Source organism: Vibrio hyugaensis, assembly GCF_002906655.1.
GTDB lineage: Bacteria > Pseudomonadota > Gammaproteobacteria > Enterobacterales > Vibrionaceae > Vibrio > Vibrio hyugaensis.
In genome coordinates, this window is the sequence record NZ_CP025794.1 from 227503 (window position 1) to 285173 (window position 57671).

53 protein-coding genes and 2 riboswitches (1 of these 55 running past the window's edge) are annotated in these 57671 nt (G+C 44.3%); of the genes, 32 read left to right on the forward strand and 21 right to left on the reverse strand.

All coding sequences use genetic code 11. The features are described 5' to 3' along the window. Positions 1–415 precede the first annotated feature (415 nt). The 5 genes from C1S74_RS01895 (at position 416) to C1S74_RS01915 (ending at position 5550) form a co-directional block, all read left to right on the forward strand. Positions 416–2863 (forward strand): DmsA/YnfE/YnfF family dimethyl sulfoxide reductase, encoded by a 2448-nt coding sequence (locus C1S74_RS01895; protein ID WP_045402953.1) that lies wholly within the window; start codon positions 416–418, stop codon positions 2861–2863. Continuing rightward, positions 2863–3492 (forward strand): DMSO/selenate family reductase complex B subunit, encoded by a 630-nt coding sequence (locus C1S74_RS01900; RefSeq protein WP_005483443.1) that lies wholly within the window; start codon positions 2863–2865, stop codon positions 3490–3492. Before C1S74_RS01895 ends, C1S74_RS01900 begins: the two co-directional genes overlap by 1 nt. Next, complete coding sequence (locus tag C1S74_RS01905) at positions 3492–4343, forward strand: dimethyl sulfoxide reductase anchor subunit family protein (protein ID WP_045402950.1); 852 nt, start codon at positions 3492–3494, stop codon at positions 4341–4343. Before C1S74_RS01900 ends, C1S74_RS01905 begins: the two co-directional genes overlap by 1 nt. A gap of 111 nt (positions 4344–4454) precedes the next feature. After that, positions 4455–5066 (forward strand): TorD/DmsD family molecular chaperone, encoded by a 612-nt coding sequence (locus C1S74_RS01910; protein WP_045402947.1) that lies wholly within the window; start codon positions 4455–4457, stop codon positions 5064–5066. Further along, positions 5053–5550 (forward strand): 4Fe-4S binding protein, encoded by a 498-nt coding sequence (locus tag C1S74_RS01915; RefSeq protein WP_045402944.1) that lies wholly within the window; start codon positions 5053–5055, stop codon positions 5548–5550. Before C1S74_RS01910 ends, C1S74_RS01915 begins: the two co-directional genes overlap by 14 nt. 55 nt (positions 5551–5605) lie before the next feature. Here C1S74_RS01915 and C1S74_RS01920 read toward each other — a convergent pair whose 3' ends face one another. Continuing rightward, positions 5606–6190 carry an FMN-dependent NADH-azoreductase gene (locus C1S74_RS01920; RefSeq protein WP_045402940.1) on the reverse strand — a complete coding sequence of 195 codons (585 nt, stop codon included), beginning with the start codon at positions 6188–6190 and terminating at the stop codon, positions 5606–5608. 376 nt (positions 6191–6566) lie between these two features. Between C1S74_RS01920 and hrpA the strand changes: the two genes are divergently transcribed. The 3 genes from hrpA (at position 6567) to C1S74_RS01935 (ending at position 11842) form a co-directional block, all read left to right on the forward strand. After that, positions 6567–10418 carry an ATP-dependent RNA helicase HrpA gene (gene hrpA, locus C1S74_RS01925; RefSeq protein WP_045402969.1) on the forward strand — a complete coding sequence of 1284 codons (3852 nt, stop codon included), beginning with the start codon at positions 6567–6569 and terminating at the stop codon, positions 10416–10418. Positions 10419–10632: 214 nt separating this feature from the next. Further along, positions 10633–11112, forward strand: a complete 480-nt coding sequence (locus C1S74_RS01930) for an outer membrane beta-barrel protein (RefSeq protein ID WP_045402966.1) — start codon at positions 10633–10635, stop codon at positions 11110–11112. A 214-nt stretch (positions 11113–11326) separates the two neighbouring features. Next, the gene (locus C1S74_RS01935) at positions 11327–11842 is read left to right on the forward strand and encodes an outer membrane beta-barrel protein (protein ID WP_009704277.1); all 516 of its coding nucleotides are present in this window, start codon (positions 11327–11329) and stop codon (positions 11840–11842) included. Positions 11843–11940: 98 nt separating this feature from the next. Here the strand turns inward: C1S74_RS01935 and C1S74_RS01940 are convergent, their stop codons facing one another. From C1S74_RS01940 to metA, 4 genes are all read right to left on the reverse strand, one after another. After that, the gene (locus tag C1S74_RS01940) at positions 11941–12345 is read right to left on the reverse strand and encodes a hypothetical protein (protein WP_045402939.1); all 405 of its coding nucleotides are present in this window, start codon (positions 12343–12345) and stop codon (positions 11941–11943) included. Beyond that, positions 12329–13915 (reverse strand): S41 family peptidase, encoded by a 1587-nt coding sequence (locus C1S74_RS01945; protein ID WP_045402936.1) that lies wholly within the window; start codon positions 13913–13915, stop codon positions 12329–12331. Before C1S74_RS01945 ends, C1S74_RS01940 begins: the two co-directional genes overlap by 17 nt. 301 nt (positions 13916–14216) lie before the next feature. Then, the gene (gene pilW, locus C1S74_RS01950) at positions 14217–14945 is read right to left on the reverse strand and encodes a type IV pilus biogenesis/stability protein PilW (RefSeq protein WP_045402963.1); all 729 of its coding nucleotides are present in this window, start codon (positions 14943–14945) and stop codon (positions 14217–14219) included. Positions 14946–15094: 149 nt separating this feature from the next. Then, entirely contained in the window at positions 15095–16036 is a 942-nt protein-coding gene (gene metA, locus C1S74_RS01955; RefSeq protein WP_045402933.1) for a homoserine O-acetyltransferase MetA, read from the reverse strand. 528 nt (positions 16037–16564) lie between these two features. Here metA and C1S74_RS01960 point away from each other — a divergent pair. From C1S74_RS01960 to C1S74_RS01975, 4 genes are all read left to right on the forward strand, one after another. Continuing rightward, positions 16565–16969 carry a hypothetical protein gene (locus C1S74_RS01960; protein WP_045402930.1) on the forward strand — a complete coding sequence of 135 codons (405 nt, stop codon included), beginning with the start codon at positions 16565–16567 and terminating at the stop codon, positions 16967–16969. Further along, positions 16969–17466: a GNAT family N-acetyltransferase gene (locus C1S74_RS01965; protein ID WP_045402927.1), complete on the forward strand. Its 498-nt coding sequence runs from the start codon at positions 16969–16971 to the stop codon at positions 17464–17466. The genes C1S74_RS01960 and C1S74_RS01965 overlap by 1 nt, the downstream gene beginning before the upstream one ends. A gap of 186 nt (positions 17467–17652) precedes the next feature. Then, positions 17653–18330, forward strand: coding sequence for a hypothetical protein (locus C1S74_RS01970; protein ID WP_045402924.1), 678 nt, complete (start codon positions 17653–17655; stop codon positions 18328–18330). A gap of 155 nt (positions 18331–18485) precedes the next feature. Further along, complete coding sequence (locus tag C1S74_RS01975) at positions 18486–18818, forward strand: DMT family transporter (RefSeq protein WP_181136745.1); 333 nt, start codon at positions 18486–18488, stop codon at positions 18816–18818. A gap of 73 nt (positions 18819–18891) precedes the next feature. Here C1S74_RS01975 and C1S74_RS01980 read toward each other — a convergent pair whose 3' ends face one another. After that, positions 18892–20319 carry an APC family permease gene (locus C1S74_RS01980; protein ID WP_045402920.1) on the reverse strand — a complete coding sequence of 476 codons (1428 nt, stop codon included), beginning with the start codon at positions 20317–20319 and terminating at the stop codon, positions 18892–18894. A gap of 520 nt (positions 20320–20839) precedes the next feature. Continuing rightward, complete coding sequence (locus C1S74_RS01985) at positions 20840–21469, reverse strand: LysE family translocator (RefSeq protein WP_045402917.1); 630 nt, start codon at positions 21467–21469, stop codon at positions 20840–20842. Between the two features lie 433 nt (positions 21470–21902). On the opposite strand from C1S74_RS01985, the gene C1S74_RS01990 reads away from it, so the two are divergent. After that, positions 21903–22850, forward strand: coding sequence for an LpxL/LpxP family Kdo(2)-lipid IV(A) lauroyl/palmitoleoyl acyltransferase (locus tag C1S74_RS01990; protein ID WP_045402915.1), 948 nt, complete (start codon positions 21903–21905; stop codon positions 22848–22850). Positions 22851–22954: 104 nt separating this feature from the next. Continuing rightward, entirely contained in the window at positions 22955–23476 is a 522-nt protein-coding gene (gene thpR / locus C1S74_RS01995) for an RNA 2',3'-cyclic phosphodiesterase (RefSeq protein WP_045402912.1), read from the forward strand. A 70-nt stretch (positions 23477–23546) separates the two neighbouring features. Here thpR and C1S74_RS02000 read toward each other — a convergent pair whose 3' ends face one another. Continuing rightward, positions 23547–23981: a MarR family winged helix-turn-helix transcriptional regulator gene (locus tag C1S74_RS02000; protein ID WP_045402909.1), complete on the reverse strand. Its 435-nt coding sequence runs from the start codon at positions 23979–23981 to the stop codon at positions 23547–23549. A 172-nt stretch (positions 23982–24153) separates the two neighbouring features. On the opposite strand from C1S74_RS02000, the gene C1S74_RS02005 reads away from it, so the two are divergent. Then, complete coding sequence (locus tag C1S74_RS02005) at positions 24154–24453, forward strand: DUF3861 domain-containing protein (RefSeq protein WP_045402908.1); 300 nt, start codon at positions 24154–24156, stop codon at positions 24451–24453. Between the two features lie 92 nt (positions 24454–24545). Here the strand turns inward: C1S74_RS02005 and C1S74_RS02010 are convergent, their stop codons facing one another. Continuing rightward, entirely contained in the window at positions 24546–26024 is a 1479-nt protein-coding gene (locus C1S74_RS02010; RefSeq protein WP_045402905.1) for a carboxypeptidase M32, read from the reverse strand. 267 nt (positions 26025–26291) lie between these two features. On the opposite strand from C1S74_RS02010, the gene C1S74_RS02015 reads away from it, so the two are divergent. Continuing rightward, positions 26292–26927 (forward strand): LysE family translocator, encoded by a 636-nt coding sequence (locus C1S74_RS02015; protein WP_045402902.1) that lies wholly within the window; start codon positions 26292–26294, stop codon positions 26925–26927. Then, a complete protein-coding gene (locus C1S74_RS02020; protein ID WP_045402899.1) occupies positions 26927–27493 on the forward strand; it encodes a hypothetical protein in 567 nt (188 codons plus the stop codon). The genes C1S74_RS02015 and C1S74_RS02020 overlap by 1 nt, the downstream gene beginning before the upstream one ends. A 91-nt stretch (positions 27494–27584) precedes the next feature. Here the strand turns inward: C1S74_RS02020 and C1S74_RS02025 are convergent, their stop codons facing one another. Together C1S74_RS02025 and C1S74_RS02030 are read right to left on the reverse strand one after the other, a co-directional pair. Then, entirely contained in the window at positions 27585–28421 is an 837-nt protein-coding gene (locus C1S74_RS02025; RefSeq protein WP_231578949.1) for a ParA family protein, read from the reverse strand. Next, the gene (locus C1S74_RS02030) at positions 28414–29790 is read right to left on the reverse strand and encodes an alanine/glycine:cation symporter family protein (RefSeq protein ID WP_045402896.1); all 1377 of its coding nucleotides are present in this window, start codon (positions 29788–29790) and stop codon (positions 28414–28416) included. Before C1S74_RS02030 ends, C1S74_RS02025 begins: the two co-directional genes overlap by 8 nt. 124 nt (positions 29791–29914) lie before the next feature. Further along, positions 29915–30002, reverse strand: a riboswitch (glycine riboswitch). Positions 30003–30004: 2 nt separating this feature from the next. Continuing rightward, positions 30005–30118, reverse strand: a riboswitch (glycine riboswitch). A 421-nt stretch (positions 30119–30539) separates the two neighbouring features. On the opposite strand from C1S74_RS02030, the gene C1S74_RS02035 reads away from it, so the two are divergent. Beyond that, the gene (locus tag C1S74_RS02035; RefSeq protein WP_010447828.1) at positions 30540–30698 is read left to right on the forward strand and encodes a hypothetical protein; all 159 of its coding nucleotides are present in this window, start codon (positions 30540–30542) and stop codon (positions 30696–30698) included. Between the two features lie 32 nt (positions 30699–30730). Beyond that, positions 30731–31465, forward strand: a complete 735-nt coding sequence (locus tag C1S74_RS02040) for a hypothetical protein (protein WP_045402893.1) — start codon at positions 30731–30733, stop codon at positions 31463–31465. A 76-nt stretch (positions 31466–31541) separates the two neighbouring features. Here C1S74_RS02040 and C1S74_RS02045 read toward each other — a convergent pair whose 3' ends face one another. The 3 genes from C1S74_RS02045 to C1S74_RS02055 form a co-directional block, all read right to left on the reverse strand. Continuing rightward, positions 31542–31925 carry a hypothetical protein gene (locus C1S74_RS02045; protein WP_045402890.1) on the reverse strand — a complete coding sequence of 128 codons (384 nt, stop codon included), beginning with the start codon at positions 31923–31925 and terminating at the stop codon, positions 31542–31544. Positions 31926–32048: 123 nt separating this feature from the next. After that, the gene (locus C1S74_RS02050) at positions 32049–32414 is read right to left on the reverse strand and encodes a VOC family protein (RefSeq protein ID WP_045402887.1); all 366 of its coding nucleotides are present in this window, start codon (positions 32412–32414) and stop codon (positions 32049–32051) included. Between the two features lie 246 nt (positions 32415–32660). After that, positions 32661–34598 carry an LTA synthase family protein gene (locus tag C1S74_RS02055; RefSeq protein ID WP_045402884.1) on the reverse strand — a complete coding sequence of 646 codons (1938 nt, stop codon included), beginning with the start codon at positions 34596–34598 and terminating at the stop codon, positions 32661–32663. 390 nt (positions 34599–34988) lie between these two features. Between C1S74_RS02055 and cysS the strand changes: the two genes are divergently transcribed. Then, on the forward strand, positions 34989–36362 hold the full coding sequence (gene cysS, locus C1S74_RS02060) for a cysteine--tRNA ligase (protein ID WP_045402881.1): 1374 nt from the start codon (positions 34989–34991) through the stop codon (positions 36360–36362). Positions 36363–36433: 71 nt separating this feature from the next. Here the strand turns inward: cysS and C1S74_RS02065 are convergent, their stop codons facing one another. After that, positions 36434–37843, reverse strand: coding sequence for an MATE family efflux transporter (locus tag C1S74_RS02065; RefSeq protein ID WP_045402878.1), 1410 nt, complete (start codon positions 37841–37843; stop codon positions 36434–36436). 372 nt (positions 37844–38215) lie between these two features. Between C1S74_RS02065 and C1S74_RS02070 the strand changes: the two genes are divergently transcribed. From C1S74_RS02070 to C1S74_RS02100, 7 genes are all read left to right on the forward strand, one after another. Beyond that, positions 38216–40096, forward strand: a complete 1881-nt coding sequence (locus C1S74_RS02070) for a DUF294 nucleotidyltransferase-like domain-containing protein (RefSeq protein WP_045402875.1) — start codon at positions 38216–38218, stop codon at positions 40094–40096. Next, positions 40093–40842, forward strand: a complete 750-nt coding sequence (locus tag C1S74_RS02075) for a 3'-5' exonuclease (protein WP_045402872.1) — start codon at positions 40093–40095, stop codon at positions 40840–40842. Before C1S74_RS02070 ends, C1S74_RS02075 begins: the two co-directional genes overlap by 4 nt. Before the next feature lie 217 nt (positions 40843–41059). Continuing rightward, positions 41060–42724: a BCCT family transporter gene (locus C1S74_RS02080; protein ID WP_045402870.1), complete on the forward strand. Its 1665-nt coding sequence runs from the start codon at positions 41060–41062 to the stop codon at positions 42722–42724. A gap of 372 nt (positions 42725–43096) precedes the next feature. Then, complete coding sequence (gene ectA, locus C1S74_RS02085; RefSeq protein ID WP_045402868.1) at positions 43097–43630, forward strand: diaminobutyrate acetyltransferase; 534 nt, start codon at positions 43097–43099, stop codon at positions 43628–43630. Positions 43631–43665: 35 nt separating this feature from the next. After that, a complete protein-coding gene (gene ectB / locus C1S74_RS02090) occupies positions 43666–44931 on the forward strand; it encodes a diaminobutyrate--2-oxoglutarate transaminase (protein ID WP_045402865.1) in 1266 nt (421 codons plus the stop codon). Between the two features lie 13 nt (positions 44932–44944). After that, positions 44945–45331 carry an ectoine synthase gene (locus tag C1S74_RS02095; RefSeq protein WP_045402862.1) on the forward strand — a complete coding sequence of 129 codons (387 nt, stop codon included), beginning with the start codon at positions 44945–44947 and terminating at the stop codon, positions 45329–45331. 88 nt (positions 45332–45419) lie between these two features. Continuing rightward, a complete protein-coding gene (locus C1S74_RS02100; RefSeq protein ID WP_045402860.1) occupies positions 45420–46844 on the forward strand; it encodes an aspartate kinase in 1425 nt (474 codons plus the stop codon). A 70-nt stretch (positions 46845–46914) separates the two neighbouring features. Here C1S74_RS02100 and C1S74_RS02105 read toward each other — a convergent pair whose 3' ends face one another. Beyond that, the gene (locus C1S74_RS02105) at positions 46915–47901 is read right to left on the reverse strand and encodes a cytochrome-c peroxidase (RefSeq protein WP_038872414.1); all 987 of its coding nucleotides are present in this window, start codon (positions 47899–47901) and stop codon (positions 46915–46917) included. Positions 47902–48534: 633 nt separating this feature from the next. Here C1S74_RS02105 and C1S74_RS02110 point away from each other — a divergent pair. Together C1S74_RS02110 and C1S74_RS02115 are read left to right on the forward strand one after the other, a co-directional pair. Next, positions 48535–50127 carry a S8 family peptidase gene (locus tag C1S74_RS02110; protein ID WP_045402858.1) on the forward strand — a complete coding sequence of 531 codons (1593 nt, stop codon included), beginning with the start codon at positions 48535–48537 and terminating at the stop codon, positions 50125–50127. A 492-nt stretch (positions 50128–50619) separates the two neighbouring features. Then, positions 50620–51786, forward strand: a complete 1167-nt coding sequence (locus C1S74_RS02115) for a hypothetical protein (RefSeq protein WP_045402854.1) — start codon at positions 50620–50622, stop codon at positions 51784–51786. A gap of 86 nt (positions 51787–51872) precedes the next feature. On the opposite strand, the gene C1S74_RS02120 is transcribed toward C1S74_RS02115, so the two are convergent. Next, the gene (locus tag C1S74_RS02120) at positions 51873–52871 is read right to left on the reverse strand and encodes a hypothetical protein (RefSeq protein ID WP_045402852.1); all 999 of its coding nucleotides are present in this window, start codon (positions 52869–52871) and stop codon (positions 51873–51875) included. Positions 52872–53176: 305 nt separating this feature from the next. Here C1S74_RS02120 and C1S74_RS02125 point away from each other — a divergent pair, with 305 nt between their 5' ends. Then, entirely contained in the window at positions 53177–53692 is a 516-nt protein-coding gene (locus C1S74_RS02125) for a hypothetical protein (protein WP_045402850.1), read from the forward strand. A 72-nt stretch (positions 53693–53764) separates the two neighbouring features. Here the strand turns inward: C1S74_RS02125 and C1S74_RS02130 are convergent, their stop codons facing one another. Further along, positions 53765–54688 carry a LysR family transcriptional regulator gene (locus C1S74_RS02130; protein ID WP_045402844.1) on the reverse strand — a complete coding sequence of 308 codons (924 nt, stop codon included), beginning with the start codon at positions 54686–54688 and terminating at the stop codon, positions 53765–53767. Positions 54689–54836: 148 nt separating this feature from the next. Here C1S74_RS02130 and C1S74_RS02135 point away from each other — a divergent pair, with 148 nt between their 5' ends. Together C1S74_RS02135 and C1S74_RS02140 are read left to right on the forward strand one after the other, a co-directional pair. Beyond that, positions 54837–55079, forward strand: coding sequence for a DUF2798 domain-containing protein (locus C1S74_RS02135; protein WP_045402841.1), 243 nt, complete (start codon positions 54837–54839; stop codon positions 55077–55079). A gap of 40 nt (positions 55080–55119) precedes the next feature. Continuing rightward, a complete protein-coding gene (locus C1S74_RS02140; RefSeq protein WP_045402838.1) occupies positions 55120–55671 on the forward strand; it encodes a carboxymuconolactone decarboxylase family protein in 552 nt (183 codons plus the stop codon). Between the two features lie 101 nt (positions 55672–55772). Here C1S74_RS02140 and C1S74_RS02145 read toward each other — a convergent pair whose 3' ends face one another. The 3 genes from C1S74_RS02145 to C1S74_RS02155 all read right to left on the reverse strand — a co-directional run. Further along, positions 55773–56294: a YgjV family protein gene (locus C1S74_RS02145; protein WP_038872440.1), complete on the reverse strand. Its 522-nt coding sequence runs from the start codon at positions 56292–56294 to the stop codon at positions 55773–55775. Positions 56295–56392: 98 nt separating this feature from the next. Then, entirely contained in the window at positions 56393–56959 is a 567-nt protein-coding gene (locus C1S74_RS02150) for a Crp/Fnr family transcriptional regulator (RefSeq protein WP_045402835.1), read from the reverse strand. A gap of 256 nt (positions 56960–57215) precedes the next feature. Beyond that, positions 57216–57671, reverse strand: the final stretch of a protein-coding gene (locus tag C1S74_RS02155) for an MATE family efflux transporter (protein ID WP_103415213.1). It continues 912 nt past the right edge of the window; only the last 456 of its 1368 coding nucleotides appear in the window; its start codon lies off the right edge, out of view; the stop codon is at positions 57216–57218.

Consider the following 57671-nt stretch of genomic DNA (forward strand, 5'->3'; position numbering starts at 1 on the left):
TCCATTCCATTTTAAAACTATTCTAATATTTAATTGAATTGACACCTCTCTGACCTATTAATATTTCATTCATATAAAACGTTGAAATGAAATATAAGATTGCATTTTGTCTTTTTTAATAATTGACTGTGGTCAAGATTATCACCCCTTAAATCTACAAGGATATTAATAGTGGCGGGTGGCCATGCCTTAGTTGCTCAAGGCTTGTGCTGTCTAGCTTAATTGATGGTTTTGTAGAAATGTTGCTTTGATTTGCCTTGTGTATTAATTAAAGCGAAATTAGATATTTTCAATGAATGCCTATTTTGAAAATACAATCTCTATGTCTTTTATTTCTAACGAGTGTTCTTTCCCCACTTAAAGCCATTAATTAAGCGCCACGACCAAATTCAAAAACGTAATTTAGGAAAAAACCATGAGTCAAAATGGTAAGTTTAATATTACTCGGCGTGATGCTTTAAAGGGTGGTTCTGCACTTGGCGCTCTAGCGCTAGCAGGAAACGCGCTTTCTCTCCCGTTTGCAACTAAAGCGGTTGCCAAAGAAACACCAGCAAAACCAAACGAAAAAATTGTCTGGTCGGCATGTACCGTAAACTGTGGTTCTCGTTGTCCGCTTCGTATGCACGTGGTCGACGGTGAAATCAAATGGGTAGAAACCGATAACACAGGTGATGATGTTTACAACCACAATCACCAAGTTCGCGCTTGTTTGCGTGGTCGCTCTATGCGTCGCCGTGTTTACTCGCCAGATCGTTTGAAATACCCACTTCTTCGCGTTGGTAAGCGTGGTGAAGGTAAGTTCAAACGCATCACTTGGGACGAAGCCTTTGACCTCATTGGTGATAACCTAAAACGCATCATTAAAGACCACGGTAATGATGCGGTGTACCTAAACTACGGTACAGGTACGCTTGGTGGCACAGTAACTAAGAGTTGGGATCCAAGCGCGACATTGGTTGCTCGTATGATGAACCTTTGTGGTGGTTACCTAAATCACTACGGTGACTACTCTGCAGCAAACATCGAATGTATGTCAGAGTACTTCTACGGTTCGTTCGTTGATAACAACTCGATTGACGATGTTCAAAATGCAGACCTATGTCTGATGTTTGGTAACAACCCAGCAGAAACCCGCATGTCGGGTGGTGGTCAGGTTCACAACTATGTGGATGCGAAAAATATTAGTCACACTCGCACGATTTGTATCGACCCTCGTTACACTGACACCGCAGCAGGCCGTGAAGACCAATGGATTCCTATCAAGCACGGTACAGATGCAGCTTTAATTGCAGCCATCGCCCATGTATTGATTACGGAAGACAAAGTCGATAAAGACTTCCTTGATCGCTACTGTGTGGGTTACGACCGTAAAACGCTTCCTGCATCAGCGCCAGAAAACGGCAGCTACAAAGATTACATCATGGGTACTGGCCCAGATGGCATCGAGAAGACCCCAGAGTGGGCGCAGCCTATCACGGGTATTCCTGCGGATGTGATTTTGAAACTTGCACGTGAAGTTGGCGATGCTAAACGCATTTACATTACCCAAGGCTGGGGTCTACAACGATCAGCAAATGGTGAGCAAGCGTGTAAAGCGGTAATGATGTTGTCATTGCTACGTGGTCAAGTTGGCTTGCAAGGTGGTGGTACTGGTGCTCGTGAGGGTAACCACTCATACCCATTCCAACGCTTCCCGAAAGTGCCAAACCCGATCAGCGCTTCTATCCCAATGTTCCTTTGGACAGACGCGATTTACCGCGGTACGGAAATGACAGATCTGACCGACGGCATTAAAGGCGTTCAGAAGCTACAAAACAACATCAAGTTCATCTGGAACTATGCAGGTAACTGTCTGATTAACCAACACTCAGATATCAACCGCACACACGAAATTCTTCTAGATGAAAAAGCGTGTGAAATGATTGTCGTGATCGATAACCACATGACGTCTTCTGCGAAGTATGCCGATATCGTATTACCAGACTGTACAACGTCAGAGCAATCGGATTTCTGTATGGATGGTGCAGCAGCGTCAATGCCTTACTTCATCTTTGCAAGCCAAGCGATTAAGCCTCGTTTCGAATGCAAACCTATCTACGACATCATGTCTGGTGTGGCGAAGCGCATGGGCGTGTTTGATGAGTTTACTGAAGGTCGCACTCAAGAAGAGTGGCTACAATGGATGTACGCTCAGACCGTTAAACAAAACAACGATCCAAACTTACCGTCTTACGATGAGATGAGAAAGCAGGGTATCTACAAGAAGCAGTTCGACCGTCCACACGTGGCATACGAAGACTTCCGCCGTGACCCAGAAGCGAACCCATTACCATCGCCATCGGGCAAGATTGAGATCTACTCAGAGACGTTAGCGAAAATCAACGAAGAATGGGAATTGGATGAAGATGAATCGATCAAGCCATTACCAGAATACGTTTCGACCTTTAATGGCTGGGATTCTCCTGATCGTAAAGAGTACCCACTTCAGCTAACGGGTTTCCACTACAAAGCTCGTGCGCACTCTACGTACGGTAACGTCGACATCCTAAAAGCAGCGGCACCACAGGAACTTTGGATTAACCCGATTGATGCAGCGTCACGCAACATCGACAACGGTGACTTGGTTAGCGTGCGTAGCAAGTTTGGTGAAATGAACGTTCGCGTAAAAGTGACCCCACGCATCATGCCACACGTAGTTGGCTTAGGTGAGGGCGCATGGTACTCACCAAATGGTAAAGGTGTTGACCAAGCGGGTTCAATCAACGTACTGACGACACAACGTCCAAGCCCGTTGGCAAAATCAAACCCGAGCCATACCAACCTCGTTGAAGTGACGCTAATTAAGAAAATGGGGGCTAAATAATGAGCACAGCGAAGCAGTATGGCTTTTACATTGATTCAAGCAAATGTACTGGCTGCAAAACATGTCAGCTCTCTTGTAAAGACAACAAAGATCTGGGTATCGACCGTAACTTCCGTCGTGTTTACGAATACGTAGGCGGCAACTGGACGGAAGAAAACGGCGCGTTCCGTCAAAACGTGTTCGCGTACTACCTATCGATCTCTTGTAACCACTGTACTAACCCTGCGTGTACCAAGGTTTGTCCATCAGGTGCAATGCACAAGCGTGAAGAAGACGGCTTTGTTGTTGTCGATGAAAGCGTGTGTATCGGCTGTAAATCTTGTCACATGGCATGCCCATACGGCGCACCTCAATACAGCGAAGAAAAAGGTCACATGACCAAGTGTGATGGCTGTTACGAACGTGTCGCAGAAGGTTTAATGCCAATCTGTGTGGACAGCTGTCCATTGCGTGCGATTGAGTTTGGTCCAATTGATGAGCTACGCGCGAAATACGGTTCAAACGCGGATGTGGCACCACTGCCAGATTCTCGCATTACGAGCCCGAACCTGATCGTGAAGCTAAATCCAAATGGTCGCCCAACTAATGATCGCACTGGTTTCCTACAGAATCCAAGAGAGGTGAAATAATGTTATACGAAGCACCATTAGTTGCCTTTACGGTTCTTGCTCAAACAGCGGTTGGCGCGCACTTAACGGTTAATGCGTTCGAGAAGTTCGGTAAGCCACCACGCGTGACAGAACCTCGTATGAACATCGCTCGTTTCGCTATTTTGGTCGTGATGGGGCTGGGTTTCTTGTTCTCAACCACTCACTTAGGTAGCCCACTTCGTGCCTTCAACGCATTAAACCGTGTTGGTAGTGCGGCGCTATCTAACGAGATCTTAACGGGTGCAAGCTTTCTGTCTCTAGCGGGTTTGTACTGGTTGCTGACGATTCTAAAAATCGGCAGCGAAGGCGTTCGCAAAATCGTGAACTGGTTGTCTATCGCGGTTGGCGTGATTTTCATGTTCGCGATGGCGAATGTTTACCAAATCGAAACGGTACCAGCATGGTACTCACCAATGACAACGGTTGCGTTTTGGTTCACGGCCGTGACTTCGGGTCTGATGTTTGGTTACACTCTGATCAACGTATTGGACGTGACGGCTGAGAAAACTAATCGTCGCCTAATGTGGGCTGGCGTAAGTCTGATTGCGCTGAACCTAGCGTTCTCAGTAATGCAGACGATTTACTTTGCAGGTATCTCAACGGCGATTCACAGTGGCTTGGATCAAATCACCATGTTATCTGGCTATGTTGCCGGTCATGTGTTGTTGCTTGTAGTTGCTGCTGCTCTTTGGGTATTCGCTGAGTTGTTTACCGCAGAAGGTCGTCAGAAGAACTTGCTGGTTATCGTGGCATTCATTGCCTTGTTCGTTGCGGAGATTCTGGGTCGCAACGTGTTCTACGGCATGCACTTTACATCTGGTTTGTACTAATCGCCGTTATTTGTACTGATAACCATTAATAGAGTGGGGCGAGTGTTCGTCCCACCTCTTTTTCGTTTTACTTAATCGAAGAATAAAAACACCAGTCATCAAAGGTACTTCATGCAAATTTCTCAACTTGAACCACAAGATACCAGCATCGTTCTTAAGCTGTTTGGTGCACTGTTTTACTACCAGCCCAAAGATTACCCAGCAGCAAATCTCGATACGTTGCTGAGCAATACTGATACGCCAATCGAAGCGCTTAATGACATGTTACGCAGCTTTCAAAACGAGAGCGAAGAGGCACTGCAAATGGAGCACGATCGCATGTTTGCCGGTATTGGTGAGATGCCAGCGCCACCTTGGGGGTCGGCTTATCTAGATAAAGAAGCAGTGTTGTTTGGTGAATCAACCATTGAATATCGTTACTTCTTGCAGCGTTGTGGTTTTGCTTTGGAGTCTGACCAACGTGAGCCAGAAGACCAGATCGGCTTGATGCTGATGGTGTTAGGCATGTTGATTGAAACTGACCAACAAAAACTGGCGGCTGAAATGTTGCGCGAGCACTTGATGACATGGTTTGGTTTTTTCAACAAACGCTTCAAAAAAGCAGTGAGTCTCACGCCTTACTCAAAACTGTCGAACCTTACTGAAGAATTACTTCAATCCTTGAGTGAGCAATACCAAGTCGTTGTGCCAGCAAAGAGAGATTACTCGGATGCGCCAGTCTGAATCGGTTGATCTAAGTAAGCGACGTCTGTTTTCGTTTCGTCGTGCGCCAGTAGAGCAAGCTCAAGATCCTCGTGTTAAAGCGAGACCGCCGTATGCGGTGGAAGAGTCTATGTTCACTCGGCTTTGTGATGGATGCGGAAAGTGCGCTTCTGCATGTCCGAGCCAAATCATAGAAATGGTTGATGGCGTTGCCGCGTTAGACATCAGTTACTCGGCATGTGATTTATGCGGCGCGTGTAAGTCGGCGTGCCCTACATTGGCGCTTTCTAACCAAACAGAGTCTACAGGCTTGATAGCAACTATTTCGAACAGCTGCGAAAACTTATACGGTTATTGCGGCAGTTGCGAGGACAGTTGCCCATATGATGCTTTGCAATGGCAAGATGATATCAAACCTAAAATTGACGCCGCCAAATGCAAAGGTTGCGGACAATGCGCGCAAAGCTGCTACAACAGCATGATCAGCTTTGGATTAAAACGATAAAAAAGGGATTGGCGCGAACCAATCCCTTTTTGCTTGTATTCAATTCTATTCAATCTTACGCCAAAGTTGCCAATTGGCTTTGCGCGTCTGAAATGCCTTTTGCCGCTGCGTCTTCGCCCATGTTTAGCGCTTCTGCGTAAACAAACTCCACATCCGTGATACCAACAAAGCCCAATACTGTGCGTAGGTATGGTGTCATGCTGTCGGTTGGTGAATCTTTATGAAGACCGCCACGAGTCGTGACGACGATTGCTTTTTTACCTTCAATCAGACCTTGAACGCCGTTTTCTGTGTATTTGAATGTCACGCCTGCACGAGCAATCAAATCAATCCAGTTTTTCAGCTGAGTTGGAATCGTGAAGTTGTACATTGGTGCTGCAATTACCAAAGTATCCGCTGCTTTGATTTCTTCAATCAAGGTATCTGATAGGTTAACAACTGCTTGTTGCTTTTGTGAAAGATCTTCTGTTGCACGAAGTGCTGTCGCAACTGAAAAGTCTAAAACTGGCAGTGGATTTGCAGCTAAGTCACGAACCGTTAGCTTATCTTGGTCTACATTTTTGATGAAGTCTTCAACCAGTTTGTTTGATTGAGAGTAATCGCCAAGGATGCTTGATTTAAGAGCTAGTACACGAGACATATGGATTTCCTTTAATAAGTGCTTTCGGCTATGTGATGCATTATAGGCAATGCGCATCGACTCAAAACCCGATGGATTCGCTTAAGTTGTTCGAAAAAATTGAATGATTGCTTGAAGCTGCTTTCCGTTATCTTGTTCTAGCCCTTATGTGCTACAATCCGCGCAGTTTTATGTAATGAAAAGAATAGGAAACGCTTTGACTTCGTCACAGCCCCCAAAAAAGAATCCCGCTGAAGAGCAAGCGGCACCGTCAAATGGTGCGCAAAATGCCAAAGCGAAGCAGGCTAATGCATCTCAAGCACAAGCTTCTCAGAATGCAGCGCCTCAGGCTCAAGTAAATAACGCCGCGTCACTACGCAAGGCACTTAACCAGTGCATGATGCGTGACCGCTTCCGTTTGAGTAAAAGAATTTCTGGTGCAAGCAAAATCAAAAAAGACGCAGCGCGTAACGCCGTGTTTGATGAAATCGCATTAGACATCGCCAAATCCATGATGGTTGTGGAGCAACGTAGTAGCTACAAACCAACGATTGAATACCCTGAAATCCTGCCAGTCAGCCAAAAACGCGACGACATTGCGAAAGCGATCGAAGAAAACCAAGTGGTTATCGTTGCGGGTGAAACTGGTTCAGGTAAAACCACTCAGCTACCAAAAATCTGTGCTGAGCTTGGTCGCGGTAAGTTCGGTCTGATTGGTCATACTCAGCCTCGTCGTCTTGCGGCGCGTTCGGTGGCGAACCGTATTGCCGAAGAGATGGAAACTAAGCTTGGTGAGTTTGTTGGTTACAAGGTTCGATTCAACGATCAGATCTCTGAAAATACCCAAATCAAATTGATGACGGACGGTATCTTGCTGGCTGAAATTCAGCACGATCGTTTCTTGAATCAATACGACACCATCATTATCGATGAAGCGCACGAGCGCAGCCTGAACATCGATTTCATCTTGGGTTACTTGAAGGAGTTGCTGCCGCGTCGTCCTGATTTGAAAGTGATCATTACGTCGGCAACCATCGACCCAGAGCGTTTTTCAAAACACTTCAACAATGCACCAATCATTGAAGTGTCAGGTCGTACTTACCCAGTAGAAACGCGTTACCGCCCACTAAGTGGTGGTGATGACAACGATCGTGACCAGCTTGAAGGCATTTTCGAAGCGGTAGATGAACTGTGCGATGAAGGCTTAGGTGACATCCTGATCTTCATGAACGGTGAGCGTGAAATCCGTGATACCGCTGATGCACTGTCTAAACGTAACCTGAAGAGCACGGAAATTGTGCCGCTTTACGCGCGTTTGTCGGCGGGTGAACAGAACAAGATTTTCCAACCTCATGCAGGTCGTCGCATTGTACTGGCAACCAACGTAGCAGAAACCTCGTTGACGGTTCCGGGCATCAAGTACGTTATCGACCCAGGTACGGCGCGTATCAGCCGTTACAGTTACCGTACCAAGGTTCAGCGTCTTCCAATCGAGCCAGTTTCTCAGGCGAGTGCAAACCAGCGTAAAGGTCGTTGTGGTCGTGTGGAAGAGGGTATCTGTATCCGTCTGTACTCAGAGGAAGATTTTGAGTCACGCCCGGAGTTTACCGATCCTGAGATCCTGCGTACCAACCTAGCGTCGGTTATCTTGCAGATGACTGCACTTGGTTTGGGTGACATTCAAGCCTTCCCATTTGTCGAAGCGCCAGACAAACGTAACATCCAAGACGGTGTTCGTTTGCTGGAAGAGCTTGGTGCGATTAACGCAGAAGCGAAACCGTCCGATTCTCAAGGTAGCAAGAAACGCCTGACCAGTATTGGCCGTCAACTTGCCCGCCTTCCAATCGATCCACGTTTAGCGCGTATGGTATTGGAAGCTCCAAAACAAGGCGCGTTGAAAGAAGTCATGGTTATCGCAGCGGCATTGTCGATTCAAGACCCGCGCGAGCGTCCAAGTGACAAGCAGCAATCATCAGATGACAAGCACAAACGCTTCTTCCATGAAGAATCAGACTTCCTGACGTTGGTGAACTTGTGGGACTACATCCAGAAGCAGCAAAAAGCGCTGACGGGTAACCAATTCCGCAAACAGTGTAAGCAAGATTACTTGAACTACTTGCGCGTTCGTGAGTGGCAAGATGTGTACTTCCAAATTCACCAATCCATGCGTGAAATGGAATTTAAACTTAACGATGAGCCTGCGTCTTATCATGGCGTTCATAGTTCTATTCTTGTGGGTTTGTTGTCGCACATCGGTATGAAAGACCAAGAGAAGAATGAATATCAAGGTGCGCGTAACGCTCGTTTCCATATCTTCCCTGCATCAGGCCTATTCAAGAAACAGCCCAAGTGGATCATGTCTGCTGAGCTGGTGGAAACCTCAAAACTTTGGGGTCGCATCATCGCTAAGATTCAGCCTGAGTGGATTGAACCATTAGCGAAGCACCTGATTAAGCGGAGCTACAGCGAGCCACATTGGTCGAAGAAACGCGCAGCAGTCTTGGCACACGAAAAAGTGATGCTTTACGGGGTACCGATTGTTCCTAACCGTTTGGTGAACTACGGAAGTATCGATCCAACGGTGAGCCGTGAGATCTTTATCCGTAGCGCGTTGGTAGAAGGTGAATGGGATACCAAACACGCGTTCTTTAAGCAAAACCGCAAACTTCTGCAAGAGGTGGAAGAGCTTGAGCATAAATCTCGTCGCCGCGATATTTTGGTGGACGACGATGAGTTGTTTGATTTCTATGACCAACGTGTGGGTACGGAAGTCGTTTCTGGTAAGCACTTCGATACATGGTGGAAGAAGGCATCGAAAGAGAACAAAGAGCTGCTGAACTTCGAAAAAGAGATGCTGTTCAAAGGCGATGCTAGCCACGTAACCGATTTGGATTACCCGAACTTCTGGCACCAAAACAACCTAAAACTTAAGCTGAGCTACCAGTTTGAACCGGGTGAAGACAGCGACGGTGTGACGGTACACTTACCGCTGCCGATCCTTAACCAAGTTGAGCCTGCGGGCTTTGACTGGCAGATCCCTGGTCTGCGCCATGAGCTTGTGGTGAGCTTGATTAAATCGCTGCCGAAGACGATTCGTAAGAACTTTGTTCCTGCACCAAACTATGCTGATGCCTTCTTAGCTCGCTCGACGCCGATGGAAGCACCTTTATTAGATTCGCTTGAAAAAGAGCTTCGTCGAATGACCGGGGTGGAAGTTCTGCGCGAAGATTGGAATATGGATCAAATTCCGGAGCACTTGAAGGTGACTTTCCGCGCGGTTGACCATAGAAATCGCAAGTTGAAGGAAAATAGCGACCTTCATGCGTTGAAAGAAAGCCTGAAAGACAAAGTTCAAGAAACGCTGTCTAAAGTCGCCGATGATGACATTGAGCAGCAAGGCTTACATACTTGGAGCTTTGGTGAACTGCCTAAGGTATATCAACAAAAACGCGGTGGTTACGACGTTAAAGCGTACCCGGCGATTGTGGATTCCAAAGACAGTGTAGAAATCAGACTGTACGAAACTGAATACGAACAGGTGACGGCTATGCAAGCGGGTCAGCGTCGTCTGATCTTGTTAAACGTGCCGTCGCCAATCAAATACCTGCACTCTAACTTGCCAAACAAGTCGAAGCTGGGTCTGTACTTTAACCCTTACGGGAAAGTGCTTGATCTGATTGATGACTGTATCGCATGTGGTGTCGATAAGCTTATTGAAGAGCAGGGTGGTTTGGTTTGGGAACCAGAGAAATTTGATGCATTGAAAGAACACGTTCGTGCAGAACTTGGCGACACCGTTGTGGATATTGCACAACAAGTCGAAACGATTCTAACGACCGCTTTCAATATCAATAAGAAGTTGAAAGGCAAAGTGGATTTCACCATGGCATTTGCGTTGTCTGATATCAAAGCGCAAGTGGAAGGTTTGATTTTCAAAGGCTTCGCAACAGAGTGTGGTTGGAAGCGTCTTCCGGACATTCTGCGTTACATGCGTGCGATTGAACGTCGTATGGAGAAGCTACCGATCGACCCAAACAAAGACCGTTTGCACATGTTGAGAATCGAGTCAGTGGCGAGTGATTACAAAGAGCTACTGAATAAGATTCCGAAAGGCATGGTGATTCCAGAAAACGTGAAAGAAGTACGTTGGATGATCGAAGAGCTTCGAGTAAGCCTTTTTGCTCAACAATTAGGCACTCCGTATCCGGTTTCTGATAAACGAGTCAAAAATGCGATTGATGCTTGCTAAACGCTAAGTACAATAGCGACAGTTTTTCTTGTGAGGTTCCTTGCGTGAACAATCGTTTGTCCATTTTAGGGAACTATTGGTACAGTATTTGCAAGGAATTACTCACAAGTTAATTTAAGTCACAAGGGAGGCAATGATTCGCCTCCCTTGTGTTTGCAGTACCAACCTCTGCGACAGTGCAGACGTGGGTAATAATAAAGAGTAAAGGTTGATGATGAAGAAAACTCTATTGGCAGTAGCACTTCTAAGTGCTTCTTCTGCAGCAATGGCAGATTCATGGATTTATGGTGGTGCTTCTGTTGGTCAGTCTGACTACAAAGGCGAAACAGACACTTCATACTCTGTACATGTAGGTACAGGTATTCTGCCAATCATCGGTATCGAAGCAGGTGTTACTCAGCACGGTAAGTTCAAGATCGCAGGTCAAGAAACTAAGCTTACTTCTTACTACGCAGCGCTTAAGCCAAGCATCGACTTCGGTCCACTGCACGTTTATGCGAAAGGTGGTATCCACCAGTGGGATAAGAAAGTTTCTGGCGGTAAAGACGACGATGATGTGGATCTAATGTACGGTGTAGGCGCTGAATACTTCATTTTTGGTCCAATGTCTGTTGGCGCAAGCTACATGAACTACACTGCGGGTAAAGACGACATCGGTACGTTCTCCCTAAACGCGACACTGCATTTCCTATAATCATCGACATTTTGACGATTGATTTGATAAACACCGGCAACATGCCGGTGTTTTTTTGTCTTTAAATCACACAAATCGACATTGAGCATAAATAATTCACTCCTTGTTCTTAAAACCCAGCACTTTTTGAATATAGTATTTATCTAGATACATAAGGAACGCGATGCAGTTCGCGTAATGTTCCGTTCCGGAATTAAACAGGAAAGGTATAACTATGAAAACAAAACTCTCGTTATTGGCTTTGGCGCTATGCTCAACATCTGCACTTGCTGACTCTTGGCTTTATGCTGGTGGTCAAATTGGTCAATCAGACATCGATAGCGAAAACGACACCACTTATGGCATTCATGTCGGTACGGGGATCTTGCCGCTGATTGGTATTGAAGTGGGCTATTTCAACCATGGCCAAGTGGATTTAAATCTTGCTGGTAACCGAGGTGATGTGGATTTCTCTTCCTTCTACTTAGCTGCAAAGCCAAGTATCGACTTTGGTCCTCTGCACGTTTACGCGAAGGGTGGTATTAACGCGTTTAACGTCGAATACAATGGTAATCTGAGCAGCTTGGACAAAGACGATGGCGTGTCTTACATGTACGGTGTTGGCGCGGAATACTTCTTGTTAGACAACATTTCTGTCGGTGCAAGTTATCAAGCGTTTGGTGTTGATATCGATGGGGACAGCGATACAGTAAGTAGCATCACAGGTAACGTGACGTTCCACTTCTTATAATATGGCTTCAGACTGAGTCGTTCGAATCGTAAGATTTGAATAGGAATAATGAGAAAAGCCCGCCGTTATTTTGAATAAAGTAACGGCGGGCTTTTTGTTTAGTCCTGAATCGGATTAGGTCGGCATTGTATGTTGGTGAGAGGGACAAACTTGTCGTCTTTCTCGTAGTAAACACCGCAATCTTCACCGCGCAATTGCAAGGTATATTGATCGGGTAACTCAGTTTCTGCTCCATTCAATGGCATGTTGTGCTTCTCCATTAACTGGCCTGACACAATCAATAAGTGTGAGTTGGTCTCAAATGTGTTGGACGCAATCTTCGTTGGTGCTTGCGTTCCTTGAATCGTATTGATCGTCCGCTGGATTTCACTCACCGTATCCGCTGAAGTTTTAATACTCAATGCATTGACGATGTCACTGTTGCTCGATGATGAGCACCCCATCAGGGCAAGGCTAAGTCCAGCTCCAGTGAGTAAGGTCATTGTTTTAGTTAATTTTGACATGAATCGCCTCTTGTCGAAGTGGGTCAATCTCTTGAGTCAGTGGAGTGCCACCCAGTCTCGGCATCGCTTGGTATGAGCGAGCCATTGCAGGTGCAGGAGGGCAAGTTCCTGTTGTCATGTAGTTTAGCGCCGCAGATAACATACCTTCTGAAGCATCGCCCAATGGCTTAGTTAAGTCGTCTGCCACAACACAGCCTTCCACTTTGTCATCTATACCAATGTTAGACGATACAAGATTTTTTGCCGTAGGAGTAAATCCATCAGCAAAATCACCAAAGCCTTTGTCATTCGAAGATTTAAACTGAATAGTGTAATACACGTTACCGCAGTTCTGCTGTGGAGAGAACCCGTAAGGTTTACCCGTTGTCGTTGTGCCAATTTGAATAACGTCAACGTCGATACCACGTAAGCCGTTGATCAGCAGTTCGCTTGAAGACGCAGTGTTATCCGTCGTCAAGACATACACGCGCTTTGCACTAAGCGTCGGTAGAGGGTTGTTGGTGAGCGTACCTGTTGCCCAGTTGATTTCTTTATCGACGAAATTGTAAACGTTATCTCGTACCTGGCCAGAGTTCATGATCTTGTCGTTATAGATCAACTCGCCAAACGTCGCGTTTGGATGAGAGCCCGCAAGCATGTAACCAACTTGTGCTGATTGCCAAATCAAACCACCGCCGTTGTAACGCAAGTCCATGACGATTTCGTCTACATTTTGTGCGGAAAGCTTGTTGAATGCATTGATAAGCGGTTGCTGTGCCGTGACTTCAAATGCGTTGTATTGCATGTAGCCGACTTTTGTTCCGTTGTTGTCGATAACTTTTACATTACGGACAGGGCTTGTTGCGACATCAGAAGAGGTGAGTGTAATGATCTTCATGCCGCCATTAACCGCTTCAAAGGTAAACGTGTAATTACGTCCTAACTCTGGGTTGAACAATGCTTGGTTAATGAGATCCACTTCAGCTTGGGAGGAGGTGTTCACGACATCCACACTGTTAATTTTTAATAGCTTGTCACCACGCTCAACGCCATTTAGTGATGCCGGTGATCCATCTTCTGTGTAAGAGATAAGGACTTCTCGTGGCGCGTAACTATTAACGAATTTCCAGTTAAAGCCAAAACCAGCAACAAGGCCAGCTTGTTGAGACTTCATCACATCGTCGTAAGAACGTGTGAAATGGAACCGGTCTTTCTTTTGGCCGCTTGCCGTCGTCGCTGGTGTGACGAGTGAATCAAAATAGTCGACGACAGACGCGTAATTGTTTGGGTTATTGTCTGGGATTTCGTCATACCAAAGGTAGGTTTCGTTACTGAACGCACGAAGGAACATTTTTTCATACAGGCTAGAGCCGGTTTCGTCTGGGTAATTCTTACCTGTATACGGGTCGATACCTATTCTTGCTACGCTGCATTTGTTGGCCAAATTAGTCGCTGTCTGTGAGAAGTCCCCGGCAGACCACGAAAGACCATTGCTCGTCGCGGAACTTGTGCTGTCACCACCGCCACCACCGCAACCTAGCAGTGCAATAGGGAGGGCGGTTAATAACGCTTTTTGTTTATACTTCAACATAGTGTGTCCTTACGTCTATGATATTTATAGCTTTAGTTTATTTTTGTTGGGTCATGTATAAGCAATTTGAATGTATAAGCTTTTAACCTAGTTGTGCAATAAATGAGCTTCTAGATTGTGAGTGAGCGTCACATAAAGTCTAAGTTATAGACATATATTAAATGAAAATTGTTTTAAGAATTATTTATAACATAAGAACTTACACCAAGTGCACTCTAGTTATAAGAGACGACTAAACGAAAGGCATTACACTTGGTATTCGGAGGTTCGGAATACCAAGTCATTAAGAGAGATTGAGCTGTTAGGACATCCGATCTAGCTGTGTTTGGTATTTCCTTTGCAGCGCTTCGTTGCCTGCTGCGCCTTCAAGTTCAACCATTAAACGGAGCGAAGGCTTTTTAACCCCATACATTTGATTAAAGCGCATAAGGCGAATGCGTGCGTCCGTGTAGTTGCCACTTTCTATTTCTAATTTCGCTAACTGGAGAATGGATTTTGGACGGTGAGGGTCGTGATCAATGGCGCGAGTGAAATAGTATTTTGCTCTTTCTGTGTTGTCGGACTTGAGTGCACAAAAGCCTGCATTCTCATAGCTAGCTGGGATGAGGAAGTAATAAGGCTGTTCAATGGCACGGTTGAACATTTTATCCGCTTTCTCAAAATCTCCCTGCTTACATAAGAATGTGCCGTAGTTGTTGAGTACGTTTCCATTTTTAGAATGTTGGCGCAGCGATCGTTTGTACATATCTTCTGCTTTTTTATCTTCACCAACCGTTTCATAGTAATGAGCCATAGAAAGTTGAGCGCGGTAATAGCTTGGAGCGTGAGTGAGGGCTTGTTGAAAGTTATCATGCGCTCGAATCATGCTGCCACCGTTTAAGTACCCCAAACCAAGTGCGATACGAGACTCTGCCATGGCGACAGGGTCTGCTTTTACGACTGGACTATTGCCATCTTCGTTAACGGTCACACAGCCGAGCAGGCCAAACTGAGTCGCTAGTACAAGAGCGCCAAGTTTTATGATCTTCATTTGTCTTTCCCACATCCCTAATTCTTTCAGCATGATATGAATTACGCTGCAAAAGCCTAATGAGGAAAAAACACAATGCGATCAGGTTTGCAAACTGGTATGAAAAAGCCGCCAGTTGGCGGCTTGGTTCACAATCTCTATCGAGTGAATTAATCGTCTTTGGTAAACGCGGCTTCGCTGAAATGGTCCAGATCGTATGGCGTTTGCTGGTAAACGCAGTAGTTTAACCAGTTCGAGAAAAGTAGGTGGCCATGGCTACGCCAGCTTGCGACTGGGCCGTTATCAGGATTGTTGTTCGGGTAATAATTGACAGGAATGGCTGGCTCCATGCCTTCCCCTAAATCGCGAATGTACTCATTATGCAGCGTATGAGAGTCGTACTCAGGATGACCAGTGACGAAGACGTTACGTTTGTCCTTGGTTGTTGCAAGGTAAACACCAGCGACATCTGATGTGGCTAGAATGTCTAGATCCGTATGTTCCTCTAAGAATTCTGGTGAGAAATCCGCGTAACGCGAATGTGGCGCTAAGAAACTATCATCGAAACCACGTAGAACCGGATGATAAGGCTTATGGATTTTATGATGATAAACACCAGACAACTTTTCTTTGCGAGTTCGCTTTGGTAAGTCGTAAAGAAGCTTTAAACCAGCTTGTGCTGCCCAGCATACATAGAGTGTGGATGTGACGTGGTCTTTTGCCCACTCCATGATAGTTTTTAGGTGGTCCCAGTAAATGACATCTTCAAATTGGACCAAACCGAGTGGCGCCCCAGTAATGATCATGCCATCGAAGTTTTTGCCTTTTACCATTTCAAACTGACGGTAGAAGGCATCGAGATGTTCGGTTGGTGTGTTCTTACTTGGACGATTGTCGATTCGTAGTAGCTCGACATTCACTTGCAGAGGGCTGTTTGAAAGTAGGCGAAGGAACTGAGTTTCTGTCTCGATTTTCTTCGGCATTAAATTGAGGATAAGCACTCGCAATGGACGGATTTCCTGACTCGCCGCTCGACTCTCGCTCATCACAAAGATGTTCTCTGTCCTTAATACATCGGTAGCGGGTAACTGATCTGGAATTCTAATTGGCACGGCTTTCTCTCCCTAAGCTTCACTTTTTAGACGTCTATACATCTAAAACTACCGCAATTGCGTACGGATGTCGATACGAAATGTGACTTTGGACAGGAATTCTTTTGTAACCAACAAAATAGAGCGTCTCGTCTAATAGTTCGCTAGCAATGATTGTCAATTTGAGTTGAGCCTTATCTGCAGCAAGCTACAAGTTTTAGTCATCGAAACTAAATTCAATGCGTTGGTTTCATTTCGATAAGCACCACAAAAATCTAAGCTCTTTTTAAAATCTATTGATAAGGCAAATTGAAACGTAGCTAACCGTGATGAGCGCTGTTAATTGTTAACAAGGTACTCAACGTCAACTGTGATTGCGGTAAGGTTTCTGAGTACATCTCACTGCAACGTGTCGGCTAGTGTTTGAAGATGATTATGGTATCAAGTTAGTATAAATCTTGAGCTATAAGACTAATAAAGACACTAATCGGCTTGCCGACGCGTACTCGCAGTGCGTTGTTTGGGTAATCATCGTCAGTGGAGGACATCATGTTCGGTATATTTAAGAAGAAAGAGAAAGTTCAGAGCATCGCGCAAGAGGTTCCTAACGTACTACTCCGTTCGTTTGGAGACAAAAGCACGTACTTACCGGAAGAGATCGACCAAGCACTTAATGAACTAGGTCATGAAAAACATGTGGATGTCACACGTTATCAATACGCTTATGGCATGTTTGCGAGCTTGGTCAGTTATGAGCAACTTGGCTTAACGGAAGAGCTCGGCAACTATGGCTACTTTCAGCGAGAAGTCGGCAAGATGCTGCTTAACACGCCTGAACCAATCGACATGCATATTTATCTCGAACTTGCTCAACAACCTCATTTTAGCTCGAGTCAAGTTGGAGTTGGCTGTGAAGCAAATGTAGTAGATAGCAGTGTGGATGGAAACCACTAGTGTCAGAACCGAATTTCAAAATCCATTTTCTTGCCGATTTTCCTCACGCGTCTAGCCTTATTGCTCAGTGGTATTTTGATGAATGGGCGTACACAGTGCCAGGTGTCACGCTTTCACAAGTTCAAGAAAAGGTTTTACTGAAAGCCAATAGTCGACATGGGTTTCCACTTGCTTTTGTACTGCATGATGATTGTAATCAACTTGCGGCAGTCGCAGAACTAAAGATTCGCGAAAATATTCATTTTCCAGAATATGAACATTGGCTGGGTGGGGTGTATGTTGACTCTTCATCACGAGGCAAAGGCTACGCGGCAGCGCTTGTCGCTCGCGCTCAAAATCATGTATTTCAGCTTGGTATCGAGAAGCTCTTTTTACAATGTGAAGCACATAATCAAGCTCTGTATGTAAAGTATGGTTTTCGTCCTTTGCACATAGCCATCCATAACGAGGTAGACACTACGATTATGGTTTGGGAATCTTCAGAGCTTCAACCTTAAGCTTCTTACTCTCAATTCTCTCTAAGTGTTCATCTCCGCATAGTTAGCCTTAATATCGAACAATCGCCAATGTGAGCATTTTGACGCTGGTCAAAATTACGCCACTTTATTCGATCTTTATATGCAAATTGTCCAATACTTTTCTAGTGGCTTACTAAATTGTGGAATTAGGATCATGGAGAGCGCATGAAAAAGTGGCTAGGAGTGAGTTTGGTCGTGAGTTTGTTTGGATGCAGTTTGTCCGAAGAGGTGCATATTGAAGGTCGAACCTTGTACTTTAATGGTGAAATCACGGCGCAGAAAGTCGAGCAAGCGATTGAGCTCGCGAATGTGCAACCGAACGGCATTGTCGCGCTGATGATCGACAGTGATTCTGGTGAATATCGACCTGCAATGGAGCTTGGGCGTTGGGTTTATAGCAATCAAGTACATCTGATTGTCAACGGTACATGTGCGTCTGCTTGTGCGAACTATGTGCTAACCGCTGCGCCGAGCACGTTAGTTATGAAGGGTTCAGAGATTTTGTGGTTTGGTGGAGCCATGAGTGATGAGTGGTTGAAAGATGGGTTTGATCAGCAAGAGCTCGAGCAATGGCACCAATCGCTCAGTTTATGGCGTCAGCAAGAAGACGCGTTTTTTGCTTTGGTGGATGTTAACCCAAAAATCACCATGTATGGTCATATGAACCAACGTGAGAAGTTGCAAAAAGCAGGCTGTAATGCTGACGCCGCAGCGTGGATGTACCACATTGATGATATGCAAAAGTTGGGACTGAACAACATTGTCTATGCGGACCCAGAGTCATTATTAACCGCTCGCAAGCGCTCCGCCTGTGTCATCAATTTAGAAGAGAAGGACTTTTAAAACTGGATTATTACCTTTATGTAAATGTGATTTGCATCACTTTTTATGGCTAATCAATGGATTTTGATTATAATGCGCCGCTCAGAAACTCGATATGTCATCGGGTTCAGGTTTTATTGAGCGTTGATTGCCTTATGTTCAAAATGCTTGTTTCTATGCCACCATTGGTTGCCCTGTCTATTGCCATTATATGTGAGGTGATTGCTACTTCTTCAATCCCGAAAACCGAACAGTTCACTAAAATGATGCCGAGTACCGTCGTCATTATTGGTTATGGTATTGCTTTCTTCCTACTGTCGGTCACAGTGAAAAGCATGCCTGTTGGTATCGTCTATGCGATTTGGAGCGGGGCGGGTATCGTTTTGGTTGCTGCGGTTGGGTATTTCCTTTATGGGCAGAAACTCGATTTAGCTGCGATTGTTGGAATTAGCTTTATCCTCACTGGTGTGATGATTGTTAACTTGCTTTCCAAAACAGCAGGTCACTGATTCTAAGAACGAATTCCACACAAAAAAGCCGCAGCATGTAAATTGCTGCGGCTTTTCGTTTTTGGTGGTTCTGTTAGTTCGCCATGGCTTCAATTAGCTGACTTTGTTGACGACGTGTGCGATTGCGGTACATCATGGCAGCCAACGCAGGTAAGCTGAACGCGATAAATCCAAGGATAAGCGCGTAGGCACTCGTTTTTTCACTGATGCCAGCAGGTACATCGAAAGAAACAAAAATGGTTACCATGCAGCTAACCAAACCTAACGTGGCAACCAACATCATTCCTAATTTCCCACCAGGTACGCGAAATGGGCGCTCGATGCCTGCATGTTTGCGGCGAGAAACCAAGAAGCTAACGAAAATGCAGATGTACATCACCATGTAGAGCTGAGTCATCAATATATTCAATAGCCACATACCTTGGTTAACGTTCGGCACTAAGATAAACACCAGTGAAAGCACACTGACAATGGCACCTTGCAGCAGTAGCAGAGGGACGGGAGCTTGGTTTTTATTTTCTTTCGATAACGCCATTGGCATGAAGTGATCTTTCGCGGCAACATGAAGACTCTTAGTTGGTGCGATAATCCAGTTATTCAGGCTCGCAAGGCTACCGAATACAATGGCTAGTGCGATGACTGGCAACATGAAAGACATGTTCAAATCATCAAAGAACGTTTTGAATGCCAGAATAACGCCTTCACTCAAGCTTGAATGGTCGCTCGATACGACGGAAGAGATAGAAAGCGAACATGCGGTCAAAGAAACTAAGATCAGAACGGTAGAAGCGATCAGTGCTTTTGGGTAAGTCTTTTGTGGGTTGTCGACTTCACTTGCGTATGACGTGGTGATTTCTAAACCAGTTAACGATAACACGACTGCAGTAAAGCCCGCCCCAATACCATCTTGCGAAAAATCCGGTAGCCAATCTGATGCGTGACGCAAAGAGATATGCGATTCGCTCGGATTAGTGTAAGCCCAGTATCCACCAAGACAGATAATGAGCAGGATCGGGAAGATAAGCCCCAATGTGCCAAAGACATTCGTGATGATAGAGGACAAGCGCAGACCAAAGATATTAACCAGCGTTAGCGCCCAGAAAATCACATTAATCATCACCAACATAAAGATGTTGTTTTGCGCCAGTTCGGGGAAGAATGGATACGCTCCTGTTGCGACAATGAACGAAATCAGAGGCGGGTAGTAAACAATATTTTCCGCATACTGATACCACACGGTAGCAAAACCGAAGTTCGGGCCAATGGTTTCCTTACCCCACAAATACACACCACCTTGCTGCGGATAAGTGGTACTCAGTTCTGCACATACCAAAGCGGTAGGAACAAAGAAGCACAATCCAGCCAACAAGAAGAAAGAAACGGCGTGACTACCAAATAAGGCGGCACCCGGAATGTTCCTTATGCTGTCGACGGACGTAACCGTAATCATGATGACAGAAAAGACACTGAGTTTGACGGCGGATTTGGCGATATTGCTCATTCGATACCTTTAATGATTGAGCCACGCGTTTGGTCTTAGAACCCGCGTGCTACAAGTAAGACGAGCGTATTGTAGGGCTGCGAGAATAAGTGGGTATATAGCCAAAAATGGTATGTATTTACTCAAAAATGAACCGAAATCTCAGTGGTTTATTCATAATCAATATAAACGATTGCGTTGTTTAAAAAACGCAATATTGAATCAAAAAATGCATATTAATAAATATATTTATAGCGATTTAATTATTACCAGAAACCTGGAAACTTATTGGAAATGCGGCAATGTTTGACTCTCACCTTAGGGGAAGGTCTAGATTGGGGACGATCAGACTGGTATAGAAAGTTGAGAAAATGATGGGATGTTGTAATCAAGCGCCAAAAGGCGGGACAGGAAAGCTGTCCTATTTATTGGGCGTAATTGGTGTTCTATTCGTGGTTATTTTGCTGCTGGCTACGTTATTTGGATAAATGCGGGAAACAAAAACACGCCTTAGAGCGTGTCTTCTGTTGAATAAGAACATTTAGAAGCGCGTATTGGCTAAACCAATGCCGAAGAAAATAAACAATCCACCGCTGACGTAATTGAGCCATTTGCTGGTTTTAGAAGAGGTCAGTGTGGCCTTTACTTTTGTCGCGAAGAAAATCACAAACAAGAACCAACTTGCGACAATGCTTGCCTGTAAAGCTCCTAACATCATGCTTTGCTCCAGAATATGTTCTGGTTTGACAAATTGCGGGAAGATGGACAAGTAAAACAGAACGATTTTGGGATTGAGCAAGTTGGTAAGCAGTCCTTTAACGAACGCTTGCTTTAAAGTGTGCTCTTCAATTTTACGATCGAGTGTCAATTTTTGATCGGCAAGCTTAAAGCCACTCTTGAAGTTATTAATACCAAGCCAAATCAAATAAGCCACACCCATCCATTTGAGCACATTAAACGCCAATACTGATTGGGAAAGTAGTAGGCTCAACCCTTTTGCCGATACAAACGCATGAATCAGAAAACCGAGCCCAACACCTAGGATATTCGCTATCGCAAAGCGGCGATTCTGAGTTAGGGCGGTAAACAGGATCAACAGAGCGTTTGGACCTGGAATGACGGCAAGGAAGAAAACAATACCGCCAAAGGCAAGTAAGGTGTCGAAGTTCATTGTTATTCCAATTAAAGCAAAAGATTAGCACCACGAGGATATGCCGAGACTGTACACATGAAAACGAAGAAAAACAAACAATGCCTTTTGAATAATCTCAAGTGGTAAGTGGGTGGCTGTACACTACTTAAATGTGATCTTTTAACGGACAATGGCGGACAATAGTTTTCTGAAAAATTAATTAGCAACATCGCGCACGTTGCAAGCAAAATATCCGGTAGATTTGTTTCAGTTCGAGGAAAATCCCCACTTTTTTGTTTAACTTGTTACAGACGGCCGCAAGATCAGAAAGTTCTTATTGTGTCCTGTGTCGAACAACCATAAAATCCGCGCGCTTTAGTTTTTATAATAAGCACACTCAATGATAAAAGTTGTTTTCATTTATCGTTGTTTTTAAGGATTTTATAGACGAGTTTCGTCTGATGACACATTCATGAATAAGCAAAAAACACCAAAATTCAAGGCAGAATTTCTGGCTCCTCGCTACTGGGGTACATTGATCATCATAGGCATCATGTATCTTCTTAGCCTTCTTCCCTTTCGTGTACAGCTATCGCTAGGAAGCGGAATTGGTCGTATCGCTATGCGACTTATGAAAAAGCGTCAAGTCACGATTAAACGTAATTTAGAGCTGTGTTTTCCAGGCATGAGTGCTCAAGAGCGTGAGGCTATTTTAAAAGACAACATCGACAATGCGGGTATCGCACTATTTGAAACCGCAATGGCTTGGTTTTGGTCTGATAAACGTGTCAACAAACACGTGACGATTGAAGGGATGGAACACATTGAAGCTCTAGAAAAACAGGGCAAAGGTGCTTTAATGCTTGCCGTTCATTCTATGAACCTAGAGTTAGGCGCAAGAGCGTTTGGCATCAAAAAATCAGGCATGGGCGTTTACCGACCAAACAACAACCCGTGTTTTGACTACTTTCAATATCAAGGCCGTTCGCGTTCCAACCGAACGTTGATTGATCGTAAAAATGTGAAAGCTATGCTGAATGCGCTGAATACTGGCGAACGTGTCTGGTATGCTCCGGATCACGACTACGGTACACGTCGATCAACGTTTGCTCCTTTATTTGCCGTTAAGCGTGCTTGTACCACTACGGGAACGAGTTTGCTGGTGGACGCAACGGACTGTGCCATTGTTCCATTTACTATGGTACGAGGCGACAATGGGCACTATACATTAACCATTAGTGAACCGGTTGAAGGGTTCCCAAAAAACGACCCGGATCAAGCAGCAGTCTTTGTGAACAAGATTGTTGAGAAGTCAATTTTAGCAAGTCCTAGCCAATACATGTGGCTGCACCGTCGTTTCAAAACCCGACCTGACGGTGAGTGCTGTTTATATAAGCCTCGCTTAGCTCCAGCAATATAATCCAATAGCCCAGACTTTCGTGCTGGGCTTTCTTTTATCTGTCGATTCATCTCCACATGATTGTCTGCCACAATAGCGATGCACAAGATTCAAGGAGCCTAAAGATGAGACTATTTTTTGCTCTTACATTTGATGAAGCAAGTAAGTCGAAGCTCAAACAGATTCAAGAAAAGTTACAACAGAAAGGGATAGCAGGGCGGTATACCCGCAGAGATAACTTCCATATCACTTTGGCTTTCATCGGAGAATCGACAGATGAAGAAGCACAGCATCTAATTGAAATTCTTCATCAGCTCACGGCCTCTTGTTCCGAAGTCGCCGTTGAACATCTAGGTTCGTTTCGTCAAAGTGGCAGACAGTTGGCTTGGTTAGGCATTGAAGACAACCCAGTTATTACAACGCTGCAAAATGAGCTGATAGAGACGTTGGAACAACATGCTTTTGTGACAGGGTCATGTAAGTATGTTCCGCACATCACTTTAGCTCGCCATATCGACAAACAAGCGCCACTTGATGAGGTTCTTATCTCGCCTTTACTGTTGCCCATTCAATCCATCGCATTAATGGAAAGCAAGACCATTGACGGAAAACTCGTATATCACGTGTTAGAAGAGGTGGTTTGCTAGCGTTATCCAAACATCAAGTCAGCCAGTAATTCGCACTGGCTGAACCAGTTACAAAAACGATTACCGCTTTTTAGCTTGGCTTTTTCGACAGGTTTTCTGCCAACTTTCCAGCGACAAGTTGGAACGCTTCTAGCTCTTCTACAGACACATCTAGCGTCATCTTTTGAAAGATTTCTGCATCGACCGCTTTGATCTTCGCCAGTACTTTATTACCTTTCTCGGTGGTTAATAGACATTGGCTGCGCTTATCTTCCGGGTTTGGTCTTTTCTCGATAAACCCTTTTTCTATCAGCGTTTTAATCAAGCGTGTTACTTGTGCTTTGTCTCTGTTTAAGAAGTTCACCACATCCATTGCGTTACAAGGTGACTGCTTGCTGATGATTTTTATAACGCGTACGTGCATAGGTGCGATAGGGAGTTCCAGTTGCTCAATTTGCTCGTGCAGTTGACGTTTCAAAACGTGCACGAGATGAAACAGATTATCCAGCGATTTTGGATTCGACATGTAACACTCCAAGTCAAAGTGGTTGACATTGTCAACCATGTGATTATAGTTGATATTATCAACTTAATTGAAAGCAACTTCAAGCTGACAAGTGAATGATAGATTCCCTGATCATCAAGCAAAGGAGTAAGTGCTTTCTAAAAAGCTAACGAATATCGTTTGGAGAAATGAGATGAGAAAAGACAACTGCTACCGTATCACCATTGAAGAAGTGAACGTCGAAGAAGGTCGTGAAGCAAAAAGCTTGAGTTTTGAAGTTCAAGATCGTGAAGACATGCTGAATATTGTAGAGAAAATCAATCAGGGCAGTGGCTTAGAGCCTACTGATGCAACGCGTGTTGGTGTTGCGCTTCGTTTACTTGGCCCGGTAATGATGAAAGATCGCAAGCATCCTCTGTTTGCCGACTTTATGCCGCATTTCAGAAACTTCATGCAAAACATGAAAAGCACCGTGAAGCGCAATTACGCATAGTCACGTGCTTGCGAGTGTTAAAACATGAGTGTTTAGCACAAACAAAAGGCTGGTATCGAACCAGCCTTTTCGGTTTTGTCATTACGTTTGGCTTATTTGTCCAGGTAACGGCTTTCCAAGTGCGCTTTAAAGTGCTTCGCGTTCAGTGTTTCACTGGTTGCTTGGGTGACCAAATCATCTGTAGAAAACAGACTCCCTTTGCTCCAAATGTTGTCAGATAGCCAAGTGAAAATCGGTGATAGATCGCCAGATTGAATTGCTGTATCCACATCGACCGTTTGCTTCATTGCTGCCATGAACTGAGCCGCATACATCGCGCCTAATGTGTAAGAAGGGAAATAGCCGAAGGAGCCATCTGTCCAGTGGATGTCCTGCATACAACCGTTTTTGAAGTTACCTTCTGTCGATAGACCAAGGTAAGCCTTCATTTTCTCGTTCCACAATTCTGGTACGTCGGTGTGCTTGATCACGCCATTCATTAGGTCACGTTCAATCTCATAACGCAGGATAACGTGAGCTGGGTAAGTGAGTTCGTCTGCGTCTACGCGGATAAAGCCTTTCTCTACATGCGTGTAGATCTTTGATAGGTTATCTTGTGTAAACTCTGGGCCTTCAAAATGGTTGGCAGCCAGACGCGCAAGGTGCTCTACAAACGCTTGGCTACGGCCGACTTGCATTTCAAAGAACAGCGATTGTGATTCGTGGATACCCATTGAGCGCGCTTGGCCTGCGGTTGTTCCTGCTAGTGATTTAGGCAAACCTTGTTCATAACGAGCGTGGCCAGTTTCGTGTACGATACCCATCAATGATTGCACGAACTCACTTTCATCGTAGCGAGTCGTAATGCGAACATCACTTGGCACGCCACCACAAAATGGGTGAACGCTTTCATCCAGACGTCCATGCTCGAAATCGAATTGAAGTAACTTCATTACTTCTAGACCCAATGCTTTCTGTTTTTCAGCTGGGTAGTGACCATTTGGTAGAAGAATGTTGTTTGCTTTCTGTTTTTCGATGGCTTCATCGATCATCGATGGTAACCAGGTTTTAACGTCAGCAAACAACACGTCTAATGAAGCGGAGGTGGTACCAGGTTCGTAAAGTTCCAGCATCGCATCATAAGGTGTAGTTCCACTCGCTTCTGCGCGGATTTGCGCTTCTTCTAAAGACAAGTTTACGACTTCTGCCCAGTTCTTTTCGAAACCGGCCCAATCATCATTACCACGTTGGGTACGCCATGCGTGCTCACATTTGGAGCCTGCTAGTGATTGAGCTTGTACCAAAGACTCAGGTAGCAAGTTGGCTTGTTGCCAGTCTCGCTTCATTTCGCGAAGCACAGCTTGATCTTGGTTAGATAGTGACTCTTCGTCTGCTTGCGCAAACAGGTCACTTAAATGAGGTTGAGTCATTAAAGAATGAATGTGAACGTCCAGTTCGGCCATAGCGTTAGATCGTGCTTCTGCACCACCTGAAGGCATAACTGATGCCTGATCCCAACCTACAATCGAGGCAAGGTGATCGAAATTAGAGACTTTCTTTGAATGTTCGACGAGTTTTTGAAATGCGCTCATGTGACTACTCTTTATTATGTTCTTTCCTTAAACGCCCCTTACGGGGTCCTTGAACGTGAAGTTCAAATCTCTCGACAGCGATGCAGGGAAGCTCCGGCATCAAAGGCAATGCCGATCGAGAGAGTATTAATTTACTATTTATTAACAAACAATGCAGGTCTATTGTGCACAAATTCAGTGACTTGTATAGCGCGCTTCAAAAGTTGCTTGCGAATCCAGCGGATTGACGGTATTGATGGGTAATTCTCAATCACTCATCACAATAATATGGATATTTTGAATTTTGAGGCATTTTTGATTGCCATTACGATTTTGACGCTTACGCCAGGATTAGACACGGCTTTGGTGATTCGTAACACCAGTAGAGCCGGGCTAAAAGATGGTTGCACGACAAGCTTGGGGATTTGTTTTGGTTTGTTTGTGCATGCGTTTTTCTCTGCGGTCGGCATTTCAGCCGTTTTGGCTCAGTCAGCAGAGCTGTTCCAGATGGTCAAAATGGTCGGTGCTGCCTACCTTATTTGGTTGGGGTTAAGCAGCTTGAGAGCGTTGATTAAATCGAATGAAGGTATCTCGGTTTCTGAGCAAGCGCATCAAGATTACAGTGGTAAACGTTCTTTCCGTGAAGGTTTTCTTTCAAATGTGCTGAACCCGAAAACTGCGGTTTTCTATCTTGCGTTTCTGCCTCAATTTGTAAACCCAGAAGGCTCACCATTGTTGCAATCTATGGTAATGGCTTCGATTCACTTTATTATCGCAATGGTTTGGCAGTGTGGTTTGGCTGGCGCACTCAACTCTGCAAAAAGCTTATTAAAAAACGCCAGCTTCATGAAATGGATGGAGGGAGCAACAGGTGCTGTATTGGTTGCTCTTGGGATTAAACTATTAGTAGAAAAACCAGCGTAATGCGTTTATTGATCCGGCTTGTTATCACGTTCTTCATTTTCCTTTTTGCTGTAGGGGCACTTGTCGCATGGAAGACAGTTCCACAATTGCAATTTGTTGAGAAAGGCATGGAGTGGGATTGGTATTGGGAGTATTTCTTGCCATTTTCTAATGGGATTCAAAGCACTCGAACGCAAGATACCAAGCAACTTCTACTTAGGCGGGTTTATTTGGAGGATGCTACGGTAGTGTTTGTAGGGACGACGTTAGATAACAAGTTTGAAATCGATGTCGTGAACAAAGATGCTTGTGAGCCAAAGTCCAGTAAATGGGTGTCAGTTTCCGTTAATAGTCAGCCGATGTCTCATGTGCCTATGCTGTGTGAAGATTCGGGTGAAGGCTATATTTATCGATTTGTGGGTTCCAAATTGAAATCTTTAGAGTTTGGGATTGATGATAATTTCATTCGAGAAGACTTCAGTCAATGGCCAATAGCGGACATAAAAGCTGACCAGTTCAAACAACAACATTCCGCTTTCTTCAATAAGCAGGGCGATGGTCAAGAACATCAATGGCTTCGTGATTAACTTATTTGAAGGTTTGCCCCCTGATTAAAACAAAAGAGATAAGCCACTGGCTTGTCTCTTTTCATTTGTGGTTATAAAAGTCTCAAGCGAACTACTCAAGCCACTTGATCACGCTATCCCATAACAACGGGTCAATGTTTTTTGCATCAACCAGTTTTTTGTCCATAAATGGTTGTTGATACACTTCGGATTCGCTCATGATTCCCAATGTTTTGAACTGGCGGAAAAAACGCAGCAAACGCGTGACGCGGTCGAGCCGCACATCTTGATGAACACAACGATTGATCACGAAACCAATTTTAATTTTGCGAGACTTGAAAATATGTTTCTCAATCAGATTGTTAATGAACGGCAATGATGCATGTAAATCGATCGGTGATGGCTGCATTGGAATCACGATATAGTCGACATAACGCAAGTAGCGTACCAAATCACTTTCTGAAAAATTTGCTGGAGAATCAATCACCACATAATCAGTCTCAGTGTTGACTTTCAATGTGACCGCAATGTTTGAAAGGCTACGCAAAGAAGGGTTGTAGCTTTGGTTTGGTAACACTTCAATACTCTCAGCCCAGCGGTTGGTTGACTGCTGTTTGTCAAAATCAATCAGCTCTACTGTGTGTCCTTGGCTGAGGAGTTTACTTGCCAAACTGGCAGAAAAAGTCGACTTGCCGACACCACCTTTTAAATTTAAGACAATGATTTTCTTGGCTTTTGAGTAAGCAATACTGGTCTGGCGTTGTTTAACAAACGAAAGCAAACTTTTTTCCCCAATTTCATAAATCGCGGCATTATGTCCAAATAGTCGTTTGAATTGATTGGCATTCCATAAAATGATTCGTTGTTGATGCTTATTCTTAAAATTCTCAGTAACAAAAAAGCCCGCTGTGTACAGCGGGCTTAAAGTTTCTAACTCGTTTTTATGCATTTACAGCATCAAAATCATCTGTTTGAGAAGATGGCTTGAAGAACAGCTTCGTTTCTTCCAGCACCACGTGGCGTAGAGCAATCAAACCAATTAGGTTAGGGATTGCCATTAGACCATTTACGATATCAGCCAGTAGCCAAATCATGTCGAGGTGAAGGAAAGCACCAGATGCAACCAAACCAACGAAAATCAGTTTGTATGGCAGTACGGCTTTGGTTCCGAATAGGAATACCACACAACGCTCACCGTAGTAGTTCCAGCCAAGAATGGTGGTAAAAGCGAAGAACATAAGACCGATAGACACCAGCATTGGGCCTAATGTCTCTGCGTTCAAACCAACGGCAAAAGCGTGCGTTGTCATCGCCGCACCTGCAAGGTCACTTTGCCATGCACCCGTAAGGATCAAAGCAAGGCCTGTCATGGTACAAATGATGATGGTATCGAAGAAGGTACCCGTCATTGAAATCAGACCTTGCTTAACACAAGAGTCCGTTTTCGCTGCTGCGGCTGCCATTGGCGCACTGCCCAAACCTGATTCGTTTGAGAATACACCACGCGCGATACCTGATTGGATTGCTAACATAATGCTTGCACCCAAGAAGCCACCAGTTGCTGCGGTTGAAGTGAATGCAGACACCAAAACTAACTCAACTGCATTTAGCAATTGGTCCGCGTTCATGATGATCACACTCAAACACGCTAGCACATAAAATAGCGCCATAGCTGGAACCACTTTACCTGCAACGCTCGCAATCGACTTGATACCGCCCAAGGTTACAAAAGCGACTAATAGAGTCAGGATGACAGCAGAAAGCTCACGGTCTACACCGAGAGAGATTTCACTTGCATCAAGAATCGCATTTACTTGTGGGAAGGTACCGATACCAAAACAGGCTACGCCCAATGCAAATACCGCGAACATGATAGCCAGCGCTTTCGAGCCAACACCATATTGCAGGTAGTACATAGGACCACCAATCATTTGGCCTTTGTCGTCAACTCGGCGGTATTTCACGGCAAGAAGGCACTCAGCGTATTTGGTAGCCATTCCGAATAGAGCGGCAAGCCACATCCAGAATAGGGCACCAGGACCGCCGAGTTTGATTGCGGTTGCAACACCAACGATGTTACCTGTACCGATTGTTGCAGATAGCGCTGTACATAACGCTGCAAAGCTAGAAACGTCACCCTGTTTATCAGATGACTTATCTTTACTAAATACCATCGCTAACGCAGTTGGTAGGTGCTTAAATTGGATCAAGCCTAAGCTAAAAGTGAAGTAAACACCGGTACCCACGAGCAATAGTAGCAATGGTGGACCCCAGACAAAGTTATCAATGGTTTGAAGTAAAGATTGTAGGTCGTTCATGATTTCCCCTTAATAAAACAACTAATAAGGAGAAGAGGGAAAGGACGAGATCAAGGACCTCTAATAGAGCCAAGCTATTTAAAGTAGGCGGGAACGCCAAATAGTCAGGTTGTTACTTTCCACTCCTCTGTCCTTTTGCCTGAGAGTTTCACCCTACACAATTGTGTAAGACTTGCTCCTTCGGCGACCGATTTAACGGTTCTCTCCAGAGGTTCCTCCAACTACAGTCCCTGCTACCTAAGTAGCACCTGAAATAGTTAATTCTTCGGCGAGTTACGCTAACTAAATGTTAATATTTAGTTAATAACCACTCTCCTGCAGTCTTCATCGGAACATTTACTCAATCAAATGAGTAAAGGTTAGTTAATGATGCTGGTCATCATTAACGTGTGAACTCTATCATGTTTTTTTACCATTTCAACACCCAATTGCAGATTTATTTTCAATACATTATGGATCCGGAAATGGGCTAGAAATGCATGCTGATTAATTGTTGAGCGAAATAGTTCGCTTTCGTCATTATTTCCATGGTAAATGCCATTGGGTAACTCAATCAGTTTGTTCAATGCTCAATAGGTAGGGTGGTGATAAGTTGTTCAAGTAAGAACATTAATTTGATCAAAACGGGAGCAATCGCTTTAAAATCTACGCTATGTTGACCGTATGCCTCGTAGAAATAGGTTACAATGAATTTTTGCGAGGCTGTCTATGGAATCAGATAGGTTCTCATTATTGGACAAGGAGGCAGTATGACCAGGTTGTTAGCCATTGCAGTGTTGGTCGCGTTAGCGTTTGTGTTATTTCGTTATCGTACCAATGAAAAAGTCCAAAAAGCGACCGTCATTACGTTGATAGGCGCATTCTTAATTTATACCGCATCAATCATGATCGCGGAACTCACTCGCTAGCGAATCAAGTAGAGTTCTCGGAGTAAGATACAGTGACTTCTCAAAATAATATTGAAGACCAAGACGAAGTAGTCGTCATCGAGGAGCGCGATAAGCGTACTCACTTTTACATTGGCATTGCAGCAGTGCTAGGCCTCGCTTTTGGTGGTTTGGTAGGTTCTGTTTTGACGGCTAATAAATGGGAATCGACTTATCAAGTATTAGAAGAGAAATACCAAGCACTTGTGAGTGACAAGTCTGACTTGGTGTCTCAAGTAAAAACACGTGAAGCTGGCTTAGATAAAGAAATCGAAGCGAAAGTCGCTACTCTTCTAGCTGAGAAAGAAGAAACGCACAAGGCTGAATTAAATGCGCTGCAAGAACAACTGACAGAAGTTGAAAAAGTGAACCTGTCTCTTGAAGCACAAGTGAAGCAGCAGATGGATAAGCTAAGCTCGACCAAAACGGAGAATGATAAGCTGAACCGTCAGGCTGACATGCAAGCTACGATGTTTGAGCGCTCGCGTGAAGTGTTCAAAAAAGAAATGCAAATTTCACAAGATTTAGAGTCACTTGAGAAAGAGCGTGAATCGTTACTGCCGAAGATCGAGAAACTTAAAAAAGAGTGTGATGTATTCCTAGAAGGGAAGTCTTGGGATGTGAAGTCAGATGCGTGTGATAAACACGATGAAGCAAATTCTCGTTTAAGCCAAATTGACCAGCTGATCGAGGTCCATAAAATGGATCTGAAACAAATTAAAGAAATCACTGAAGACATGGGTTTGTAATCACTTTGCTTTGATGTGATATCGAAACGAAAAAGGAGCCCAATTGAGCTCCTTTTTTAATGCATGTTACTTTGGGTTAGATGCGTGATGCGTCATAGCCTGAAGCCAGCAACAACTCACGTTCGTGCTTGATGAGCTTAGCGCGATCTTCAATCAACTCGTTAAGAGCTTGAGAAGGCTCCCCTGCCAATGCTTTAAATGAAGCAAAAGACTCAGCAGTCTCTACCTTATCGATCATCGCACTAATAACGTTGCGTGCTTCGCAAGGGTTATTATCTGTAGTGAAATATTCGACTTGCTTTGCAGCGGTTTTCATCTCTGTGAGCAGTTCAAGTGGGCTGCTTTCTTTTGCTACGGCCATGTAGTTATCAAGCACACGCTTCGCATACAACAATTCTTTCAGTGGGATATCTCGACCACTTACAATTAGCGACTCATTAAGGATCATACTTGAGCTCATTGGCATTCCTTTTTTATCAATAATTCAAACAATCTTGGGCGTTTGATTGAGTCTAATTTATTGAAGTCTGAATGGGAATGCCTAAAATGCACATTATTAAACGATTTTTTGACTATTTAGTCTCTATTGGTGAGTAAATACGCGAACTCGATGTCCATCAGGATCAAGTGTAACGAAGTTCCAACCAAATACTGACTCCTCTGGTTGTTGTGCAAACTCCACACCTTGAGCTCGCCACTCTTCAAATCGTGCATCAAACGTAGATTTGTCAGCCACAGGTATTGATAACTCCGTACCGCCGTCAGTGACATCACTACTTAGTGTTAATGCGCTGCTTTGTTTGAGCGTGATGCTCACGTTACTTGCAAAATCTAACGCGACGAAAGTGGGAGAGAGTACCTTTGGCTCGCACTGAAAAGTTTGCGCATAAAAGTCTTTACTCGCGTTGATGTCCGTAACGTGAAGGACGAAAGAATCGATAGTAAACATGTCTATTTCCTAAGTGAGTGAATTAAAGAGAGCTTAGTTTACTCGTTGTTAATGACAGGAACTGTCAGTAGGGTGTTTCTCTCTATTCTCTCTATTCTCTCTATTCTCTGTTTCTAGCTCTTTATGGGTTTCTGTAGATTTTAAGTTGAGCTAATCAGTCGTAATTGCAGCCAAATGAAGCAAACAAAAAGGAGCGCGTTGGGCGCTCCTTTTATTAGTTTATAGCTCAATTAGTGTCTGGTGTGACTACTGTGCCGCTTTAGAGGCGTACCAGTTATTTTGATAAGCCTTAGAGGCAAATAAGGCGTTGGCTTTTGCTCGTTCAATCACTGCTGGGTCGACTTCAATAGGCTGCATGGTTTGGCTGTCGAAGTCGTACTGCATCGTTGACACTTTCTCGCCCGGAGACAACACAACTAGGTTATCACGTGTCAGATAGCCGAAGTTCTTATCGTATTGCATCATGGCACGTTCGTCTTCGCGTGCGAGAGGTTTCGTTAGGTCACGGCCAATCATCGGCGTTTGCGCATCCACACCAATCAAAGAAAGTAGCGTAGGTGGCATATCTAGGTTATTAGCAATACGGTCGTCTTTACGTGGCTTAATGTCTTTACCAAGAATCAATGCAGGGATGTGGAAGTGCTTCACTGGCACTAAGTTAGCGCCAGACACACGGGCATCGTGGTCAGCAATGATGATGAAGACCGTGTCGTCCCAGTAAGATGATTTCTTCGCTTTATCAAAGAAAGTACCGATCGCATAGTCCGAATACTTAACTGCGTTATTACGTGTCATGTATTCAGAGTCGTAAGGCTCGATTTTACCTTCTGGATATTCGTATGGACTGTGGTTACTTGAACTGAATACTAAGCTGAAAAAGGGCTTATCGGTCTTAGACAGGCGTTCAAATTCTTGGTCTGCTTTGGTGTACAGGTCTTCATCGCTCACCCCCCAAGATCCAACAAACTCTGGATTTTCGTAATCTTTCTCTTCAATGATTTGATCAAAACCATTGCCGAAGAAGAAGGTTTTCATGTTGTCAAAGTTTGCTTCGCCACCATAAATAAACTCGGTGTGGTAGCCGTTGGCTTTCAAAAGGTCTGCGATAGTAAAGAAGTTCGTCTGGCTTTTGCTTAGTTTTACAACCGCACGCGATGGCGATGGTGGGAAACCAGTTGTCATGGCTTCAATACCGCGAACAGAGCGAGTACCCGTTGCGTAGAGTTGAGTAAAGCTCCAGCCTTCAGCCATTAGCTTGTCGACGTTTGGAGTGAGTGGTAGCCCGCCTAGTGAACCCACGAACTGCGCACCCAAACTCTCTTGCAGCAAGATGACTAAGTTCTTTGGTTTACCTTGATAGGTCGCTTCATTGCTGTTCATTGTAGGAAGAACTGACGGATCAAAGTTTGATTTTGCGGAAGAGGAGCGCACAAGTTCAAGCATCTTCTGGTTATCCATTTTTCCGTAGAACTCTTCCGCACTCTTTTCTGATTTCATATTGTTTACAGCAAACAACAGAGAGTAAGAGGAGTTTAGTGCTAAATCATTCATCAGTGGGTCGTTAGAAAACGCGACCATTGCAGGGTTTAGAGGGCGATGTCCCAGAGAAGAACGCGCGCCAGCAACACCAATCAGAACCACCAAAATGGCAAGGACAGGACGCCATTTCCAGCTTACTTGTTGTGCGTTGTCGGTGAGCTTCTTACTCCATTTCCAACCGAGGAAAAGGGTAATAGCCGTGCCTACTGCACCGATAAAGAGCTCTAGCTTATAACCAGTCCAAAGCATGCTGAACACTTCTTTTGGATAAATCAGGTATTCAACAAACAAGCGGTTTGGGCGTAGGTCGTATTCTTGGATAAACGGAGCAGTGGCCAACTCCATATAAACTAAGATCCACAAACCTACGACCATCCAACAACGTAGAACCCACTTCCAGCATTCGCCGACCTTTCCTTGTACAGGTAATAGGGCAGAGAGTAAGCCCGGAAGAATGAACAGCCAGCAGATAGTGGCAAAGTCTACACGTAGGCCCTGACCCAAAATATAGATAAGGTCGTTAAAAGATTCGATTCGGTCAGAGAGCCAAATGGCGAGTAAAATCCGCGAAACGGAAAGAAAAGCAAGCGAAAATAGCGCAAATACAGCAATAGGCTGCAAAGGCCCAAATACGGGCTTTTTCATAAATATTCCCTAATTTATTGATGTGTTTGATTTTATGGAGCGTCTTTTATCAAAGAAAACGTGAAACAAACGTGAAATATAAGGTTTATTTATAAATTTAATTGTATTGATTAGTACGGCTTTGTAAGGGGGAGTAATGCCATATGACATGCGTAGTTCAGTTTATCGCCACGAAAGGCGTGATAATCGCAGGGTTGATTTCTATAGATTTCTTATTTAGGGTGTTGGGTATGAACTATTTAGCTATTTCTATCTCGACTAACTGTTGTTGCACCTCCCAAGACGTGCGGCGGCTTTCGCGTAGCTATTAGTTAGCAAAAGATCATACAGACATATCAAGGCCGCCGATGTTTTCATCCGCGGCCTTTTTGCATTTAAAGGAATAACAATATGAGTCAGCAAAAATTACAACTATTCAATACACTGGGGCGCACCCTTGAGCCGTTCAATACCATCGAATCAAGTAAAGTCGGTTTGTACGCATGTGGTCCTACGGTGTACGACTATGCGCATGCAGGGAACTTGAGAACCTATCTTTTTGTTGATGTGCTAAGGCGCGCGCTCGAGCTCAACGGTTACGACGTAAACCACGTTATGAACATCACGGATGTTGGGCACTTGGTGTCTGACGCCGATACTGGTGAAGATAAAATGGAGAAGGGTGCGAGAAAACAGAACAAGTCTGCTTGGGAGATCGCAAAGTATTTTGAAGACGCGTTTTTAGATGATCTTAATAGCTTAAATATCGCCAAGCCTTCCATTATTTGTCGTGCTACCGAGCACATACAAGAACAGATAGAGTTCGTCCGAGAGCTTGAACAAAAGGGCTTTACCTATCAAACCTCCGATGGCGTTTATTTTGATTCGGCGAAGCTTCCGGATTATGGAAAACTTGCTAAATTGGATCGCGAGGGCTTAGAAGCGGGCATTCGTGTTGAAATGGCAGAGAAAAAGAGTCCAACCGATTTTGCACTCTGGAAGTTTAGCGGCGATACGCCAAGACAAATGGAATGGGAAAGCCCTTGGGGCGTTGGCTTTCCGGGATGGCACATTGAATGTTCTGCGATGGCAGAGAAATACCTTGGGGAAGTGTTCGATATTCATGTTGGCGGGGAAGACCATATCCCAGTTCACCACACCAATGAAATTGCCCAATGCCAAGCAAAGAATGGACACGTACAAGCGAATTACTGGTTGCATGGCTTCTTCCTTCAAGTGAACAAAGAGAAGATATCCAAGTCCGGTACGTCACTTCGTCTCGATGCGCTAATCAAGAAAGGCTACGACCCGCTAGCTTATCGTTACTTGGTGCTGACCAGTCATTATCGTAGCCATTTGAGCTTTACTTGGGAGAGTTTGGACGCGGCGCAAACAGCTTTGAAACGCCTAAAAACGAAAGTGTCGGCATTACCAGAAGGTGGCAAAGTCGACCAAACGTTTATTGAGCGCTTTATTTCACTTATCAACAACGATCTAGCCATGCCACAAGCGATTGCGTTAATGTGGGAGTTGCTTGGAAGCGCATTAAATGACGGGGATAAAAAGGCAACGGCACGCTACTTTGACCGTATGTTTGGCTTAGAGCTTGATAAGGTAGAGGAGGTTGAGATTCCTCGTGAGATCTTGGAATTGGTAGAACTGCGACTGCAAATGAAAAAGCAAAAGGAATACAAACAAGCTGACGAAATCCGCCAGAAAGTCACCGAACTCGGCTACAGCATCAACGATGTTGGTGATAGCTCAACGGTGAGTAAACAAGGTTAGCAAACCAGAAAACAAAAAGGCTCACTGCGATAGTGAGCCTTTCTATTTGAAAACGATAAACGCTCTTGTCGTTATTGAATCGCTAACTCAGGTTGCGAAGCAGTATTCGTTTCTGCGGTTTGATTGTACTTCTTAATAACGAGCGTCAATCGAATCAACATCGCAATTGCTGCTGTTGTTAAGCCTGTCACGATACCAATCCAGAAGCCTTCTTCGCCCATTGCTGGAACGATTTCATCGGTGATACCCAGCAACATACCCAGTGGAAGCGCCAAGCCCCAGTAGGCAAGAATCGCGAGTATCATCGGGATCTTAGTGTCTTTGTAGCCGCGCAGAGCACCGTTTGCTGAGGTTTGTAGCGCGTCACTGAATTGGTACATTGCGGTAAACATCAGCAGTGTTGCAGCCGTTGCTGAAACTACAGGGTCTGTAGTGTACAAGCGAATGATCCATTCTGGGAACAGCAGGAAGAATCCAATTGAAATCAGAGACAGTAGTGCGGCGGTCACAATACCCACCAAACTGCGTTGCGAAGCGGTATCTAGTTTTTGTTCGCCCAGAGCATGACCAACACGAATGGTAATACCAAACGATAGGCTCATCGGGATCATGTACGTCATGCTAGAGATGTTAAGAGCAATCTGCGCCGCTGCGACGTTCTCTGCACCAATTCGGCCAATCAGTAGCGCGATAACCGCGAAAATGCTGCCACAAACGGCAATGTTCAGACCAATCGGCATACCGAGTTTGAACAGATGTTTGATCTCTTGCCATACTGGTTTTAGCTCAGCGAAGTGCAGAATGTTTTTGTAGTGGTGATGGCTCTTAATGTAGCTAAACAGTAGGGCAGACATCAGCCAGTAAACCAAGCTTGTTGCCCAGCCACAGCCAACCGCACCCAATGCAGGCATGCCGAACTTGCCGTAAATCAGGATGTAGTTAACTGGGATGTTCACCAACAAGCCGATGACAGAAATCAGCATCGGAGCGCGGGTGTTATTCATCCCTTCACAGAAACCATTCAGCGTATAGAAGAGCGCAATACCTGGAACACCAAACGCTAATGCGACAACATAATCACTGGCGATAGGAATAATCTCAGGAGCAACGCCTAAGCCAACGAGAATGGTTTCACCAAGTAGCAAGTAAACAATCAAGAGGGCACTAACAAACGCGGATAGCCACAGCATCTGAATGAAAGAGATACGGATGTTATCTAAACTTTGTGCGCCGCGGTGGTAAGCCACGACAGGCGTTAATGCCATGATGATGCCGCGAAGCAATAGCGAAACGGGTAGCCATAAACTGGTGCCAAGTGCGATCGCGGCAAGGTCAGCAGCACTGACTTGGCCTGCCATCGTCGTATCGATAAAGCCCATAGACTGAGTGGCAAGTTGCATCAGAATAATAGGGATCGACAGGTGTAACAATGCGCCCGATTCTTTAAAAAAACGAGAAAAAGAGGAAGGTGTGTTTTGCATGGATGTCATTAAACACCAATATCAATGCACCAGTGGAAGCAGGATAGCGTTGTGCATTGTAGGGTGTGCCGCGTAGGCAGGCGCAATATACGGATTTTTGTTATCAGGTTCAATGTGTAATTTAGATCACAAGAAAACGATTGCTTCGGATGTTGGATTAATTATAAGCACTATGAATATATCGTGCTTTTTACTGTTTATTTCTGGATGGAATCGAGAAGGTTCAGGTGTTCTCGTTTCAATAATCATCAGTGGTTATTCCGCTTTTCGATAGTTGCAGTGCTTTTTATTGGACGCCTTGATTTATTTATTGTGTGATTATTTTCTTGATGATATTTATCGCTGAAGTTTAGGCAATGCATGGAATAAAGAATGGAAGCCGAGCAATTAGAAGTACTCAATTTCATTAGCCAATACCCTCCCTTTGATGACTTACCAGAGACGCACCTGAAAAATATCGCAATGAACGCTGAAGTGGCTTACTACCGTGCAGGCTCAGATATTTTAAAGAAAGGTGACGATATTCGTGATCTGTATATGGTTCGCAGTGGCGTCGTCGAAATTTACCGCCGTAAGGGGGAACTGTATAACCGTATTGATGCTGGTGGTTTGTTTGGACAAATGGGGTTGTTGATGAATAACCGAGTCCGTATGCCAGCGAAAGCAATTGAAGACACATTGGTGTATTGCATCCCAGAGAGCATCTTCAACGAATTGTGTGATGAGTTTGAGAACTTCGCTGATTTCATGGAACTGGAAGACAGTGCAAGACTAAGAACCGTGGTTTCGAACCAGTCTGATGGCAACGATTTTACCACCGCAAAAGCGAGAAAGATTCTTAGCCGAGAACCCGTAACCTTAGCTGCTACCGCGACCATTCAGGAAGCGGCAATACTGATGGCAGAAGAGGGCGTCACGGCATTGTTGATCGTGCGTCCAGAAGAAGAAATTACCGAAGATGATGATGACCAACTCTTAGGCATCCTGACCGACCGTGATTTGTGTATACGCGTTTTAGCTGAGGGTAGGGAGACTAACATACCTGTAAGTGAGGTGATGAGTTACGACGTCGTATCACTTGATAACAGTGCGTATGTCTTCGAAGCCATGCTGACCATGTTGCGCTATAACGTACACCACCTGCCAATCCTCAAAGACAAAAAGCCGATTGGTGTGCTCAGCATGACGGATATCGTCCGTTACGAATCGCAAAACAGTTTATTGCTCGTGAGTTCGATATTCCAACAGAACACAGTCGAAGATCTAAAAGTAGTCTCCAAACAAGTGAAAGATTGTTTTGTTCGTATGGTGAGTGAGGATGCGAACGCCCACATGGTCGGCCGAGCGATGTCGGTTATTGGCAGTAGTTTCAAACAGCGTCTTGCTGAGTTAGCAGAGCAAGAGCTTGGTCCTGCGCCCATTCCTTATTGCTTACTTGCTATGGGTTCTATGGCACGTGATGAGCAATTGATCGTCACGGACCAAGATAACGCATTAATTCTCGATAACAGCTACGAACCGAGTGAGCATGGTCAGTACTTTGAGCAATTTGCCAAGTTTATTTGCGATGGGTTAGCAGAGTGTGGATACACCTACTGTACTGGCGACATCATGGCGACTAACCCAGAATGGCGTAAAACGCGCTCAGAATGGGAGGAGTGCTTTGCCAACTGGATTGATGATCCAACACCGGAACGTCTTCTCAATAGCAGCATTTTCTTTGATTTATTAGGTGTTCATGGCCGAGTGAAGTGGGCAGAGCAATTAAGCGGATTCATTGTTCGTCGCGCGAAGAAGAATAACCGATTCCTCGCTTGTATGGCCTACAACGCGATTCGTCGAACACCACCTCTGGGCTTCTTTAAAGACTTTGTGATGGAGAAGGATGGCCGTCATCGAAACTCCATTAACTTGAAACGTCGCGGCACTGCACCGATGGCGGACTTGATTCGTGTCCATTCTCTTGCCATTGGTTCTCGCTCACAAAATTCATTTGAGCGTCTGGATGACATCAACAACGCTGGGATCTTGCCGAAAGGGCGAGGGATGGACTTGAAAGATGCCATGGAACTTATCTACATGGTACGCATTCGACATCAGGCATTGGATATTGAAAATGGCGAAGAGCCGGACAACAACATCGAGCCTGAACATATGTCTGAGTTTGAGCGCCGCAATTTAAAAGCCGCCTTCCAGATTCTAAGTAATGCGCAAAACTTCATTAAGTTCCGTTATCAGAGAAGCAGTAAATGATGTGGTTTTTTAAACAACAGCAAGATGCACGTGATTTATTAGATACCAGCCAGACACCTGATTGGCCCGCTTTCTTTGAGCAACTTGCCGCGCAAGCGAAAGATGATCGATTAAAACGTTATTATTCTGCGCCTATTGTGAATGGTGATACGCCATTAAAAGAGGTACCTTTTGTCTCTGTTGATTTTGAGACCACGGGTTTAAATGCAGAAGAAGACGCCATTCTCACCATCGGCTTAGTGCCGTTTACTCTGGAACGAGTGCAATGCAGTGGCTCGCGTCATTGGGTGGTGAATCCAAATCGAGAATTAAATGAAGAATCGGTTGTGATTCATGGTATTACTGACTCTGAAGTGAAGAGTGCGCCGCAACTTGAACAAATCTTAGAAGCTATATTGGTAGAACTAGCTGGTAAGATTGTGGTGGTCCATTACAAGAACATTGAGCGTCAGTTTTTTAATAACGCCTTACTAAACAGCGTAGGTGAGGGGATTCAGTTTCCTGTCGTTGATACGTTGGATATTGAATATGCGATTCAACGCCGCCAGTGTGAAGGTTGGTTCAATAAGCTCAAAGGTAAAAAGCCGGGTTCAGTGCGTTTAGGACATGCCCGTGAAAGGTACCATTTACCAGCGTATCAGCCACATCATGCCTTGACAGATGCTCTGGCCACGGCAGAATTGCTTCAAGCGCAACTGCAATATCACTTTAAACAAGACATGCCATTATCTTCGATTTGGCAATAACCTTTCTTCGATGTGATAATAAAAATAATTTGCCGTCCCGATAACGAAATGCAATGCGATATCGGGGCGTTTAACGTTAAAATTATACAGTAGAGTAACAATTCTAATAGCGGCGCAACGATCGCAATAAGCTTTGCAGCAAGTGGCACGAAAAAGCCATCACTTCGATTCCTACAACGATTTTTTAATTTGGCCACGTATTTTAAGGAGATAAATCGTGAGCACTGACAACAATGGCGGTATCCAACGCCCCGACGGCAAAGTAAACCCGATTGATACTGACTATCAGATCGGGCAAGACAACGTCGCGTTAAAAGTCGGCCCTTTTGGTCTCGACATTCATAACCGAGTGTTTGCTATTTCAGGCATGTCTATCATCCTGTTTGTAGTGCTAACACTCACTTTCAGACAACAAGTGGAACCATTCTTCTCCGGTTTGCGTTCGTGGCTTGTGTCTAACCTAGACTGGTTCTTCCTGTCTGCGGGTAACGTGTTTGTTGTGGTCTGTTTACTACTGATCGTCACGCCACTTGGCCGTGTTCGTATTGGTGGTACAGAAGCGACGCCAGATTACACTTACGCAGGTTGGCTTGCGATGCTATTCGCAGCTGGTATGGGTATCGGTTTGGTGTTCTTTGGTGTATCTGAGCCAATGTCTCACTTTAGTGCGGCACTAGGTGGTGTAAACGTTGAGAACGGCGTTCGTACTGACTGGGCTCCACTGGGTGCTGCACAAGGGGATACCTCGGCTGCGTCTGCACTTGGTATGGCTGCAACGATTTACCACTGGGCTCTGCATCCATGGTCTATCTATGCACTGTTGGCTCTTGGTTTGGCGATTTTCTCGTTTAACAAAGGCTTGCCTCTAACGATGCGTTCCATTTTCTACCCTCTTTTTGGTGAGCGCGTTTGGGGTTGGACTGGTCACGTGATCGATATCCTTGCCGTAGTTGCAACGGTATTTGGTCTAGCGACTTCTCTTGGTTACGGTGCATCGCAAGCGGCAACAGGTCTAAACTTCTTGTTCGGTATCCCAATGACAAACACAACACAAGTTGTGCTGATCGTCATCATCACGGCACTTGCATTGATCTCTGTGGTTGCGGGTCTAGATAGTGGTGTTAAGCGTCTGTCTGAAATCAACATGGGGCTAGCGGCTCTATTGCTACTGTTTGTGATCATTGTTGGTCCAACCATGGCAATCATGATGGGTTTCTTTGACAACATTGGCGCTTACATCGCTAACATTCCAGCACTGTCGATGCCGTTTGGTCGTGAAGACGTGAACTACTCGCAAGGTTGGACTGCGTTCTACTGGGCATGGTGGATTTCATGGTCACCATTCGTAGGTATGTTTATCGCGCGTGTATCTCGTGGTCGTTCTGTTCGTGAGTTCATCGTGTGTGTAATCCTGATCCCATCAACCGTGTGTGTGTTATGGATGACGGCATTTGGTGGTACGGCGATCAGCCAATACGTGAACGATGGTTACCAAGCGGTATTTGACGCAGAGCTTCCTCTTAAACTGTTCGCGATGCTAGATGTGATGCCATTGTCTCAAATTACCTCTATCGTAGGTATTATTCTGGTTGTAGTGTTCTTCATCACTTCTGCGGACTCTGGCTCTTTGGTTATCGATACGATTGCCGCAGGCGGTAAAGTGGATGCGCCAACACCACAACGTGTGTTCTGGTGTACATTCGAAGGCTTGGTAGCAATTGCACTGATGCTTGGTGGCGGTCTAGCAGCGGCACAGGCGATGGCGGTAACAACAGGCTTGCCATTCACGATCGTACTTCTTGTCGCGACCGTGTCTCTGGTGAAAGGCCTAATGGATGAACCTCGTCCAAAATCTAAATCAGCGAAAAAAGCGAAAGCGTAACGCGTATCTTTTCTCTGATACCTTTCAATAAAAAACGGCATGCTTAGGCGTGCCGTTTTCTTTTCTTATGCTTCATTTCTTTTTCTCACCCAGTCCACTTGCATTAATATCGATTGGATGGATTTCTTACGGTTGTAATCATTTCTTTGGGTGTGCTGCTAACGAATAGTGACGCTGTATAGCCTAATTTCTTGTGTTGCCCTATAAATACATTAGAGCTCAAACTAATTTTCATTTCATCTCCAACCACTAATGATGTGATATTGATCGACTTAATGACGATTAATCTCTTGTTTATTTGATTTTTAGCTACGAGAGATGCCCATAATAAAAAGGAAATTTAATTAGAACACGAAGGATATGTATCTACACATGATCACATCAGCTCCTTGGGTGATGTATCCAGAAATTGGAGAAGACCCAAGCAAAAAATGGATTTTTCGTGAGCCAGAAGTGTCGGATGGTGACAACGTCTACAGTTTGATAGCAGATTGTCCACCACTCGATATGAACTCTTCATATTGCAATTTCCTTCAGTCTACGCACTTCAGCAAAACCTGTATTTTGGTTGAGCATAAAGGCGAGCTCGCAGGGTTTATCTCTGGTTATCAAAAGCCAGATGAACCTAATGTGTTGTTTGTCTGGCAGGTCGCCGTCGCTCCTCGCTTTAGAGGCAAGGGTTTGGCTTTTCAAATGCTCGACAATTTATTAAAGCGAGAAGGGCTTGAAGGCATCGACACCGTCGAAACCACAATTACTAAATCTAATGAGGCATCTTGGGCATTATTTAAAAAACTCGATGCTCAAAATAGTAATGCTGGCGAGGTGACCACTTTCTTGGACGAAAAAGATCATTTCAAGGGCAAATACGATACGGAATACCTGTATCGCATTCCCCTCAATTAACTCCCACCTAATAGGAATCAAATAACGGTCTCATCATGGATATTTTCAAAAAGCAGGAATCCAACGTACGTTCATACTCAAACAGTTTCCCGGTTGTCTTTCGCAAAGCAAAAGGTTCCTGGCTAGAAACAGAACAAGGCGAACGTTACCTCGATTTCCTTGCTGGAGCGGGATCTCTAAATTACGGTCATAACAATCCAGTACTCAAGCAAGCGCTCCTTGAGTACATTGAAATGGATGGCATTACACACGGCTTAGACATGCACTCAGAAGCAAAAGCCGCTTTTCTTGAAGCCTTGAATAAGTACATTCTTGAACCAAGAGCGCTTGATTACAAAGTTCAATTCACTGGCCCAACGGGAACCAACGCCGTTGAAGCCGCCATTAAATTGGCAAAGAAAGTGAAAGGGCGCAGTAGCATCGTTGCTTTCACCAACGGTTTTCACGGTTGTACGGCGGGTGCGTTAGCGGCAACGGGTAACCAGCATCATCGCCAAGGCGCGGGTTCTAGTCTCAATAACGTCACTCGTATTCCTTTCGAAGGTTATGCTGATATTGACGGCCTTAAACTGTTTGAAACCATGTTGACAGATAACTCGGCGGGTATGGATAAGCCAGCAGCAGTACTGCTGGAAACCGTGCAAGGCGAAGGTGGTCTAAATGTGGCATCCAACGCGTGGCTGCAGCGCCTAAGTAAGCTGTGTAAAGCACACGATATCTTATTGATTGTTGACGATATCCAAGCAGGGTGCGGCCGAACAGGCACATTCTTCAGCTTTGAGCCATCGGGTATCAAGCCAGATATGGTGACACTGTCTAAATCCATTGGTGGTTATGGTCTACCAATGGCGATCGTGCTCTTAAAGCCAGAACTTGATCAGTGGAAACCAGGTGAGCATAACGGCACATTCCGAGGAAATAACCACGCGTTTGTGACTGCTGCGAAAGCACTCGAGGCTTACTGGTCAAACGATAACTTCGAAACGCACATTAAGCGTTGTTCAAACATGGTTGATGAAGTTATTCAACGTTCGGTTCAACGATTCCCTGAGTTGTTTGTACAGCGCAAAGGCCGCGGCATGATGATCGGAATTGAATGTAAGAACGGTGAAATCTCAGGCGATATTGCTAAAACCTGTTTCGACAATGGCATGGTGATTGAAACTGCAGGACCAAATGATGAAGTCGTGAAGTTCTTCTGCCCATTGACCATTTCAGAATCCGAACTTACGCAAGGGCTGAATATCTTCGAGGGCTCAGTCGAAGCCATCGCAAGCAAACATTTCAAACAAGCATCATAGCAAGGAAAGAATTATGATCGTTAGAACACTCGATGAGTGTCGCAATAGCGAAAGACGTGTTGTGTCGGATAACTGGGAAAGCGTACGTATGTTATTGAAAGATGACAACATGGGCTTCTCATTCCATATCACGACGATATACGAAGGAACAGAAACGCACATTCATTATCAGAACCATCTAGAGTCGGTATTTTGCATGAGTGGAGAAGGGGAGATTGAAGTCGTAGGTGGCGAAACCTATCCAATTAAATCCGGCACACTGTACATCCTTGATAAGCATGACGAACATTATCTTCGTGCATACAAAAACAAAGAAATGGTGATGGCATGCGTGTTTAACCCACCAATTACAGGTGCGGAAGTGCACGATGAGAACGGCGTTTACCCTCTGGTTGACTAGCCTAACTCTATAAACATTTGAAATGGGGTGAAGCTTCACCCCATTTTCTTTTCCTTTCTTTCAAATTACCAATCATTAAGGCCCTCTCATGACATTTACCGTAGAAAAGATCGGCGGTACTTCGATGACAGCATTCGATGCTGTGCTTGATAACATTCTCCTTCGTCCACAAAACCCTTATAACCGTATTTTTGTCGTTTCTGCCTACGGTGGTATGACGGATGCACTACTGGAATGCAAAAAAACCAGCAAGCCAGGCGTCTATCAATTGATTGCCAAGCGAGATGAAGCATGGGAGGAGGCGTTAGATTATGTTGAAAGTCGAATGCTACTGACCAATGAACATATCTTTGCTGACCCAATGAATAGAATGCGTGCGGATAAATTCATCCGTTCTCGCATCGCAGAAGCTAAAAACTGTGTCACCAACATTCTTGAAACTTGTCAGTATGGTCAATTTTCTCTACGTCATTATTTGCCTCAAATTCGTGAATTTCTCTCCTCGATAGGTGAAGCACACAGTGCCTATAACACGGCTTTGAAATTGAAAAATATCGGCATTAACGCAAAGTTTGTCGATCTTTCTGGTTGGGATAACCAACCCCCCAAAACACTGGATGAATCTATCTCTGATGCCTTTGCTGAGATTGACGTTGCTCAAGAATTGCCAATTGTCACAGGGTATGCCTACTGCAAAGAAGGTTTAATGCACACCTATGATCGCGGTTACAGTGAGATGACGTTCAGTCGCATCGCTGCCATGACTAAAGCTGATCTGGCGATTATCCATAAGGAATACCATTTAAGTTCTGCCGACCCGCGAGTGGTTGGTGTAAATAACGTTAACCCTATTGGCTCGACCAACTATGATGTGGCTGATCAACTGGCAAATTTAGGGATGGAAGCAATTCATCCCAATGCGGCAGCGGGTCTACGTGAAAGCGGTATTGAGTTACAGATAAAGAACACGTTTGAGCCTGAGCACCAAGGAACGTTAATCTCTGCAGATTACCGCCCAGAGAATGATCGTATTGAGATTATTGCAGGTAAACAAAAGGTGTTCGCACTTCATTTGTTTGACCAAGCGATGGTAGGCAAAGTGGATAATGTCAGTTACGAACTGATGGAAATCATTGCGGACGCTCGCGTTAATCTTATTGGGAAGGAGATGAACGCAAATTCAATTACTTATTACCTAGGTGGCAGCATTGATAGTTTAAACAAAGTGCTCTACAAGGCCGAAAAGTGCTACCCTAAAGCATCAATTACAGGAAAAATGGTCGCGTTGATCTCCGCAATTGGCTCTCAGATTGACACTAATAAAACATTAGCGAAAGGCGTGCTAGCGCTGATGAATAGTGGGGTAACACCGATCGCGCTCCATTCATCAATGAGAAACGTGAATGTACAGTTTGTGGTCAGTGATGGCGAGTATAAACAAGCGATTTGTGCACTGCACGAAGAGTTCTTTGAGCAAGGTAGTGCAATGAAAAAGTCGGTGAGCGTTGCTTAACGCGTTTAGTTGGTAATGGAAGTAGTAAAGGAGCCAATTGTGGCTCCTTTGTGTTTTTTGCTCGAACAAGTTAGATATTCGGGCGAGCAGTCTCGTTAGTGGATGGCGGCAAGTGAGGCAACGTCACTTCCGGTTGATCACCCGTTAAGGAACGCAAGAACTCAGTGATTTTTCCAGACTCTTCCTTCGTCAGCTTTTGGCCAAGTTGTAAATCAGCCATCATCGACACCGCTTCTTCTAACTCCCAAACTGAGCCATCATGGAAGTAAGGGTAGGTCAGTTCAACATTTCTTAGCGTCGGTACTTTGAAGACAAACTTATCGAAATCATTACCCGTGATCGCTTTACGTCCCACATCTGGGTTATCCGTTGCGAACGGCTTCACTAAGCCCATTTTTTGGTACATTTGACCACCAGCGAGAGGGCCGCTGTGACATGCTGTACAACCTTTCGCTTTGAATAAGTTGTAACCCTCGACCTGTGCGGTAGTGAGTGCGTTATCGTCGCCTTTTAACCAAAGATCGAATGGTGCGTTTGGTGTACGCAAGGTTTGTTCGAACGTTGCAATCGCATCGGTGACGTTATCAATATCTATGGTCTCAGTCCCATACGCTTCTTTAAACCACTCGCGATATTGTGGAATCGACTTGAGCGTGTCGATCGCAAGCTGGTGGCTAAAGGCCATTTCGAGTGGGTTTTCTATAGGGCCAGCCGCTTGTTCTTGCAAATCTTTTGCGCGCCCGTTCCAGAACTGAACAAAGTTCAAATCCGAGTTAAACACCGTCGGTGAGTTGATAGGACCAATGGCCCATTTATGACCAATGGAGCTTGGTAGGTTATCGACGCCACCTTTTGCGATGTTATGGCAAGAGTTACAAGAAATGGTGTTGGAGGCGGATAAACGAGGTTCAAACCACAACGTTTTACCCAGTTCTACTTTCTTAGCATCAAGGCCAGAAATAGGCTCAATGACCTTGATTGGCTCTGCAGATTGGCGCTCTGCGTAGGCACCGAAAGATAGGACTGACAAGACGCTCACTGCTATAAGAGTTTTCATAATAACTTCCTTTTTAAGTGATTTTTCACTCTCACTAGGGCGGCGTACTTCTTATTGGTACGCTCTGGAAGTCACGGTATAGCAATCGTTTTATTCGATAAAATGCAAAAAATCGATGGTTTTTATGGCAAAAAACGATGTTAAAAACGCACAAACTTTGCACGATTTGATTTTGCTAGCTTCCCAAGCAGTTGGTCACCTTTCATTTACAAATATGCAAAGAATATAAACGACAGGTTCGTTGATTTAGGTCAATTATGCAATTAAATGAATTTGAGAGCTGGAGTCTCTAGTTTGAAGAAAAAGTGGAGATTTTATCGCCCAAATAGGGCGTTGGTAGAGGACATATAACAGCCAACAAGTCCGATGTTTAGAATTATTCTATTTTAGGGAGTTTGCTCTAACTCTGAGTCAATCATTACATTTCAATTTCAAGAAACGTTTGGAATTGGTCATGTTTCTGAGTATACGAATTATTATCAGTTACGCATCCGGTTGCGCATTGTTCTAGGTTGAATCGTGTAACGTCACTGCAGCACGTATTGAGCGTATTACGCTGATTGTCTGTGTTTTCGTGTTGACAGTTTGGTACTAGGTAAAAATCAACAACACTATGATTTCAAGGAACATTTTATGTCAAAGAAACTACTTACTTGTTGTATAACCTCGGCAATCTGTTTTCATTCTGCTTCCGTTTACTCTCAATCAACGGATCTGCCAGGTGCTTCTGATTTACAACAAGCCCCTGCAGCGTTGATGCTCGCTCCGGACGATGTCGCCATCGCTGATCGTTATATCGTGGTCTTTAAACAGCCGCAAATGATGCCGAGCGACTCTCCATATTTTCAACAGTCCACGCAACAATCGGTGGACAGTATGTCCGGCTTATACTCAATACAGGTAGAGTCCGTATTTGATCGCTCAATTAGCGGCTTTGTTGTCACGTTGAATACAAATCAGCTGGACGAACTGCGTGCTGATCCGAGAGTAGACTACATCGAACAAGATAAAATGCTAACGCTTGAACCGATAGTCTCGGTAGAAGCGAACCAAAGCAATGCGATTTGGGGCCTTGATCGAATTGATCAGCGCAGCCTACCGCTTGATAGCAATTACAACGCCAACTTTGATGGTACAGGGGTAACGGCTTATGTCATCGATACAGGTGTGAACAATTCACACGTCGAGTTTGGTGGGCGTTCTGTTTCTGGCTACGACTTTGTCGATAATGATTCAGACTCAAGTGACTGTAACGGACACGGTACGCACGTTGCTGGCACCATTGGCGGCAGCCAGTATGGTGTGGCAAAGAACGTGAATATTGTTGGTGTAAGAGTACTTAGTTGTTCTGGCTCAGGTTCGACATCCGGTGTCATTGCCGGGGTGGACTGGGTGGCTGCTAACGCTTCAGGGCCTTCTGTTGCCAACATGAGTTTGGGAGGCGGCCAATCTGTCGCTCTCGATAGCGCGGTGCAAAGTGTAGTTCAGTCTGGCGTGAGCTTTATGCTGGCTGCTGGCAATTCTAATGCGGACGCTTGTAACTATTCACCTGCTCGTGTTGCTTCTGGCGTTACTGTTGGTTCCACTACGAGCTCAGATTCTCGCTCGAGCTTTTCAAACTGGGGTAGCTGTGTCGATGTATTTGCACCGGGCTCGCAAATCAAATCTGCTTGGTATGATGGTGGCTACAAAACCATCAGTGGCACCTCAATGGCAACGCCACATGTAGCCGGTGTTGCAGCGCTATATCTTCAAGAAAACAATGCATTATCACCAAGCCAGCTAGAGGCACTGATTGCTGAACGAGCATCCAATGGAAAAGTCTCAGACACTCGCGGAAGCGTAAACAAGCTGCTCTATAGCTTGGCGGATTCTGACTGTGGTCAAGATTGTGGTGGTCCAAATCCAACACCGGATCCTGAGGGCAAGCTAACCTCTGGTTTACCAGTGAATGGCTTGAGTGGCGCAACAGGTGCGATGGACTATTTCTATGCTGACCTAGAGGCAGGCCAACGTCTAACTGTTCAAACCATCGGTGGAAATGGGGATGCTGACCTCTACGTACGCTTTGGCTCGAAACCAACACGCAATAACTGGGATTGCAGACCATACAAATACGGCAACAATGAAACATGCACAGTGACCGCACCGCAGAGCGGGCGGTACTACATCATGATTTACGCATATTCTAGCTACAGCGGTATGACAATTCAGGCGAACTACTAACTTACAACACCAAGCCCACTTTACGGTGGGCTTAGTTTTTGAAAGCTCTATGTTTGAGCCTATTCAAATACATTTGTTTGTCGTTCTAAAGGGGTAACTAGATGGGAGTAGCTGTCGCTATCAATAATATTGAATTTGAATTACGGATAGAGGTGTAAACGTCTATCGTTGTATTCACCAAAGCAGGGGGGGGGAATTTAGCGAATAGCTAAGATAATTCGAAATAGGAGAGGGCTGATATGAGTCTCTTTTTTATTTTGCCGTTGTTTAAATCTTGTGAATAAATAATGCTTCAATTCATTCTTTTTGTGAATTAATTAAACTAACAGTTATCTTAAAAGAAAGGGAATAATAGCCCTTTGAGATTTCATGATGAGCTTTTGAGTAGTAAAAATATCTATTTTAATGGTTAATTTGTCGCCACTATTTATCTAATTGTTAGAACTATCATATTGTAACAAATTCTTACATTTGGTATTTAGGGGCAGTTTAATGCGATATCAATCTTCACCAAGTAACCATACAGAACAACTACAACAATCAACTCAAGAACGCGCTGAACAACAACGTCTGGCTCGAAAAGAAGAGCTTAAAGTGACACAAGAAGATAATAAGCGTTGGGCTGCAAATCGAGAAAGAGTCATGGCTGAACGCAACAGTGAAAATACTGAAGTCACCTTAACTCAATTAAAAGAAAATAAGAAAAAGGGTGGGCTTAGTTCTTTGTTGTGCGCGAAACCGAGTTTTTCCAAGCTCCCAACCAAGACCGTTGCTTATTGTTGGGTTAATACAAAAGCGGAAAGTGGTGAAGACAATATTATTCCCAGTGTTGAAAAGGAACATGGTCTACTGAACGTCATTAGTAATGCAAAAATCACCCCGAAGGTAAAACACATTATATATGTTGATAGACGCACTAAGGGGCGAACCTGTTATGACTCACGCGTTGAGCTTCCTGATAATGTTAAGTTTGTTTCAGTTGATGAATTGCTGAGCAAGAAAAACATCGCGACGCCAGTCATTGCCAAGAAGGTGACTGAATTGTATGAGGCAAGTATCAACCATGGCAGCCCAGCTTTTGCGAAGAATATGGTCTCTTTACTTGCCCTAAATGCTGGAGATTACTTCTTCGATATTGGTGTCAGCATCAAGCCAGACGGGAATTTAGTTAAGCATCTTAATGGCGAGAGCAAATTTTCCGGCGGTGCAGTAGGTAACGGGAGTTATTTGATGGGTGGACACGATAAAGAAGATATTGAGACAGTTGTTGAGTACCTCTACGAAATGTATACCTGTGAAAGACCACCAACGGTGCATCCTAAAAAAGCAGTGGAGGTATTAGAAAACCTCGATAAATCGTTGAAGCCAGCAGATGTGATAAGTGAAGTGACAAGCAACTCGAAACTAAACGAAAAAATCACACCTGCAGACTTCGTTACTTACTCTCGTAGGATGGAGAAGGGATTCGCTGAGCGTGGTGTTAAGACTACGATGTGTGAATATGCCCGTTACACGGACGTCGTCTTTGGTAACAACATTGCCGTGCTCACGACTAAAGTGAAAACGGTCTTTAGGAGCGGAACAGATTTCGTTAATACCCATAAGATGAGCCACATTCACAAAACCAAAGTGGAAGCGCATCACGTGCCAGTTTTATAAGGTAAGCAGCTCAAAAACACAAAAGGGACTCATTTGAGTCCCTTTATATTGAAATTAGATTTCGGGCTTTAGGTTAGAGGTTAAAGCTATTTCACTTCGTATCTCAGTAGAACTTCATTGTCCAATACAACGTTTGTTGACCAAATGAAACTTGCTCCAGCCCCACTGAATTTCTCGATGAAGTTCATATAAGATTTTTTGTTGTTCACACCAATATCATCTTCTGAATATTCAGTCGCTTGAGGCCATGAAGTTGCGTCAAAGTCTTTTGCCATCCAGTTGTTTGGGGTTTCCCAGTGAGCTGCATAAGCATTTTCACCGTTATCCGTGCCTTCTGTTGTACAGTTCTCCGATAAGCGCAGTTTTTCAAGGTTATCGCCATCAACTTCACTTAGGCAGCTAAGATCATAGATTGGCGCAGTATAGAATGTCTGTGCTTGCCAGTCGGAACCTGTCACAGTACCGTCACTAAAGCTTGCGATAAAGCCACCATCACCTGGGTGGAATGCCTTACCGCGGTTATCTTCTGTACCTAAACCTAAGTTTTCTTCCCAATCAATTACTTTTACAGCAATAGTGTATGGTTTACTTACTTTGAACTTGACGATACTAGAGTTAAACGGTGTGAAAGGTACAGTGTCTACTGCAATAAGCTGGCCATTAATATATAACTCGAAGTAGTTGTCAGCAAAGATATAACCAGTGATCTCTTCACCATCTGAATCAATAACAGCCACCGGTACAGAGTCTTCATCAACATCGGCAATGCTATTAGGAGTGATATTGGCGCATTCCTCATAAAGGTCGGCTGCTTTTGGCGCAGTTGTGAAATGGTTTTGTGCCGGGACGGTCCACACCTTGCCGTCAGCATCAGGAATTTCACCGATACCTGCAACTCGGCTTCTCCCGTTCTCACATTCAAAAAGATTTGTTTTTACTGTTGTTGCAAGACCTTGGGTAATGCTAGCTGAACCTTTGTAATCATCGAGGCTTCTATTAGCTTTTACGTCTGAAGATGGAGAGCAACCAGCCAACAATAGGGTGATAAACGAAAGAGCGAATACTTGCTTGTTTGTAGTCATCATCAACAAAATCCAGTCGTAAGTATGAAGTTTAAGTGTAGTAATTAATCTAGCTAGATCAATGTATTGAAAAGGTTAGATAGTTGGAACGCATAATAGTCTGTGTAATGTAAAACAACGTAAACGATGTGCAATTCTCGGTAAATGAACTTCTGCTTTGAGGCTTCAAAGTTGTCTAGGAGGCAAACTCATACGCAATTCAATCATTCATTTTTGAATGAATAAGAATCAAACCTGTCTATTTTTGAACTCTATTGTGTTTCGTAAAATAGCGCCATCAACTTGCTAACACATAATGAAGGCTTCCTATGAGCACATCACAACTAATTCTTGAGTTATCTATTATCGGCACAATGCTACTCCTTACGGGTGTCTTTTTGGTTCGTAGCTATGAAAAAACCGATAGCGTAGGGACGAAAGTTCAGAAGATCTTAACGGGTCTTCTTAGTGCCTTTATGGTGATGGCGGGAACAGTAAAATTCTTTGACCCGTTTACGACTATGTTCGCAAAACAAATCGCACTGAGTGAACTGCCTTTTCCGACTCTGTCTCGTTGGGCGGGTCAATTAGGTGAGATTTTTGCAGGTTTCCTGCTACTGGTGGTGGTGATTGGTAATAAGGCACTCGCAGCACCGATTAAAGATAAAGCGATGCAACTATCAACGCTATTAACGACCGCAATTATGATTGTCGCGGTTTATGTTCACTTATTGCCAAGCGTGCCGGCAGAAGTGCTACCGCTTCAGTCTAAGCCACCGGTAATGACACTGATTATTCTTGGATTAGCTTGGTTAAATGCATTCCTATATTTTCGTAAAAAGTAATCGTTAAATTCACATAATAAACGCCAGATTAGTTCGTCTAGTCTGGCGTTTTTCATTTCATAAAAACAATAACTACGAATCTCGCTCTGAGTGAATCGAAGCCAGAAACTCCGCCGATTGCCCAAACCGTTCAAAAATCATATCTCTAAAGGCAACCACTCTGGTCGCTATCAGTTTTCTGTCTGCCCACACCAAGAATGCTTTACCGGTTGGGTATTCAACGTCTGACAATACCTCTACTAACTCTTTGCTTTGTGCGTGCTTTTCAAAGGCTGCTCTTGGCATCATACAGATCCCAGCTCCTGCTATTGTCGCATCAATATTTAAACGCAGACTGCTGATTGAGTAACGAGGCTGATAGGGAATGCGGATCGCCTTACCATCTTCTTTTAGTTCCCAATATGGCAAGTTATTACCTGAGAGTAGCTGATGGTTCATCAACTCTTCAGCTCGTTTTGGCAGACCATGTTTTTCAATATAGCTAGGTGATGCCGCTAGCATTAATGGTGATTCAAACAACTGACGCTGTATTAAATGATTGGCGTGAGGTGGGGTCGTCACAATCGCAAGGTCAATCTGCTCATCAAAGAAACGTTCTGTGCCTGCGCTAAATTGAATGGTTACGGAGACCTCTGGGTGAAGCTGCATAAACTCAATCGCCATCTTTTGCAGGAAATTATCAGCAAATGGCTCAGGGCAAGAGACTCGGATTTCACCCGTTAATACTGGCTGACTATTCGAGAGCTGCGTCCATTCATCATTCAGCTGCATAAATAGGGCAGCGAAGCGCTGGTAATATTCGTCGCCAGCTGTCGTGAGCTGGAACTGTTTTGCATTCCGGTGTACCAGTTTTTCACCCAGTTTATCCTCAAGACTTGCCACCGCCCTTGATAACGTTGGGGCTGAAACGTGTGTTTTAAGGCTCGCTGCTGCAAAGCCTCCGCACTCGACAGATTGGCAAAACAGATAGAGATTGGAGATGTCTTTTGCTTTCATAATTGATCGCTCTTGAGGATTGCATTCTGAGTTAATCATTCAAATATGAAAGATTCAAGTTCAATGTTGTCTATTTTTGATTGTGATGGGCGGGGCTAATATGACCCCATCAGTTAGCCAATCGAAGTCAGGCATAAGAGAGTCAATCATGAAAAAGTTTTCACGTAAGTTCCAATACCCACTAATGGTTTCTATGGTTTTACCTACTATGCTTCTTAGCATGCCAGCCATCATGGTAGCTAAAACACTGCCAGAGAACGGCGCATTCTTTGATGCATGGTTAAATGCGGTTTCACAAATGGTGCCATCTGCACTGTTAATTTTAGCCCTTGTAGCACCAACGGTTCGTCTGCTCGTAACCAAAGTGCTGCTAGAGCCAGAAGTAAAATAAGTCAGTAAAGTTAATGAATTAGAGAATGGGAAAGAGAAAAATGAGCGAATTTAAATTACACACTGTTGAGTCAGCACCAGAAAAAAGCAAAGCAATCCTTGAAGGTGCACAAAAGCAGATGGGGATGATTCCTGGTCTTTACGCAGTAATGGCTGAGTCTCCTCAAATCCTAACAGCTTACACGCAACTGCATCAGCAATTCACCAACACATCATTTAATGCCGAAGAACTAACAGTGGTGTGGCAAACCATCAATGTTGAACACGAGTGTCACTACTGCGTCCCGGCACACACTGGGATCGCGCACTCAATGAAGGTTGACCCAGCATTGATTGAAGCACTGCGTAACGATGAAGCAATGCCAACGGAAAAGCTTCAAGCACTAAAAGACTTCACTCTTGTTGTGGTTCGTGAGCGTGGCAATGTATCAGAAGCAGACCTAGCGGCATTCTTCGAGGCAGGTTACGGTCAGCAACAGGTTCTAGAAGTGATCCTTGGTCTATCGCAAAAAGTGATCAGTAACTACGTAAACCACGTAGCTCACACGCCGGTAGACAAAGTATTTGAAAAGTTTGCTTGGTCTAAAAAGTAATCTAACAATCTAAAACATATTGAGCGGGCTATAAGCTCGCTCTTTTTTTTTGCCAAAACTAACGTTTTTATAGTGTTTGTCACGTAAGTATTGGCATCTATTTATGTGGACTTTTTTTGAGTCAACAGACTCAAATGTATCCCATAATAACGACAATAGCCGATAATATTGCTGCCAATAAACAACAACTCCATCAGTACAGCAGTAGGAGAACCTGCGAGGTAGTTGTGTATTAGCCAGAGCAAAGTTCCTACAATCATTAATTGACGTAAGCGTTGATCACTTTTGCAAAATGCAGCTGTGGTCTGAAATAGCGTTCCGCCAAAACTAAGCAAATTGATTAGGTCAACAAAGGTCACCACAGTGATCATTAAGGCAGAGCTTAAATAAAGAAACATCCACCTTTTCGATGTAGTAAAGATACTAGTGAAGTAGCGGATGCTCGCAAGTAACATTAGGCTTGCGGCGGTCCATTGCTCTAGTAGAACAAAGTGGGTGCTAATCAAGATGCCGGATGCACATAAGCAACAAACAATTTTTTGTCTTTTTTTAAATTGAAATGATATCAGATCGAATACGATGGCGATTGCTATCAATACTTGGGACCAAAGAAATGCCGACATGCTTCCCTCCTACAAAATTTAGAATAAATATGGAGGTGGGATTATGCGTAGATGTTCCGAAGTAGGAATTAACTAAAGTTAATTTCTACCTTTTATATTTAGCTTTTTATTCTGGCTTTCAATCTCGATAGGCTGACTGGGCTAATACCGATATAGCTGGCTATCTGAATGTTATTAAGTTTGGCTAACCAATGTGGCCAATACTGGAGTAAGTGCTGATACCTTTGCTCAGGTGTGTGGAGTAACAGCAGGGCTTCTTTCTGCTCCTTGAATATTAATTGTTGCTGTAAGAGTGTGACTTTGGCTTGTGAGAACGAAGGCAATGCCAGTAAATTCAGGGGGATCCTTATGACTTCTACAGCTGTAATAGCTTCAATTTGATATCGGGCAGGCAATCCCTGCAACCAACTTGAATAGAGGAAGCATAGCTCATCTTTAAAATAAAACTCTTTGCATCGCTCAAGACCGTTCTCACCGTAATGACAAGCTCTAAGTATTCCGGACATGATAAAAAAGCCATAGTCCTGCTGGGAGCCCTGTGCGAGCAAGATATCTGATGGGTTTAGTGAGAGCAATTTAAACTGAGTTGACAGGGGTTCAACTGTTTGAGGTGGAACACCCATATCAGAGAAATAGTCAATCACCTTAGTGAACTTACCCAACATAAAAACAGGTTCCATATTTGCTTTATTTCACCAAGACTAACACATTTAATCACTAGAAATATCCCGGGTATTATTGATTATCGGTGTATTTCAGTGGTGAAGCGAAGATGACCACTTGCTACGATGTTTTCAATACAAAGCCTTACCTAGAGAGCTACAAACTGAACTACCTTTCTAAATCGCTTTGCCCTAAAACAGCCAGGATGAAGAGAAGCTAAGCGTTTAGCTATCTCAGTTCTACAAACAAAATCCGTTGCTACTTCACTGCTTCTACTTCCAACATCGACGCTTGAGTCGCAGACAAGTTTTGTTTTACATAGCTAGTAAGTTGTAACCATGCAAACAAGCCTGCTAGAACGTTAGCAATTGTCGCCGCGATGACGATTGTAAAAATGTCACCCTGTAACGAGGCGATGGCAATCGCTGGGATGTACAGAACCATCAATCTTACGAAGCAAACGAATAGGGCTGTTTTTGGTTTACCCAATGCGTTGAAGATAGAAGTGACAACCATACACAAACCTAAAGGGCCGTAGCTAAACGGAATCACCCAAAGTGCTAGATTTAACCACTCTTGCATTGTGTTGTCCTCCGATAGTAGAGGAACAACAATTGGTAAACTCACCACTAACAAAGTTGCGATGGCCAAGTGGAACAGAATCACAAAGCGAGAAGCAGATTGCACGAGCGCTTGGATTGAATCAAAACGTTC

Excerpts from the sequence above, each read along its gene's own strand:
- C1S74_RS02015 (WP_045402902.1), top strand. The coding sequence starts at position 26,292 with ATGGATATTTTGAATTTTGAGGCATTTTTGATTGCCATTACGATTTTG.
- C1S74_RS02000 (WP_045402909.1), bottom strand. The coding sequence starts at position 23,981 with ATGTCGAATCCAAAATCGCTGGATAATCTGTTTCATCTCGTGCACGTT.
- C1S74_RS02045 (WP_045402890.1), bottom strand. The coding sequence starts at position 31,925 with ATGAGCTCAAGTATGATCCTTAATGAGTCGCTAATTGTAAGTGGTCGA.
- C1S74_RS02130 (WP_045402844.1), bottom strand. The coding sequence starts at position 54,688 with ATGAAAGCAAAAGACATCTCCAATCTCTATCTGTTTTGCCAATCTGTC.
- C1S74_RS02070 (WP_045402875.1), top strand. The coding sequence starts at position 38,216 with ATGGAAGCCGAGCAATTAGAAGTACTCAATTTCATTAGCCAATACCCT.
- C1S74_RS01970 (WP_045402924.1), top strand. The coding sequence starts at position 17,653 with ATGAAAAAGTGGCTAGGAGTGAGTTTGGTCGTGAGTTTGTTTGGATGC.
- C1S74_RS01935 (WP_009704277.1), top strand. The coding sequence starts at position 11,327 with ATGAAAACAAAACTCTCGTTATTGGCTTTGGCGCTATGCTCAACATCT.
- C1S74_RS01930 (WP_045402966.1), top strand. The coding sequence starts at position 10,633 with ATGAAGAAAACTCTATTGGCAGTAGCACTTCTAAGTGCTTCTTCTGCA.
- C1S74_RS02145 (WP_038872440.1), bottom strand. The coding sequence starts at position 56,294 with ATGTCGGCATTTCTTTGGTCCCAAGTATTGATAGCAATCGCCATCGTA.
- C1S74_RS01975 (WP_181136745.1), top strand. The coding sequence starts at position 18,486 with ATGCCACCATTGGTTGCCCTGTCTATTGCCATTATATGTGAGGTGATT.
- thpR (WP_045402912.1), top strand. The coding sequence starts at position 22,955 with ATGAGACTATTTTTTGCTCTTACATTTGATGAAGCAAGTAAGTCGAAG.
- C1S74_RS01915 (WP_045402944.1), top strand. The coding sequence starts at position 5,053 with ATGCGCCAGTCTGAATCGGTTGATCTAAGTAAGCGACGTCTGTTTTCG.
- C1S74_RS01900 (WP_005483443.1), top strand. The coding sequence starts at position 2,863 with ATGAGCACAGCGAAGCAGTATGGCTTTTACATTGATTCAAGCAAATGT.
- C1S74_RS02005 (WP_045402908.1), top strand. The coding sequence starts at position 24,154 with ATGAGAAAAGACAACTGCTACCGTATCACCATTGAAGAAGTGAACGTC.
- C1S74_RS01920 (WP_045402940.1), bottom strand. The coding sequence starts at position 6,190 with ATGTCTCGTGTACTAGCTCTTAAATCAAGCATCCTTGGCGATTACTCT.
- C1S74_RS01940 (WP_045402939.1), bottom strand. The coding sequence starts at position 12,345 with ATGTCAAAATTAACTAAAACAATGACCTTACTCACTGGAGCTGGACTT.
- C1S74_RS01990 (WP_045402915.1), top strand. The coding sequence starts at position 21,903 with ATGAATAAGCAAAAAACACCAAAATTCAAGGCAGAATTTCTGGCTCCT.
- C1S74_RS01910 (WP_045402947.1), top strand. The coding sequence starts at position 4,455 with ATGCAAATTTCTCAACTTGAACCACAAGATACCAGCATCGTTCTTAAG.
- C1S74_RS01895 (WP_045402953.1), top strand. The coding sequence starts at position 416 with ATGAGTCAAAATGGTAAGTTTAATATTACTCGGCGTGATGCTTTAAAG.
- C1S74_RS02025 (WP_231578949.1), bottom strand. The coding sequence starts at position 28,421 with ATGCATAAAAACGAGTTAGAAACTTTAAGCCCGCTGTACACAGCGGGC.
- C1S74_RS02105 (WP_038872414.1), bottom strand. The coding sequence starts at position 47,901 with ATGAAAACTCTTATAGCAGTGAGCGTCTTGTCAGTCCTATCTTTCGGT.
- C1S74_RS02010 (WP_045402905.1), bottom strand. The coding sequence starts at position 26,024 with ATGAGCGCATTTCAAAAACTCGTCGAACATTCAAAGAAAGTCTCTAAT.
- pilW (WP_045402963.1), bottom strand. The coding sequence starts at position 14,945 with ATGAAGATCATAAAACTTGGCGCTCTTGTACTAGCGACTCAGTTTGGC.
- C1S74_RS02150 (WP_045402835.1), bottom strand. The coding sequence starts at position 56,959 with ATGTTGGGTAAGTTCACTAAGGTGATTGACTATTTCTCTGATATGGGT.
- cysS (WP_045402881.1), top strand. The coding sequence starts at position 34,989 with ATGAGTCAGCAAAAATTACAACTATTCAATACACTGGGGCGCACCCTT.
- C1S74_RS02120 (WP_045402852.1), bottom strand. The coding sequence starts at position 52,871 with ATGATGACTACAAACAAGCAAGTATTCGCTCTTTCGTTTATCACCCTA.
- C1S74_RS02100 (WP_045402860.1), top strand. The coding sequence starts at position 45,420 with ATGACATTTACCGTAGAAAAGATCGGCGGTACTTCGATGACAGCATTC.
- C1S74_RS02020 (WP_045402899.1), top strand. The coding sequence starts at position 26,927 with ATGCGTTTATTGATCCGGCTTGTTATCACGTTCTTCATTTTCCTTTTT.
- C1S74_RS02135 (WP_045402841.1), top strand. The coding sequence starts at position 54,837 with ATGAAAAAGTTTTCACGTAAGTTCCAATACCCACTAATGGTTTCTATG.
- C1S74_RS02075 (WP_045402872.1), top strand. The coding sequence starts at position 40,093 with ATGATGTGGTTTTTTAAACAACAGCAAGATGCACGTGATTTATTAGAT.
- C1S74_RS01985 (WP_045402917.1), bottom strand. The coding sequence starts at position 21,469 with ATGAACTTCGACACCTTACTTGCCTTTGGCGGTATTGTTTTCTTCCTT.
- C1S74_RS02050 (WP_045402887.1), bottom strand. The coding sequence starts at position 32,414 with ATGTTTACTATCGATTCTTTCGTCCTTCACGTTACGGACATCAACGCG.
- C1S74_RS01980 (WP_045402920.1), bottom strand. The coding sequence starts at position 20,319 with ATGAGCAATATCGCCAAATCCGCCGTCAAACTCAGTGTCTTTTCTGTC.
- C1S74_RS01945 (WP_045402936.1), bottom strand. The coding sequence starts at position 13,915 with ATGTTGAAGTATAAACAAAAAGCGTTATTAACCGCCCTCCCTATTGCA.
- ectA (WP_045402868.1), top strand. The coding sequence starts at position 43,097 with ATGATCACATCAGCTCCTTGGGTGATGTATCCAGAAATTGGAGAAGAC.
- C1S74_RS02030 (WP_045402896.1), bottom strand. The coding sequence starts at position 29,790 with ATGAACGACCTACAATCTTTACTTCAAACCATTGATAACTTTGTCTGG.
- C1S74_RS02035 (WP_010447828.1), top strand. The coding sequence starts at position 30,540 with ATGACCAGGTTGTTAGCCATTGCAGTGTTGGTCGCGTTAGCGTTTGTG.
- C1S74_RS02115 (WP_045402854.1), top strand. The coding sequence starts at position 50,620 with ATGCGATATCAATCTTCACCAAGTAACCATACAGAACAACTACAACAA.
- C1S74_RS02110 (WP_045402858.1), top strand. The coding sequence starts at position 48,535 with ATGTCAAAGAAACTACTTACTTGTTGTATAACCTCGGCAATCTGTTTT.
- C1S74_RS02055 (WP_045402884.1), bottom strand. The coding sequence starts at position 34,598 with ATGAAAAAGCCCGTATTTGGGCCTTTGCAGCCTATTGCTGTATTTGCG.
- ectB (WP_045402865.1), top strand. The coding sequence starts at position 43,666 with ATGGATATTTTCAAAAAGCAGGAATCCAACGTACGTTCATACTCAAAC.
- C1S74_RS02140 (WP_045402838.1), top strand. The coding sequence starts at position 55,120 with ATGAGCGAATTTAAATTACACACTGTTGAGTCAGCACCAGAAAAAAGC.
- C1S74_RS01960 (WP_045402930.1), top strand. The coding sequence starts at position 16,565 with ATGTTCGGTATATTTAAGAAGAAAGAGAAAGTTCAGAGCATCGCGCAA.
- C1S74_RS01905 (WP_045402950.1), top strand. The coding sequence starts at position 3,492 with ATGTTATACGAAGCACCATTAGTTGCCTTTACGGTTCTTGCTCAAACA.
- C1S74_RS02095 (WP_045402862.1), top strand. The coding sequence starts at position 44,945 with ATGATCGTTAGAACACTCGATGAGTGTCGCAATAGCGAAAGACGTGTT.
- C1S74_RS02125 (WP_045402850.1), top strand. The coding sequence starts at position 53,177 with ATGAGCACATCACAACTAATTCTTGAGTTATCTATTATCGGCACAATG.
- C1S74_RS02065 (WP_045402878.1), bottom strand. The coding sequence starts at position 37,843 with ATGCAAAACACACCTTCCTCTTTTTCTCGTTTTTTTAAAGAATCGGGC.
- hrpA (WP_045402969.1), top strand. The coding sequence starts at position 6,567 with ATGATGCGTGACCGCTTCCGTTTGAGTAAAAGAATTTCTGGTGCAAGC.